56 protein-coding genes (1 of these 56 only partly in view) are annotated in these 55,914 nt (G+C 67.8%); 18 read left to right on the plus strand and 38 right to left on the minus strand.

From position 1 onward, the window contains the following. The 14 genes from ACUVYZ_RS02080 to ACUVYZ_RS02145 all read right to left on the minus strand — a co-directional run. The coding region (locus tag ACUVYZ_RS02080; protein WP_446033021.1) for a formate--tetrahydrofolate ligase at positions 1–262 on the minus strand (262 nt) is incomplete at its 3' end. Between the two features lie 169 nt (positions 263–431). Further along, entirely contained in the window at positions 432–1,319 is an 888-nt protein-coding gene (folD, locus tag ACUVYZ_RS02085; RefSeq protein ID WP_439932792.1) for a bifunctional methylenetetrahydrofolate dehydrogenase/methenyltetrahydrofolate cyclohydrolase FolD, read from the minus strand. A gap of 43 nt (positions 1,320–1,362) precedes the next feature. After that, positions 1,363–1,554: a hypothetical protein gene (locus ACUVYZ_RS02090; RefSeq protein ID WP_439932793.1), complete on the minus strand. Its 192-nt coding sequence runs from the start codon at positions 1,552–1,554 to the stop codon at positions 1,363–1,365. After that, positions 1,554–2,441 carry an ABC transporter ATP-binding protein gene (locus ACUVYZ_RS02095; RefSeq protein ID WP_439932794.1) on the minus strand — a complete coding sequence of 296 codons (888 nt, stop codon included), beginning with the start codon at positions 2,439–2,441 and terminating at the stop codon, positions 1,554–1,556. Before ACUVYZ_RS02095 ends, ACUVYZ_RS02090 begins: the two co-directional genes overlap by 1 nt. Before the next feature lie 18 nt (positions 2,442–2,459). Continuing rightward, positions 2,460–3,290: an ABC transporter permease gene (locus ACUVYZ_RS02100; RefSeq protein ID WP_439932795.1), complete on the minus strand. Its 831-nt coding sequence runs from the start codon at positions 3,288–3,290 to the stop codon at positions 2,460–2,462. 3 nt (positions 3,291–3,293) lie between these two features. Then, a complete protein-coding gene (locus tag ACUVYZ_RS02105) occupies positions 3,294–4,157 on the minus strand; it encodes an ABC transporter ATP-binding protein (protein ID WP_439932796.1) in 864 nt (287 codons plus the stop codon). Further along, complete coding sequence (locus ACUVYZ_RS02110) at positions 4,154–5,500, minus strand: ABC transporter permease subunit (protein WP_439932797.1); 1,347 nt, start codon at positions 5,498–5,500, stop codon at positions 4,154–4,156. The genes ACUVYZ_RS02105 and ACUVYZ_RS02110 overlap by 4 nt, the downstream gene beginning before the upstream one ends. Positions 5,501–5,591: 91 nt before the next feature. After that, positions 5,592–6,755 carry an ABC transporter substrate-binding protein gene (locus tag ACUVYZ_RS02115; RefSeq protein ID WP_439932798.1) on the minus strand — a complete coding sequence of 388 codons (1,164 nt, stop codon included), beginning with the start codon at positions 6,753–6,755 and terminating at the stop codon, positions 5,592–5,594. 116 nt (positions 6,756–6,871) lie between these two features. Beyond that, on the minus strand, positions 6,872–7,600 hold the full coding sequence (locus ACUVYZ_RS02120) for a Rieske 2Fe-2S domain-containing protein (RefSeq protein WP_439932799.1): 729 nt from the start codon (positions 7,598–7,600) through the stop codon (positions 6,872–6,874). 10 nt (positions 7,601–7,610) lie between these two features. Beyond that, positions 7,611–8,654, minus strand: a complete 1,044-nt coding sequence (locus tag ACUVYZ_RS02125; protein WP_439932800.1) for a 2Fe-2S iron-sulfur cluster-binding protein — start codon at positions 8,652–8,654, stop codon at positions 7,611–7,613. 44 nt (positions 8,655–8,698) lie between these two features. After that, entirely contained in the window at positions 8,699–9,163 is a 465-nt protein-coding gene (locus ACUVYZ_RS02130; protein WP_439932801.1) for an aromatic-ring-hydroxylating dioxygenase subunit beta, read from the minus strand. Positions 9,164–9,229: 66 nt separating this feature from the next. Continuing rightward, positions 9,230–10,450, minus strand: a complete 1,221-nt coding sequence (locus tag ACUVYZ_RS02135; protein WP_439932802.1) for an aromatic ring-hydroxylating oxygenase subunit alpha — start codon at positions 10,448–10,450, stop codon at positions 9,230–9,232. A gap of 330 nt (positions 10,451–10,780) precedes the next feature. Then, on the minus strand, positions 10,781–12,025 hold the full coding sequence (locus ACUVYZ_RS02140) for a pyridoxal-phosphate-dependent aminotransferase family protein (protein ID WP_439932803.1): 1,245 nt from the start codon (positions 12,023–12,025) through the stop codon (positions 10,781–10,783). Between the two features lie 123 nt (positions 12,026–12,148). After that, complete coding sequence (locus ACUVYZ_RS02145) at positions 12,149–12,898, minus strand: pteridine reductase (RefSeq protein ID WP_446033022.1); 750 nt, start codon at positions 12,896–12,898, stop codon at positions 12,149–12,151. Between the two features lie 94 nt (positions 12,899–12,992). Here ACUVYZ_RS02145 and ACUVYZ_RS02150 point away from each other — a divergent pair, with 94 nt between their 5' ends. From ACUVYZ_RS02150 to ACUVYZ_RS02190, 9 genes are all read left to right on the plus strand, one after another. Next, the gene (locus tag ACUVYZ_RS02150; RefSeq protein WP_439932805.1) at positions 12,993–14,147 is read left to right on the plus strand and encodes a class I SAM-dependent methyltransferase; all 1,155 of its coding nucleotides are present in this window, start codon (positions 12,993–12,995) and stop codon (positions 14,145–14,147) included. A gap of 194 nt (positions 14,148–14,341) precedes the next feature. Next, the gene (locus ACUVYZ_RS02155; protein WP_439932806.1) at positions 14,342–15,181 is read left to right on the plus strand and encodes a putative selenate ABC transporter substrate-binding protein; all 840 of its coding nucleotides are present in this window, start codon (positions 14,342–14,344) and stop codon (positions 15,179–15,181) included. Beyond that, on the plus strand, positions 15,178–15,996 hold the full coding sequence (locus ACUVYZ_RS02160; protein WP_439932807.1) for a phosphonate ABC transporter ATP-binding protein: 819 nt from the start codon (positions 15,178–15,180) through the stop codon (positions 15,994–15,996). The genes ACUVYZ_RS02155 and ACUVYZ_RS02160 overlap by 4 nt, the downstream gene beginning before the upstream one ends. Beyond that, positions 15,987–16,814 (plus strand): PhnE/PtxC family ABC transporter permease, encoded by an 828-nt coding sequence (locus ACUVYZ_RS02165; RefSeq protein ID WP_439932808.1) that lies wholly within the window; start codon positions 15,987–15,989, stop codon positions 16,812–16,814. Before ACUVYZ_RS02160 ends, ACUVYZ_RS02165 begins: the two co-directional genes overlap by 10 nt. After that, positions 16,811–17,581, plus strand: coding sequence for a phosphonate ABC transporter, permease protein PhnE (gene phnE, locus ACUVYZ_RS02170; protein ID WP_439932809.1), 771 nt, complete (start codon positions 16,811–16,813; stop codon positions 17,579–17,581). The genes ACUVYZ_RS02165 and phnE overlap by 4 nt, the downstream gene beginning before the upstream one ends. 192 nt (positions 17,582–17,773) lie before the next feature. Continuing rightward, positions 17,774–19,375 carry a malate synthase A gene (aceB, locus tag ACUVYZ_RS02175; protein WP_439932810.1) on the plus strand — a complete coding sequence of 534 codons (1,602 nt, stop codon included), beginning with the start codon at positions 17,774–17,776 and terminating at the stop codon, positions 19,373–19,375. Positions 19,376–19,452: 77 nt separating this feature from the next. After that, the gene (locus tag ACUVYZ_RS02180; protein ID WP_439932811.1) at positions 19,453–19,881 is read left to right on the plus strand and encodes a CBS domain-containing protein; all 429 of its coding nucleotides are present in this window, start codon (positions 19,453–19,455) and stop codon (positions 19,879–19,881) included. Between the two features lie 200 nt (positions 19,882–20,081). Further along, the gene (locus ACUVYZ_RS02185; RefSeq protein WP_439932812.1) at positions 20,082–20,861 is read left to right on the plus strand and encodes a sulfite exporter TauE/SafE family protein; all 780 of its coding nucleotides are present in this window, start codon (positions 20,082–20,084) and stop codon (positions 20,859–20,861) included. A gap of 167 nt (positions 20,862–21,028) precedes the next feature. Further along, positions 21,029–21,292, plus strand: a complete 264-nt coding sequence (locus tag ACUVYZ_RS02190) for a hypothetical protein (RefSeq protein ID WP_439932813.1) — start codon at positions 21,029–21,031, stop codon at positions 21,290–21,292. A gap of 56 nt (positions 21,293–21,348) precedes the next feature. Here the strand turns inward: ACUVYZ_RS02190 and ACUVYZ_RS02195 are convergent, their stop codons facing one another. The 12 genes from ACUVYZ_RS02195 to ACUVYZ_RS02250 all read right to left on the minus strand — a co-directional run bounded on the left by ACUVYZ_RS02195 (position 21,349) and on the right by ACUVYZ_RS02250 (position 33,119). Then, the gene (locus tag ACUVYZ_RS02195; RefSeq protein ID WP_439932814.1) at positions 21,349–21,852 is read right to left on the minus strand and encodes a type II secretion system protein; all 504 of its coding nucleotides are present in this window, start codon (positions 21,850–21,852) and stop codon (positions 21,349–21,351) included. Further along, a complete protein-coding gene (locus ACUVYZ_RS02200) occupies positions 21,839–22,237 on the minus strand; it encodes a type II secretion system protein (RefSeq protein ID WP_439932815.1) in 399 nt (132 codons plus the stop codon). Before ACUVYZ_RS02200 ends, ACUVYZ_RS02195 begins: the two co-directional genes overlap by 14 nt. Before the next feature lie 46 nt (positions 22,238–22,283). Continuing rightward, positions 22,284–22,826 (minus strand): type II secretion system protein, encoded by a 543-nt coding sequence (locus ACUVYZ_RS02205; protein ID WP_439932816.1) that lies wholly within the window; start codon positions 22,824–22,826, stop codon positions 22,284–22,286. Positions 22,827–22,832: 6 nt separating this feature from the next. Further along, positions 22,833–25,124, minus strand: coding sequence for a secretin N-terminal domain-containing protein (locus tag ACUVYZ_RS02210; RefSeq protein WP_439932817.1), 2,292 nt, complete (start codon positions 25,122–25,124; stop codon positions 22,833–22,835). Beyond that, a complete protein-coding gene (locus ACUVYZ_RS02215; RefSeq protein WP_439932818.1) occupies positions 25,121–25,627 on the minus strand; it encodes a hypothetical protein in 507 nt (168 codons plus the stop codon). Before ACUVYZ_RS02215 ends, ACUVYZ_RS02210 begins: the two co-directional genes overlap by 4 nt. Next, entirely contained in the window at positions 25,624–26,190 is a 567-nt protein-coding gene (locus tag ACUVYZ_RS02220; protein ID WP_439932819.1) for a hypothetical protein, read from the minus strand. Before ACUVYZ_RS02220 ends, ACUVYZ_RS02215 begins: the two co-directional genes overlap by 4 nt. After that, positions 26,172–26,711 (minus strand): hypothetical protein, encoded by a 540-nt coding sequence (locus ACUVYZ_RS02225; RefSeq protein ID WP_439932820.1) that lies wholly within the window; start codon positions 26,709–26,711, stop codon positions 26,172–26,174. Before ACUVYZ_RS02225 ends, ACUVYZ_RS02220 begins: the two co-directional genes overlap by 19 nt. Continuing rightward, the gene (locus ACUVYZ_RS02230) at positions 26,708–27,517 is read right to left on the minus strand and encodes a hypothetical protein (RefSeq protein WP_439932821.1); all 810 of its coding nucleotides are present in this window, start codon (positions 27,515–27,517) and stop codon (positions 26,708–26,710) included. The genes ACUVYZ_RS02225 and ACUVYZ_RS02230 overlap by 4 nt, the downstream gene beginning before the upstream one ends. Beyond that, the gene (locus tag ACUVYZ_RS02235) at positions 27,498–29,189 is read right to left on the minus strand and encodes a GspE/PulE family protein (RefSeq protein ID WP_439932822.1); all 1,692 of its coding nucleotides are present in this window, start codon (positions 29,187–29,189) and stop codon (positions 27,498–27,500) included. Before ACUVYZ_RS02235 ends, ACUVYZ_RS02230 begins: the two co-directional genes overlap by 20 nt. A 4-nt stretch (positions 29,190–29,193) precedes the next feature. Further along, the gene (locus ACUVYZ_RS02240; protein WP_439932823.1) at positions 29,194–30,384 is read right to left on the minus strand and encodes a type II secretion system F family protein; all 1,191 of its coding nucleotides are present in this window, start codon (positions 30,382–30,384) and stop codon (positions 29,194–29,196) included. Between the two features lie 8 nt (positions 30,385–30,392). Beyond that, on the minus strand, positions 30,393–30,830 hold the full coding sequence (gene gspG / locus ACUVYZ_RS02245) for a type II secretion system major pseudopilin GspG (protein WP_439932824.1): 438 nt from the start codon (positions 30,828–30,830) through the stop codon (positions 30,393–30,395). Between the two features lie 330 nt (positions 30,831–31,160). Beyond that, a complete protein-coding gene (locus ACUVYZ_RS02250; RefSeq protein WP_439932825.1) occupies positions 31,161–33,119 on the minus strand; it encodes a PhoX family protein in 1,959 nt (652 codons plus the stop codon). 315 nt (positions 33,120–33,434) lie between these two features. Between ACUVYZ_RS02250 and ACUVYZ_RS02255 the strand changes: the two genes are divergently transcribed. After that, positions 33,435–34,880 (plus strand): mannose-1-phosphate guanylyltransferase/mannose-6-phosphate isomerase, encoded by a 1,446-nt coding sequence (locus tag ACUVYZ_RS02255; protein ID WP_439932826.1) that lies wholly within the window; start codon positions 33,435–33,437, stop codon positions 34,878–34,880. Positions 34,881–34,910: 30 nt separating this feature from the next. On the opposite strand, the gene rfbD is transcribed toward ACUVYZ_RS02255, so the two are convergent. Next, positions 34,911–35,804 carry a dTDP-4-dehydrorhamnose reductase gene (gene rfbD, locus ACUVYZ_RS02260; protein ID WP_439932827.1) on the minus strand — a complete coding sequence of 298 codons (894 nt, stop codon included), beginning with the start codon at positions 35,802–35,804 and terminating at the stop codon, positions 34,911–34,913. Positions 35,805–35,961: 157 nt separating this feature from the next. Between rfbD and ACUVYZ_RS02265 the strand changes: the two genes are divergently transcribed. Beyond that, positions 35,962–36,666: a hypothetical protein gene (locus ACUVYZ_RS02265; RefSeq protein ID WP_439932828.1), complete on the plus strand. Its 705-nt coding sequence runs from the start codon at positions 35,962–35,964 to the stop codon at positions 36,664–36,666. Positions 36,667–36,678: 12 nt separating this feature from the next. On the opposite strand, the gene ACUVYZ_RS02270 is transcribed toward ACUVYZ_RS02265, so the two are convergent. Further along, entirely contained in the window at positions 36,679–39,006 is a 2,328-nt protein-coding gene (locus ACUVYZ_RS02270) for a putative bifunctional diguanylate cyclase/phosphodiesterase (RefSeq protein WP_439932829.1), read from the minus strand. A 51-nt stretch (positions 39,007–39,057) separates the two neighbouring features. On the opposite strand from ACUVYZ_RS02270, the gene ACUVYZ_RS02275 reads away from it, so the two are divergent. The 3 genes from ACUVYZ_RS02275 (at position 39,058) to ACUVYZ_RS02285 (ending at position 41,233) form a co-directional block, all read left to right on the plus strand. After that, entirely contained in the window at positions 39,058–40,041 is a 984-nt protein-coding gene (locus tag ACUVYZ_RS02275) for a zinc-dependent alcohol dehydrogenase family protein (protein WP_439933085.1), read from the plus strand. Positions 40,042–40,223: 182 nt separating this feature from the next. Continuing rightward, positions 40,224–40,766 (plus strand): phasin family protein, encoded by a 543-nt coding sequence (locus tag ACUVYZ_RS02280; protein WP_439932830.1) that lies wholly within the window; start codon positions 40,224–40,226, stop codon positions 40,764–40,766. Positions 40,767–40,930: 164 nt separating this feature from the next. Then, entirely contained in the window at positions 40,931–41,233 is a 303-nt protein-coding gene (locus ACUVYZ_RS02285) for a hypothetical protein (RefSeq protein ID WP_439932831.1), read from the plus strand. Positions 41,234–41,306: 73 nt separating this feature from the next. Here the strand turns inward: ACUVYZ_RS02285 and ACUVYZ_RS02290 are convergent, their stop codons facing one another. Next, entirely contained in the window at positions 41,307–41,927 is a 621-nt protein-coding gene (locus tag ACUVYZ_RS02290; protein WP_439932832.1) for a glutathione S-transferase family protein, read from the minus strand. 95 nt (positions 41,928–42,022) lie between these two features. Here ACUVYZ_RS02290 and ACUVYZ_RS02295 point away from each other — a divergent pair, with 95 nt between their 5' ends. Beyond that, positions 42,023–42,220, plus strand: a complete 198-nt coding sequence (locus tag ACUVYZ_RS02295; RefSeq protein ID WP_439932833.1) for a DUF2905 domain-containing protein — start codon at positions 42,023–42,025, stop codon at positions 42,218–42,220. Here ACUVYZ_RS02295 and ACUVYZ_RS02300 read toward each other — a convergent pair. The 4 genes from ACUVYZ_RS02300 to ilvA all read right to left on the minus strand — a co-directional run bounded on the left by ACUVYZ_RS02300 (position 42,213) and on the right by ilvA (position 48,215). Then, the gene (locus tag ACUVYZ_RS02300; protein WP_439932834.1) at positions 42,213–43,439 is read right to left on the minus strand and encodes a multifunctional CCA addition/repair protein; all 1,227 of its coding nucleotides are present in this window, start codon (positions 43,437–43,439) and stop codon (positions 42,213–42,215) included. The two genes, ACUVYZ_RS02295 and ACUVYZ_RS02300, sit on opposite strands and share 8 nt — an antisense overlap. Positions 43,440–43,633: 194 nt before the next feature. Further along, entirely contained in the window at positions 43,634–44,596 is a 963-nt protein-coding gene (locus tag ACUVYZ_RS02305) for a complex I NDUFA9 subunit family protein (RefSeq protein ID WP_446033023.1), read from the minus strand. A gap of 46 nt (positions 44,597–44,642) precedes the next feature. Further along, positions 44,643–46,613 carry a lytic transglycosylase domain-containing protein gene (locus ACUVYZ_RS02310; RefSeq protein ID WP_439932836.1) on the minus strand — a complete coding sequence of 657 codons (1,971 nt, stop codon included), beginning with the start codon at positions 46,611–46,613 and terminating at the stop codon, positions 44,643–44,645. 90 nt (positions 46,614–46,703) lie between these two features. Next, positions 46,704–48,215, minus strand: a complete 1,512-nt coding sequence (ilvA, locus tag ACUVYZ_RS02315) for a threonine ammonia-lyase, biosynthetic (protein ID WP_439933086.1) — start codon at positions 48,213–48,215, stop codon at positions 46,704–46,706. A 76-nt stretch (positions 48,216–48,291) separates the two neighbouring features. Here ilvA and rpiA point away from each other — a divergent pair, with 76 nt between their 5' ends. From rpiA to ppx, 3 genes are read left to right on the plus strand one after another with little or no spacing between them, the layout of a single operon-like run. Next, complete coding sequence (rpiA, locus tag ACUVYZ_RS02320; protein ID WP_439932837.1) at positions 48,292–48,999, plus strand: ribose-5-phosphate isomerase RpiA; 708 nt, start codon at positions 48,292–48,294, stop codon at positions 48,997–48,999. A 32-nt stretch (positions 49,000–49,031) separates the two neighbouring features. Then, positions 49,032–49,742, plus strand: a complete 711-nt coding sequence (gene phoU, locus ACUVYZ_RS02325; RefSeq protein WP_439933087.1) for a phosphate signaling complex protein PhoU — start codon at positions 49,032–49,034, stop codon at positions 49,740–49,742. Between the two features lie 11 nt (positions 49,743–49,753). Next, positions 49,754–51,262, plus strand: a complete 1,509-nt coding sequence (gene ppx / locus ACUVYZ_RS02330; RefSeq protein ID WP_439932838.1) for an exopolyphosphatase — start codon at positions 49,754–49,756, stop codon at positions 51,260–51,262. Here the strand turns inward: ppx and ACUVYZ_RS02335 are convergent. From ACUVYZ_RS02335 to argA, 5 genes are all read right to left on the minus strand, one after another. Beyond that, positions 51,259–51,717, minus strand: a complete 459-nt coding sequence (locus ACUVYZ_RS02335) for a SixA phosphatase family protein (protein WP_439932839.1) — start codon at positions 51,715–51,717, stop codon at positions 51,259–51,261. The two genes, ppx and ACUVYZ_RS02335, sit on opposite strands and share 4 nt — an antisense overlap. A 25-nt stretch (positions 51,718–51,742) precedes the next feature. Next, positions 51,743–53,287, minus strand: coding sequence for a CYTH and CHAD domain-containing protein (locus ACUVYZ_RS02340; protein ID WP_439932840.1), 1,545 nt, complete (start codon positions 53,285–53,287; stop codon positions 51,743–51,745). A gap of 15 nt (positions 53,288–53,302) precedes the next feature. Further along, positions 53,303–55,393 carry a polyphosphate kinase 1 gene (gene ppk1, locus ACUVYZ_RS02345; RefSeq protein WP_439932841.1) on the minus strand — a complete coding sequence of 697 codons (2,091 nt, stop codon included), beginning with the start codon at positions 55,391–55,393 and terminating at the stop codon, positions 53,303–53,305. A gap of 82 nt (positions 55,394–55,475) precedes the next feature. Beyond that, the gene (locus ACUVYZ_RS02350) at positions 55,476–55,754 is read right to left on the minus strand and encodes an oxidative damage protection protein (RefSeq protein ID WP_439932842.1); all 279 of its coding nucleotides are present in this window, start codon (positions 55,752–55,754) and stop codon (positions 55,476–55,478) included. 120 nt (positions 55,755–55,874) lie between these two features. Further along, positions 55,875–55,914, minus strand: the 3' portion of a protein-coding gene (gene argA, locus ACUVYZ_RS02355; protein WP_439932843.1) for an amino-acid N-acetyltransferase. It continues 1,280 nt past the right edge of the window; only the last 40 of its 1,320 coding nucleotides appear in the window; the start codon falls outside the window, past its right edge; the stop codon is at positions 55,875–55,877.

Consider the following 55,914-nt stretch of genomic DNA (forward strand, 5'->3'; position numbering starts at 1 on the left):
CTTTCTTGCCAATGCGGTTCAGCGCATCGCCTAGCCCCACCGTGGTGGTGGTCTTGCCCTCCCCTGCGGGGGTGGGACTGATCGCGGTCACCAGGATGAGCTTGCCGTCGCGGCGCGACTTGAGGCTTTCCACCCACTCGAGCGACACCTTCGCCTTGTAATGCCCGTAGGGCTCCAGGGCGTCCTCGGGAACCCCCAGCCCCTCGGCCACCTCCCGGATGCGCTTCATCTTGGCACGTTGCGCGATTTCAATGTCGCTCAGCATATTCGATAAAAATAGAGAAAGAGATCGAACAAAGCCTAAACGGAACCATTTCTCGCAAATCGACCGTCAGCAGATGCGGAAGGGATGCCACGACGTTATAGCCGGTGTGTGGCGAGACTGCCTTCCACGGTTCGAGAAGCGACTGCCGCGAAGCCCTGCGGGCTCGTCAGACCGCCACCCGGGTTCCGCCTTGCTTGAGCGCTCGCTCGAGCTGGCGCTCGGCGGCGGCGATGGTGTTGCCCAAGAGCATGGTCACCGTCATCGGCCCCACACCCCCAGGCACCGGGGTGATCCAGGACGCTTTCTCCTTTACCGCGTCGAAGTCCACGTCTCCCACCAGCCGCCCGTCCGGCAGCCGGTTGATGCCCACGTCGATCACCACCGCTCCGCGCTTGACCATGGGGGCAGTAATCAGGTTGGGCCGCCCCGCCGCCACCACCAGGATGTCGGCGAGGATAGTAAACTGGGCTAGCTCCCGCGTCTTGATGTGGCAGATAGCCACCGTCGCCTCCCGGGCCAGGAGCATCAAGGCCATGGGCTTGCCCACGATGTTGGAGGCGCCCACCACCACCACGTTCTGCCCCTCGATGGGGATGCCGGTGTGCTCGAGCAGCACCTGCACGCCGTAGGGGGTACAGGGGGGAAAGACCGTGTCGCCGATCACCAGCCCCCCCACGTTGTACAGGTGAAAGCCGTCCACGTCCTTGGAAAGATCGATGGCCTCCAGCAATCGGCGCATGTTGTAGTGGGGCGGCAGGGGCAACTGCACGATGATGCCGTGGATCGCCGGATCGGCGTTGAGCGCTTCGATCGCCCGCAGCACCTCTTCCTGGGGAGTATCGGCGGGGAAGCTGTGCACCTCCGAGTGCAGCCCCACCTCCCGGCAAGCCTTCACCTTGTTGCCCACGTACACCTTGGAGGCGGGGTTCTCCCCCACCATCACCACCGCTAGCCCCGGCACCACGCCCCGAGCCTTCAACGCCTCGACCCGGGCCCGGTAACCCGCCCGCACCTTGGCCGCCACGGCCACCCCGTCGATGATCTTCGCCGTCACTTTCGACTCCTCGCCCTTTTTCCGAAGACCCGCCCGTTCCCTCTCAAGCGGGCGTCAGGAACCCGAGCACGATAAAAATCATGATGCTGGCACCGGTCAGGGCATAGGCGCAACGGTTGAGCCATGCGGTCCGCACATGCCCGAGCCGCTCCTGGAACAGGGAGGCGGCGAGCGCCGCCAGCGCTCCGACCACCGCCAGGGCGATCACCACTTCCCGGTTGAGCAGCCAGTCCATCAGCGTTTCGCTATCCTGCGGGAGTAGGCTTCCACGAAATCCGCCGCTGCCTTGCTGCCCCCGGCGAAGGACTTCATCGCCTCCTCGTGGAGCAGGGACAGGGCCTGCATTTTAATGTCGTTGGCCCGGTCGTTCTCGACGATATCCTTGAGCTTCCTGGGACGGGGTACGTCCACTTCCAGCACCGCTCGCACCCGAGTGGGGATGTTGGTCATGATAAGCAGCCGGTCGGCGAGAAAGATCGCCTCGTCGATGTCGGTGGTGACAAAAAAGTTGGTACGACGGGTCTCCTCGAAAAGCGCCGCGTAGTACTCCCACATCAACTCCTTGGTCATGGCGTCGAGCCCGCGGAACGGCTCGTCCAGGAGCATCACGGAGGGGTTGTTGATCATGGCGCGAGCCAGTTCCGCCCGCCGCTGCATGCCCCCCGAGAGCTGGTTCGGGTACTTGTCGCGGAATTGGGTGAGCCCCACCTTATCCAGCAGGAACTCGGCGAATTCCCGGTTTTTTTGCGTGTCCTCGCCCCGCGCCTTCGGTCCGTACATGATGTTCTCGTAAGTGGTCATCCAGGGGAACAGGGCCGTTTCCTGGAAGACGACCAGTCTGTCGTGACTTGGACCGCTCACGGGCTTTTCATCCAGAGTGATGGTGCCGCTCGAGGGCTGTTCGAAGCCCGCCATCAGGCGGATCAAGGTGCTCTTGCCGCAACCGGAGGGGCCGATCATCACGGTGAGCTTGTGGCGCTGCACCGTGAACGAGCAATCCTTGACCACCTCCTTGGCGAACCGTTCCACGCCGTAGGACTTGCTGACCTGATTGACCTCGATTTCACCGGCCTGCACCTTGCCGAGGCCGGCTCTGGAGGTCGTTTTGAGTACCGTTGCCATTGAAGCGTCTCCCGAGTTCTACCGGACCCTTAACCAGGGGGTGGACAGCTCGCCCAGCTTGCGCACGATGCCGCTGGAGATATACCCGGCGATGCCGATGGAGATCATGCCCACCACGATCTGCTCGTAGGAGCCCCCGACGTAGGAGTTCCAGATGAAAAACCCGAGGCCGCCCCCGGCCCCGCTCGCCTGGATGGCGCCCCCGCCGCCGGAGATCATTTCCGCGGCCACCACCACCTCCCAGGTGATGCCCATGCCCACCGCCGCCCCCACCACGATGGAGGGCAATGTGCCGGGCAGGATGATGCGACGGAACACGTTCCAGCGCGTCGCCCCCATGGAGCGGGCCGCCTGGAAATAGCGCACGTCGATGGACTTGGCGCCCCCCAGCACATTGATCACGATGGTGTAGAACGCCCCCAGGAAGGTGACGAAGGCGATGGACATCTCCTGGGTCGGCCAGAAAATGATGGAGGCCGGCACCCAGGCAAGGGGCGGGATCGGGCGCAACACCTCGAAGGGCGGGAACAGGACGCCGTAGGCCGTGCGGCTGATGGCCATCATGAGCCCGAAGGGGATGCCCACGATCATGGCCGCGATGAAGCCGGCGAACACCCGCAAGGTGCTCTTGTACCAGCTCAGCCAGTAGCCCAGATCGTAGAGCAGCCCGAGCCACACCTCGATCACCGACGAGGGGGCCGGCACCGCTCCGATCCAGGGCAGCTCGAAGCCGAACCACTGTTTCCAGCGCGAGCCGACCTCCCAAAGGAGCACGAACACCGCGATGGATACAATGCCGCGCCCCACGGTGCGGCTAAACAGGGTTTTCCTGATCGCTGCCACGTCCACGGATCAACCCTCCTTCTCGCCGGCGGCGAAGGCTTTCAGCGCCTCCTCGTGCACCGCCTCCATGGTCTCGTCCATCAGCTCGCGGAAGCGCGGCGCCGTGAGCACGCCGTAATCCCGCGGATGGGGGATGTCCACTTCGAGGATTTTCTTCGGCTTGCACGGTCGCGTGGTCATGATGACCACCCGGTGCCCCAAGAAAATCGCTTCTTCCAGGTCATGGGTGATGAAGAAAATGGTGACCTTGTTCTTGTAGTAGATCTCCAGCAGCGCTTCGTGCATCACCGACTTGGTGAGGGAATCCAAGGCCCGGTACGGCTCGTCCAAGAGCAGCACCTTGGGATCGTTCATGAGGGCCCGCACGATCTCCACCCGGCGCCGCACCCCGGAGGAGAGCTCTCCCGGATAGCTCTGCTCGGTGCCCGAGAGCCCTGCGTCCGCCATCATTCCCCGGGCCTTTTCGCACGCCTCCTTCCAGGTCATCTTGCCCTGCATGACCGGACCGAAGGCCACGTTCTCCAGCACGGTCTTCCAGGGGAAGAGGGCACCGTTCTGGAACACCACGATGCGGTCGGGCCCCGGCTCCGCCTTGGGCTTGCCTGGCCCGCACAGCATTTCCCCGTCCAGGTAGATGGCGCCGGAGTTGATGCTGTGGAAGCCGGCGATGGCGTTGAGGAGCGTGGTCTTGCCGCACCCCGAAGGGCCTACGATCATGCAGATCTCGCCGGGGGCGATGTCCACCGAGCAGTGGTCCACCGCCAGCACCGCCGCCCCGTCCGGGTCGTAGATCTTGACCACGTCCTGGATGCGGATGGCGCCCTTGCCCGTGGGGCTCAGCGGCGCGAAGTTGGCGGACGGCTCCCTCATCATGATTGCCCTCCCAAAGCGAGCTCGCGAACTCGCCATTGCATCAGGTGGTCTCCGACGATCCGCACCAGGGCGCTGGTGATGTAGCCGACCGCGCCCAGGGTCACCATGCCGATGATGATGGTGGGATAGCGCACGGTGGTGTAGGAGTTGTTGATCACGTAGCCCAGGCCGAACTGGCCGGATACCATCTCCGCGGCCACCAGGGAAAACCAGGCCACCCCCACCGAGATCTGCAATCCGGTGAAGATGAAGGGCAGCGCCCCGGGGATGATGATGTGGCGGAAAGTCTGCCAGCGGCTCGCCCCCAGGCAATAGGCGGCGCGGAAATAGGACTCGTCGATGGACTGCACCCCCAGCATGGTGTTCAGCGCGGTAGCGTAAAACGAGGCGAGGAAGGTAAGGAAGATGACCGGCGTCTCTAGGCCCTTGAACATGAGAATCGCCAGGGGCACCCAGGCGAGGATCGGGATCGGCCGCAGCATCTCGAACACCGGAAACACGTATTCCTTGAACTTCGGCGACCAGCCGAGGAACAACCCCAAGGGCACGCCGAGTGCGGTAGCCAGGAAGAAGGCGATGCCGACCCGTCGGCAGCTCACCCAGATGTGCTGGTAGTATTCGGGGGTATAAATGGAGAGGCCGTAGGCCGGGTCGGGGCTCAACCATTCCTTGACCACCGCGGTAAGCCCTGGCATCTGCTCGAATCGCGGCAGCTTCCATACTTCCACCGCCAGGTACCAGAAGCCGAGAACCAGGGAAAAGCCGATCGCCATGAGATAGGGGCGCGGGCTCCTCAGCCACTGGGCCAACCGGAACATGGTGAGCGCCAGCCCCGTCAACTGTTGGGGCGCCGCGCGCCGGCCCACCGGCCGCAGTTGCGCCACCCACTCCGGCACGGTGAAATCCCGGGTGATCATGGTGGCAAAGCGGCTCATCACCACGTCGCCCGTCTCCGGGTCCGACTCCAGGATGCGCAGCAGGGCGTCGCCGTTGATCGCCAGACACTCGGTATCTTCGACGGCGGTAGATTTGGCCAGCCGGTAGGGTTGGCTCTTGAGCAGTGCCGCCCAGCCGAAAACCTCGCCGGGCCCCAGAATGCGCAGCAGGTTAGTGGCGCCGGCCCCCGGCCCGAGGACGTGCTCCACACGCCCGCGTACCACCACGAACAGATCGTCGGCCCGGTCGCCGCGGTTATAGATCACTTCGCCAGCCTTATACGAGACTCGCCGCGCCGCCCGCGCAATAGCTTCCAGCATCTCGTTGGAGACCACCTGGAACGGCATCGCGCTTTTGAGCAGGCCAACGGTGTCCTCCGTCCGGACCGTCCTCGTGGCCAATTCCATGCCCGTTACCTCCTCCTGGGGTTTCGCTGAAGTAATTCTCGCCCCTGTGGGTCGGGGTGGCCGGCCGCTGGGCGGCCGGCCACCGTTGCTCTTATTGCTTGAATGCCGCCTGGAACTCCGATTCAGGCAAGGCTTTGACGATCCCGATGGGCGCCTTCAGACCACGCTCCTTGAGGATCTCCTGGGTGAACTGGGGCATGACCGCCTCGGGACGCAGCGTCGGCGTGTTGATGGTCTTGATCTCGTAGAGGAAGGCCGTCGCCCGCTTGATCAGCTCTTCCGCCTCGGGGGTGATGGTATAGTGCAGGAGGATGCGCTCCGGCCCGCCCCCGGCCTCCTTGGCATGCTCGCCGTAGGCCGACCTCCACAACGCCTTAGCCGGGAACCCCGTGGTCTGCTCCTGAGCCATCCGGACCACTTCGGCCGCGTTCTTGGGGTCGGCCAGGAAAAGCTGGGCGTCCAGCTCCGCCTGCAGCCAAGCCTTCACCACGTCGGGCCGCTGCTGGATCAGATCGGCCCGCATGGCGAGGAAGCCGCCGTCGTTCTCCTGGGCCGAGCGGCCGGTGGCCACCAGCCGCGCCAGCCCCTCCTCGATCAGCCGGGAGGTGGTGGGTTCCCACATGACCGCCGCGTCCAGCTTCTTGGCGCGGAAGCCGCTGGTGATCACTTCGATGTTCTGGTTGAGATAGGCCGCCGGCTGGACGTTGTACTTCTTGAACACCGCCTGGGCGAAGCGGTCGGTACAGCTTCCCTTAGGCACCGCCACCTGCTTGCCGTTCAGCCACTGGATGGCTTCCTTGTCGCTCTTGAACTCCGGCGCGTCGGTGCGCACCAGGAAGGCGTTGCACTGGTCCCAGCCCAGTCCCAGGTTGGCGACGATGCGGATGTCGGCCACGTTCTGCTTGGTTGTGGACACGATGGCCGGCATGTCCCCCATGTAGCCGATGTGCTGCTTGCCGGCCAGCATGTTGTTGACGATGATGGCACCCTGGAGGCCGATCTGGAACTCCACCTCGGAGCCCTTGGGCAGGTATTTCTCGTAGAATTTTTTCCCACGCATCACCACGCCGGACCAGGACTCGGTGTAATAGGGCTGGTAGCCCACCACCAGCTTGACCGGCTCGCCCGGCTTGCCGAAGCTCAGGGTCTGCTGGGCGAGGCCGGCGCTCGCCGAGAGCCCGAACACGGCCGCCCCGGCCAACCCCAATACCCGCCGTGCGCCCGCTTTGAACCGCTCACTGGATAAAATGCTCATTTTGCCCTCCTATCTCCTAAGGATTAAGGATGATTGAACGCGCGGCTTTTTCCACTTTTTGTCGTTCCGGAGCGGCGGCCGGGAATCTGGCCTCCGATCCGGGCCGCGAACGCCTGCTACTTCGCTCCGGAAGCCGTGAGGTAACGGGTGATCAGCTCGGCCAGCCGCCGCATCACCAGATACCCCGACGCCGGGTCGGACTCCAGAACCTTGAGCACCTCTCTTCCGTTCATCCGCAACACCGAAGACTTCTCCAAACAAGTCGCCCGGGCGATCCGGGACGGCTGCCCGTCCATGAGGGCCGCCCAGCCGAATACTTCGCCGGTGCGCAGCACGAACCCTGCCGGCGTAGTGCGCTCGTCGCGCCCGATCAAGAACTCCACCCGCCCGCTCTCCAGGATATAGAGGTCTTCCGCAGGGTCTCCAACCCGGTACAAGGTGCTCCCCTCGGGATGGGTCTCGGACCTGCACAGCGCCTGGAGCGCGGCCAGGGTTTCCCGCGGCAGCCCCTTGAACAGCTCGGAGGAGTCCAAGGCGCTCGGCGGCGCGAGATAGATCGCGCCGTCCTCCACCGTGATGTCGAAGATCTGCAAAGGCGATTCCGCAAGGCCCTGGGGCGCGCCCGTGCGGATATCCCATTGCCATAGGTGCATGTGGCAGGTGAGCACCTCGCCGTCGAACAGGCCCTCGCACAGGGGCACCTCCTGGTGAGGGCAGATGGCCTGGCAGGCGTAAAAGTCCCCGCCCGCGTTGGCCACCAGCACCTTGAGCCCGCTTTCCACCTCGACCTCTTTCAGAGCGCCAGGCGGAACCTCTTCCACCCGGCATACCATTTTCTTGCTCACGCCGTGGACCTTAGCTGAATTTGTCGTAGCGGATGTTGTCGGTGGTCAATTTAGCCTTGAGCAACAGCATGCGGATTGCCGCCTCCACCGCGGGCGGCGGGCCGGCGAGATACGCCCGCACGTTCTGGTACCTTCCTTCCATGCGTCTTGCCGCCACCTCGTGCACCAGCCCCTGGTCGAAGGCAAGCCCCGGGTAACGGTCGACGAGCGCCTGCGGCACCGGCTCGTCGGAGAGCGCCACGGTGATCTCGAGGTTGTCGGGAAACTCCCGGCGGAAGCCCTCCAGCGCCTCGAGATAGAAGACGTCCCGCGCCGAGCGCACGCCGAAGAAGACGTAGCCCTTGTACTGGCTAAAGTAGCGCTCCTGGCAGCCGCGGGAGAGAATGGACATCATGCCGGCGATCCCGCTGCCTCCGGCGATGCACAGGACGTTCTTGCCGAGCCCCGGGTAGAAGGTGGCCTTGCCCAAGGGCCCGAAGAGGCGAAGCTCAGCCCCTTGCACGCTCCCGTCGAAGAGCCACTCGGAGAAGCCCCCGCCGGGCTTTTTCTTCACCACGAACTCGAGACGGCTCGCCCGCCGCTCGAAGTTGACCATGGAGTAGCCGCGAAAGCCCCGCACCGCAGGGGCCTCCGCCAGCACGAACTGGCCGGCGTCGAAGTCCATGGGGGCATCCAGCGCCACGCGGAAGGCCAGCACGTCATGGGTGAGCCGCGCCTGGGACTCGATGCGCCCGTGGTAGAAAGCCGGGATACAGGCGCCCGGGTCGGCGTAGTAGACGAAGTTGGCCACCTCGATGGAGAGGTCGCTCTTCGGCTCGCACTGGCACATGAGGAATTCGCCCTGGGCGCTCTTCAGCAGGCGGGTGCCCGGCGCCTGGGGCCAGGGGTCGTGGATCTCCCCCTCGATCAGCTTCGCCTTACACGTGCCGCAGGTGCCGCTGCCGCACTCGTAGGGCAGGTCCACAGCGTTGCGCAGGCCCGCGAACAAAATCTTCTCCCCAGGGGCACATTCGAACTGGTACGCCCGGTTGCGGGCGTTGACCTGCACCTTCATCCTCTTCCTTTGTCGTTATGGCCAGCGGCTGCGCGCCGGCGGGGTCAAAATGGAATGTGGTAGCCGATGCCCAGCATCCGCGTATCCAGCCGCACGTTGCGCCGCAGGAGCCTGGCGCTGTCCCCGTTGAGCCGCACGGTGTCGTAGAGCTTGCCCACGCCGAATAATTCCGTGATGCCCCCGTCCAGGGTGGTCTTGAACACCTGCAGACCCGAGACCACCTGCGCCTCCTTCTTGGCGTCGTCCACCGTCACGGTGTACACGGTGACGTGGCGGGTGAGGGGCGAATGATCGCTGTTGTGGCGCGGCAGATTGTTGAACAGAGTCTGTATCCCGGCCTTGTCGTGTTCGAGCCAGGTCATCTCCCGCTTGATCTCTGGGCTGTACGCGGTGATGGTGTAGCGAAACTCCGGATCGCACAGATCCAGGTATCCCTTGAAGTCCTTTTCGTCCAAGAGCATGCACGATCTGTAGACCAGCTCTTCGACCATGGTTCTAGCGTTGCTCATAGCTCTCCTCGCTCCGGCCGCGCCGCCCGCGGGGCCGTGCCCCCGGGCGGGCGCCCTGTGCCCCGTTTAAGCGGCGGCCGCCTTTCCGGCCAGACCCCGATCGCCGAACGGGTCGTAAGCCGCCCGGCCCATGCGCCGGCTCCATTCGGCGTAGTAGTGGCGCATGCCGCCTTCGTCGTGGATGGTCATGTTCTCCTCGCGACCGTGCAGCACCCAGCGGCTGTCGGTGCGCTCGTCGCGCATGGCAATGCCCTGGCCGTGCACGCCCAGCAGGTCCTCGTGGAGGTTGCGCCCGAACGGTCCCCAGATCATGTTGTGATCGTAGATGCGTTCGGCGCGCATCTCGGGCGTGTCGCGTTTGAGCCCCAGGCCGCGGAACTCGATGATCACCTTATTGGGGCCCAGCGGGATGGCCGTGTCCATGCGCAACACCGAGGTGCGCAGGTTGTAGGTCATTCCCGGGAAGATGTCGATCAGGATCCACCCCCCCGGCGCAAGCCCCGGCCAGCCCACCTTGCGGTCCTTGCTGCCCTCGTACTTGTCGTACTTGATCTCCATGGAGCCCACCGAGGCGTGGCCGTTGGGATAGCCCACGTACTTGCGGTCGAAATAGCCGGGCTGGAGCATGCCGGTGATGCGGTTAAAGTAGTGCATGTAGTCGTGGTAGAACTCGCTGTTGGTGTCGTGCCACAACTTGTAATTGGTGTTCACCACGGCCTTGTGGAAGTGGAACACCTCCAGCGGCTCCTGCATGTGGGGCTCCAGCATGGAGAGCGCGTCGCCGATGTATTCCTTCAGCGTGCACGCGTTGTCGTCCACGTTGACCCACACGAAGCCGCCGTAGCCCACCTCGCAGCGCACTTCCCTCAAGCCCACGTCCTCCAACTTCAGCCGGTCCTGGTATCCCTCCTTGCCTCGGGAGATGTCGATGCAGTTGCCGCGGCAGTCGAACGACCAGGCGTGGAAGATGCAGGTCATGCGCTTGGCGTTGCCCGAGGGGTCGTAGAGGATCACGTTCCCCCGGTGCGGGCAGATGTTGTAGAAGGCGCGAATCCGGTCGTCGTCGCCGCGGATGATGATCAGGTTCTCACCCCCCGGGTGGCGGAAGGTGCGGTAATCGTAGGGGTTGGGGATCTCGCTTTCGTGACAGGCGATGATCCACACTTTGTTGAAGATCTTGTCGATCTCCTCGCGGAACAACTCCTCGCTGGTATAGACCCGGGTGTCCACGTAATGGGTCGGGGGGAACTTGGGGCGCTGGGCCCATTGAGTGGCATTTCTGGACATCGCGACCTCTCTCCTGGACTAAACAATACGTTCCCACCCCTTCTGCAGGATTCGTACCAGCGACGGACGCCTTCCGTCCGATCGCCTTTTCCGCAAAAAAAATATGCGCTTATATCAAGACGGTCGGCGTCGGCGCGAAGCCCGCGCCCGTTTCCAAAGGAAACGAGGCGAGTCTTCCCCTTGCCAACCGAAACATGCCAGCCTGCCCGCGGCTGCATGAGCGCGGGCGGGCCCTGTGCGCAAGATGAGGCGGAGGGCTTCCACCGGCGGGGAGAGTCCGATCGGATGCGCCCGGGAACCCGGAGGGTAAGACGGCTGCGGCGACGTCCGCTAGGCCACCGCCACCCGGGCGGCGTCGCCCGGGCGCAAGGGCGAGGGGTTCTTGGCGTAGGCGTGGTAGGCCGCGGCCTCGGCGGCGCCGAATTCCACCTTCAACCCCATGTCGGCGAACACGGTCTCCAGCGCGCACAGGCACAGCATCACGTTCTCCATCTTGCAGGAGTAGCCCATGATGCCGAAGCGCCAGATCTTGCCCTTGAGGTCGCCCAAGCCCGCGCCCAGCTCCAGGTTGTAGTCGTGCAGTAGCCGGCGGCGAACTTCCGCCTCATCCACGCCGGGCAGGACTTTGACCGCGTTCATCTGGGGCAGCCGGTACTCGGGCTTGACCAGGAGTTCGAGCCCGAAGGTCTCCAGGCCGGCCTTGAGGGCCAGGTGGTTGCGCCGATGGCGGGCCCAAGCGCGCTCCAGTCCCTCTTCCTGCAGCATGAGGAGCGCTTCGTGCAGCGCGTACAGGCTGTTGGTGGGGGCCGTGTGGTGGTAGGTGCGGGTGGTGTCGCCCCAATAGGTGAGGAGCAGCCCCAGGTCCAGGAACCAGCTATGGACCTTTTCCTCCCGTTTTCTCACCATCTCCACCACCCGGTCGCTGAAGGTCACGGGGGAGAGCCCGGGCGTGCAGGACAGGCATTTCTGGCTCGCGGAATAGCAGGCGTCGATACCCCATTCGTCCACTTTCACCGGCACTCCGCCCAGCGAGGTCACCGTGTCCACGAGGGTCATCAGCCCATACCGGTGGGCGATCTCGCACAGCGTCTTGGCGTCGGAGAGCACCCCGGTGGAAGTTTCCGCGTGCACGAAGGCGAGGATCTTGGCGTCGGGATTCTTCTTGATCGCATCCTCCACCTTGTTGGGATCCACGGGCTCCCCCCAGGCGTCGTCCACCACCACGGGCACGCCCTGGCAACGCTCCACGTTCTCGATCATCCGGCCGCCGAAGACCCCGTTGCGGCACACGATCACCTTGTCGCCCGGGTTCACCATGTTGACGAAACAGATCTCCATGCCCACCGAGCCTGGGCCCGAGACAGGGAAAGTCACCTCGTTGGCGGTCTGGAAGGCGTAGCGCAGCATGGCCTTCAGCTCGTCCATCATGGCGACGAACACCGGGTCCAGGTAACCGATGGTCGGGCGGGAGAGCGCGGAGAGCACCCGAGGATGGATGTCCGAGGGCCCCGGTCCCATGAGGGTGCGCTGGGGCGGGTAGAAGGTGCTGATTTTTTTGCCGGGGCGGAATTTCATGATCTTTTCCGTAAAGTAGAGACGCACACCCGCGGCGGTCGCAAGCCGCTGCGGCCACAAAGAAAAATGTATTATATCAATTGCTTGGATTTCGCGCGCAAAGACCGTATTCGGCCCGTAGGGTCAAAGGCTTACGGAACGCCCCCCGTCTACCGCAATGGTGTGGCCGGTCACGTAGGGGGCGTAGGCCACCAAGTACACCACCGCGCGGGCGATGTCCTCGGGCTCTCCCTGCCGCTGCAAGGGCACCTGCTCGATGATCCGGTGGCGGATGTCGGCGGACCAGTGGCTGTCCTCCGGCCACAACACCGGGCCGGGGGCCACCGCGTTCACCCGTACCTCGGGGCCCAGCTCCAGGGCGAGGGAGCGGGTGAGGGCCGCGAGCCCCGCCTTGGCGATGCTGTAGACCACGTAGCCGCGCATGGGCCGATCGGCGTGGATGTCGGTGATGTTGACGATGGCGCCCCGGCGGCGGCGCAGCTCGGGGCTCGCCGCCTGGGACAGGAACAGGGGCGCCTTGAGGTTGGTGCCCATGAGGTCCTGCCAGGCGCTTTCCGTGATTCCCCCCACCGCCGTGGGAAAAAAGCTGGAGGCGTTATTCACCAGGATGTCCAGGCGCCCGAAGCGCGCGAGCACCGCCTCCACCAGCCGCCCCGGGGTGCCCGCGTCCAGCAAGTCCCCCTGGACGATGTCGGCGGAATCGGGCCGCTGCCGGTTGAGCTCGGCGCCGAGGACCTCGGCTTCGGCCCGGGAAGCCCGATGATGGATCATGACCCGGGCCCCCGCGCCGTGGAGAAAGCGGCAGATGGCGGCGCCCACCCGCTTGGCTCCACCGGTGACCAGGGCCACTTGGCCCGAGAGCACGGCTTCCACTACACTTGCGCCACGTTCGATCGAAGCAGCCAATTTACCACACTCGTCCCTGTTCCCCGCCGCTCCCCTGTGCCGGGAGATCGATCCCGACGCCATGAGCGCACTGCCTGCGCCCGATGAGGCAGGTGAGGCCCACAGCCGGCGCGTCGCGGCCCACATCCGCGGCGAGATCGCCCGGGCCGGCGGCTGGATTTCCTTCGCCCGCTACATGGAGCTGGCCCTGTACGCCCCGGGCCTGGGCTACTACGCCGTGGGGGCCGCCAAGCTGGGCCCCGAGGGGGATTTCGTCACCGCGCCGGAAATCTCCCGCCTGTTCGGCCGCGCCCTGGCGCGGCAAGTGGCCCAGGTCCTCGAGCGCTGCGGCGGGGCGGTGCTGGAGCTGGGGGCGGGCAGCGGCCGGCTGGCGGAGGATCTGCTCGCCGAGCTGGAAGCCCTGGGGCGGGCGCCTGAAGCCTATCTGATCCTGGAAGTGAGCCCGGCGCTGCGGGAGCAGCAGGCGAGGCGCTTGGCCCGGCTCCCGGAGCGGCTCCGGGACCGGGTGCGGTGGCTCGACGCGCTGCCGGCGGCGTTTCGCGGCGCGGTGATCGGAAACGAGGTGTTGGACGCCCTGCCGGTGCACCTGGTGGCCTGGCGCAAGCAGGGATTGTTCGAGCGGGGTGTGGCCGTCGAGGGCGACGCCTTCGTCTGGCGCGAGCGCCCCCTCGCCCATCCGGAGCTTCGCCGCGCCGCCGAGGCGATCGTGGCGCCAGCGGATTATGTCAGCGAGATCTCCCTCGCCGCGCCCGCCCTGGTGAGGACTTTAGGCGGGCTTCTCGAGGAGGGTGTCCTGCTCTTCGTCGATTACGGCTTTCCCGCTGCGGAGTACTACCATCCCCAGCGCGCCGCCGGCACCCTCATGTGCCATTACCGGCACCGGGCCCACGACGATCCCTTCCTGTGGCCGGGGCTGCAGGACATCACCGCCCACGTGGACTTCACTGCCGCCGCCCGCGCGGCGCGGGAAGCCGGCTTGGAGGTGCTGGGCTACGCGAGCCAGGCCCGCTTCCTCCTGAACTGCGGCCTGCTCGAGCTGCTGGCGACGGTGCCGGCGGAAGACGCGGCCCGCTACCTCCCCCTGGCAATGGAAGCCCACAAGCTCCTCTCCCCCGCCGAGATGGGGGAACTTTTCAAAGTGCTCGCCCTCGGGCGCGGCCTCTCCGCGCCGCTGCTCGGCTTTGCCGCTGGTGACCGCAGCCACGCGCTGGCCTGAGAACACCCATTTTCATGGGAGCCACGGATGAGACAACAACCCCGATCCTCGCCGGTGGAAATCCGTGTCCATCCGTGGCTGATCGAGCCTTCCTATAACACCCCGTCGCCCGCAGGGTTGAAGCGGCATGGGTCCGATGGTAGCGTGCGCAAATCCTCTGCTCATCCGTCTCGTATAACCCCCCGGAGGTTTTTATGCGCGCGCTGCTCGCCCTCATCCTCTCGGCTTTCGCCGCCCTCGCTTCCGCCGAGACGACCCTGCGGGTGAGCGCCATTCCCGATGAAGCCCCCACCGAGCTTCTGCGCAAGTTCGAACCCTTGGGCAAGTATCTGGAAAACGAGCTGGGAATGAAGGTCACCTTCGTCCCGGTGACCGACTATGCTGCCGTAGTGGAAGCCCTGGCTGCGGGGCGAGTGGATCTCGCTTGGCTCGGCGGCTTCACCTTCGTGCAAGCGCGGCTGCGCACCGGCAACGCCCTCCCCATCGTCCAGCGCCAGGAGGACGAAGCGTTCACCAGCAAGTTTGTGACCGCCGCCGGCAGCGGCATCCAGGGGCTCACGGACTTAAAGGGGCGCACCTTCGTGTTCGGCTCTCCTTCGTCCACCTCGGGCCACCTGATGCCGCGTTATTACCTGATGCAAAACGGTATCCACCCGGAGAAGGACTTCAAGCGCGTCGCCTTCTCCGGGGCCCACGACGCGACCGCCGCCTGGGTCGCCGCGGGCCGGGCCGACGCCGGCGCCTTGAACGCCTCGGTATGGGAAAAGCTCGTGGAATCGGGGAAAGTGGACCCGGCCCAGGTCCGGGTGTTCTACACCACGCCCCCCTATTACGACTACAACTGGACGGTGCGGGGCGACCTGAATCCAGCCCTGGTGAGGAAGCTGACCGACGCCTTCCTGAAACTTGACCCGAGGAACCCGGCCCACAAGGAGATCCTCGCCCTCCAGCGGGCGACCCGCTACGTGCCGACAAAGCCGGAGAACTACCAGGGCATCGAAGCCGCCGCCCGGGCTGCGGGGCTGATTAAGTGAGCCTGCGCCTTGCGCAAGTGGAGCTGCGCCACCCGGGCGGTCGGGTCGCCCTGCGGGGCGTGAGCTTGCGGATCGAGCGGGGAGAACGAGTCGCGGTCATCGGCCCCTCGGGAGCCGGGAAAACCACCCTGCTGCGCATCCTGGCCACCAGTTTGAAGCCCACGAGCGGGCGGGTGGAAATCCTGGGGTCCGACCCCTGGCGCCTTAAGCGCCGGGCACTTCGGAGGCTGCGCACCCGCATCGGCATGGTGCACCAGTCGCCCCCCCTCCCGCCCCGGCAGCGGACCGTAACGGCGGTGCTGGCCGGCCGCCTGGGCCGCTGGCCCTGGTGGAAGGCCTTGGCCTCCCTCGCCTATCCCGTGGATATTCCCGGCGCCCGGGCGGCGCTCGCGCGGCTGGACCTGGCCGAGCGCCTCTTCGACCGCTGCGACCGGCTCTCCGGGGGCCAGCTCCAGCGAGTGGCCGTGGCCCGCCTGCTTTACCAGCAGCCGGACCTGATGCTGGCCGACGAGCCGGTCTCCTCCCTGGATCCCGTCCTGGCGGATCGGGTGATCGGGGAGCTGCAGCGGGATGCCCAGGCCCGGGGCGTCGTTTTGCTGGCGAGCCTGCACGCGGTGGATCTGGCCCTGCGCTGGTTCCCCCGGGTGATCGGCCTCAAAGACGGAGAGATCCTGTTCGATCTGCCGCCGGTGCGGATCACCGACGGCCTGCTGGAATCCCTCTACGCCGGGGAGACCCCGGTCCCGCCCACACAGGACGGGCGTCCCCTCCCCGCCCCGGTCCGGGGCATTGCCCGCAAGCCCCTATGTTATTGAGCCCGCCTGACCGGGACCTGGCGGCGCTGCCCCGGCTCGCCGCCACGGTGCTGCTCCTTGCGCTGCTGGTGCCCGGGCTGCGCTGGACCGAATTCGACCCGGGGGTGTTCTTCGACGCCCGCCAGCGGGAGACCATGGGCCAGTTTTTCGCCCTGTTCCTGCCCCCCGCCCTGGACGCCGAGTTCCTGCGCCTCACCCTCAGGGCCACCCTGGAAACCCTGGCCATGGCCACCGCCGGCACTTTTCTGGCCATGGTGATCGCCTTCCCCCTCGCCTTCGCCGTGGCCCGCAGCCTTTCCATCTCCCGCATCGGGCCCGGTCCCGGCCGGCGGCTGGGCCAGGCGGTGCGGGGGAGCTTGCGGCTGCTCCTGGCGGTGCTGCGGGGGGTGCCGGAGATCGTGTGGGCCCTCCTCCTGGTGCGGGCGGTGGGCCTGGGCCCGGCGGCGGCGGTGCTCGCCATCGCCGTGAGCTACGGCGGCATGCTGGGCAAGATCTACGGGGAGATTTTCGAGTCGGCGGACACCCGCCCCGCCCGAGCGCTGCTGGAGGCGGGCAGCGGGCGCCTGGGCGCTTTCTTCTACGGCGTGCTGCCCGCGGCGGCCCCCGAGGTCGTGTCCTACAGCGTTTATCGCTGGGAGTGCGCGGTGCGGGCCTCGGTCATCATGGGATTCGTGGGCGCGGGCGGCCTCGGTCAGCAGATGGAGCTGTCGATGCGCATGCTGGAAGGGGGCGAGGTGTGCACCCTGCTCCTCACCTTCCTGCTCCTGGTACTCCTGGCGGACGGCGTGAGCGCGATTCTGCGCAGGGCGGTGGCATGAGAGGGGAACGCTGGCTGGCGGGGATCGGGCTGGCGGCCGCCGTCGCCCTCTCCTTCGGCGCCTTGTCCCTGAACCTGCAGGCCCTTTTTTCCCCGGAGGCAGCCCGGCAGATGCTCGCCTACGCCCGGGGCTTCTTCCCGCCGGATCTCTCGCTCCCCCTGCTGCGGCAGGTCGCCCGGGGGATCGGGGAGACCCTGGCCATCTCCGCCGTAGGGACGTTGCTGGCCGTGCTCGGGGGGCTCGCCCTTTCCCTCCCGGCCGCGGGACGCTTCGGGCAGCTCCTTCGGCTTCCCTCCCGGCTCTTGCTCAATTTCCTGCGCTCGGTGCCGGAACTGGTCTGGGCGGCCCTCATGGTGCTGGCGGCGGGGCTGGGGCCCTTCGCCGGCACCTTGGCCCTGGCCTTGCACACGAGCGGGGTGCTGGGGCGACTCTTCGCCGAGACCCTGGAGAACGCACCCCCGGAGCCCGCCCGGGCGCTCAAGGAAAGCGGCGCGTCCCCGGCGCTGGCCTTTCTCTACGGGACGCTGCCCGGCGTCTTCCCCCAGCTCGTGGCCTACGCCCTGTACCGCTGGGAGATCAACATCCGCATGGCGACAGTCCTGGGATTCGTCGGCGCCGGCGGGCTGGGACAGATGCTCTACGTGTCTTTGAGCCTGTTTCAGCAACAGCAAGCGCTTACCCTCATCGCCGCCATGCTCCTCCTGGTGGTCGCCGTGGACGCCGCCAGCGCCTTCCTGCGGCGGCGTCTGCTGCCTGCCGGCGCCTGAGAGCCCCTTGTCGGACCGCTCCGGCTGACCCCCGATCCGGGGTTTTCCCCCATCCTGCAGAAGCGCTATTCTTAAAAAATAACGACGGACAGGCTCAGCCGGGTTTCTCCCCGCTGAAACGGTCGCGCATTTGCTGCAATGCAGTATAATCGGCCGTTTCCGTGCCGCTAACGATTCCAAGGGAGTGCGCAGATGAACAAGCCCTTCGAGTATCCGCCGGGCGTCGAAATCACAGCCCCGATTTCTCCTGAGTTCGCCGAAATCCTGACCCCCGACGCGGTCGCCTTCGTCGCCAGGTTGCAGCGGGAATTCGGCCGGCGGGTACAAGCGCTGCTGGACGCCCGGGCCGAGCGGCAGGAGGCGTTCGATGCCGGCGCGCTCCCCGATTTTCTCCCCGACACCCGGGAGATCCGGGAGTCGGAATGGACCGTCGCCGCACAGCCTAAGGATCTCCTGGACCGGCGGGTGGAGATCACCGGGCCCACCGACCGCAAGATGGTGATCAACGCCCTCAATTCCGGCGCCTCCACCTACATGGCGGACTTCGAGGACGCCAACTGTCCCACCTGGCACAACATGGTGGACGGCCAGCGCAACCTGCGGGACGCGGTCCGGCGCACCATCACCTTCGACCAGGCAGGCAAGCACTACCGGCTGAACGACAAGACCGCCGTGCTCCTGGTGCGGCCCCGGGGCTGGCACCTGGTCGAGCGGCATATGCGGGTGGACGGCCAGCCGGTGTCCGGCCCCCTGTTCGACTTTGGGTTGTTCTTCTTCCACAACGCCCGGGAGCTCATCCGGCAGGGCACGGGACCCTACTTCTACCTGCCCAAGCTGGAAAGCCACCGGGAGGCGCGGCTGTGGAACGACGTATTCAACTGGGCCCAGGACGCCTTGGGTATCCCCCGGGGCACCATCAAGGCCACGGTGCTGATCGAGACCGTATTGGCGGCCTTCGAGATGGACGAGATCCTATGGGAGCTTAAGGAACACTCCTCGGGCTTAAACATCGGCCGCTGGGACTACATCTTTTCCTGCATCAAGAAGTTCCGCTCCAACAGGGACTTCTGTCTGGCCGACCGAGCCAAGGTGACCATGACCGCCCCCTTCATGCGCGCCTATGCGCTGCTGCTGGTCAAGACCTGCCACCGTCGCGGCGCGCCGGCCATGGGCGGCATGGCGGCCCAGATTCCCATCAAGGACGATCCCAAGGCCAACGAGGAGGCGCTGGAGAAAGTCCGGCAGGACAAGATCCGGGAAGTGACCGACGGCTGCGACGGCACCTGGGTCGCCCATCCGGGCCTGGTGCCGGTGGCCAAGGCGGTCTTCGACCAGTACATGCCCAAGCCCAACCAGTACGACAAGCAGCGGCCCGACGTGCAGGTGAGCGCTCGAGACCTGCTCAACTTCCAGCCGGAGAAGCCCATCACCGAGGCGGGCCTGCGCAACAACGTCTCGGTGGGCATCCAGTACCTGGGGGCCTGGCTTTCCGGCAACGGCTGCGTTCCCGTGTTCCATCTCATGGAGGACGCCGCCACCGCCGAAATCGCCCGCTCCCAGATCTGGCAGTGGATCCGCTCCCCCAAGGGAGTGCTGGAGGACGGCCGCAAGGTGACCAAGGAGCTATTCCGCAGCCTCCTCGTCGAGGAGCTGCCCAAGGTAAAGACCCACCTGGGAGAGGAAGCCTGGAACGCCGGCCGCTACCAGGAAGCCGCCCGGCTGTTCGACCGGATCACGGCGGACGACCACTTCGTCGAGTTCCTGACCCTGCCCGCCTACGAGCTGATCGACTGAGGGCCGCCCTTCGCCCCTTCTCCCGGGTGGCCTAAAATAAAAACGGACGTAGCGCAGCCAACAACAAGGGAGGCGGCATGAAAACCGTCAGGCAGCTCCTCGAAGCCAAGGGGCATCTGGTCCTCACCATCTCCCCGGACGCCACCGCCCGGGAAGCGATGAAACGTATGGCCGAGCACAACGTGGGGGCGCTGATCGCGGTGGAGGACGGCAAGCCCGTGGGCATCGTGTCCGAGCGGGATTTCGCCCGCAAGATGTTCCTGCTGGAGAAGCCGCCCCGGGACATCCTGGTGAAGGACGTGATGAGCGCGCCGGTGATCTACGTGCGGCCGGATCAGACCAACGAAGAATGCATGGCACTGATGACCGACAAGCGGGTGCGCCACCTTCCCGTGATGGAAGGGGACCGGCTGATCGGCGTCATCTCCATCGGCGACCTGGTCAAGGACACCATCTCCGAGCAGGAGTTCATCATCCGCCAGCTCGAAAACTACATCATGAGCTGACGGCCGGACGTCCTTCCCCGTCCGCTGCTTGCTAGGTCGCGCCTCGAACGTAAAGACGAAGGGCGCGCCGGAGGAAGGGGAAGTCTGCCTGGCTTCCACGCCGCTCTTTCTTGCCTTCGGTCAATGGCTGGCTAGCCGCTGACCCCTATTCTGCTCCCTGCTCCAGGCAGCCAGGATATTTCACCAAGACACCCCGTCGGATGGGAGAGATCGACGCCTTCATCGCTTCGCCCTGGATGATCTGGGCGGTCCTGGTGGTCGCCGCGGCCGCCTGGATACACGGCGTCATGGGCATGGGCTTCCCCTTGATCACCCTCGCCCTGATCGCTCTCGTCACCGAGCTGAAGACCGCGGTGATCCTCACGGTGCTGCCCAACATCGCCGTCAACCTTTACCTGATCGCCAAGGGGGGCCGCTGGGGCGAGAGCCTGGGGCGCCACTGGCGGGTGGCCGTGTACATGCCCATCGGCGCCGTGCTCGGTACCAAGGTGCTGCTCGCCGTGCCTGCCGAGCCGCTCAAGCTCCTGCTGGCCTTCATGATCCTCGTCTATCTCAACATGGCGCGGCTACGGGAGTTCTCCTGGGACTGGCTCAAGCGCGCCCCGCGCACGGCGGAGGCGAGCGTGGGCCTCTTCGCCGGCTTCTTGTCGGGCACCGTGAGCGTTTCCATCCCGCCCCTGGTGATCTATTTCATGGCCATGGGCCTCGCTCCCACCGCCATGGTGCAGATCATGAACTTGTGCTTCGTCTTCGGGAAGGGGACCCAGGCGGCGACCCTCGCCGCTACGGGCGAGATCACGCGCTTAGTCGTCTTTGCCACCGTGCCGCTCACCCTGCTCAGCCTCCTGTTTCTCGTCTGGGGAACGCGGGTGCGCAGCCGCGCCCACACCGCGACCTATTACGGCTGGCTCAACAAGACCCTCTTCGCTATGGCGCTCCTTCTGATCCTGCAGGTGCTCTACGCCTGGTGGAGCCGTTGATTCCCTATCGGGTCCAACCGCCGCCCCAGCCCTTCGCCCGCCGCTCCAGGGCAAGTGCCCCCGGCATCGGTCTTTTTCTTCCGATCGAGGTAGATCGCGTTGCGCCCCTGTGATTAGAATCGGACCGGCAGGAGCAGCGTTTCCCGTTCGAGCAGGGGAGGAAGAATATGCCGGTGATGCTCATCGTGTGCGACCCCGCGGCCAACGCCGGGTCCGCCCTGGAGGCGGCCGTCGCCGACCACGACGGCGTTCAAATCATAGAGGGCTGTTTCCTCATCAAAACCAGGGAACATCCGCGGGTGTTGGCCGGCATGGTGGAGCAGCATCTGCCCGGCGACACCACCTTCTACGTGTTCGAGCTGGACGGCCGCTACGACGGCTTCGGGCCCGTCGACGTGAACAAGTGGCTCAGGAAAAACCTCAAGAAATGACGGGTTCCCCTCCGCCCGCCAGCTTGTAACAAAAAATTCATCCGGGTGTAACGGGTTCATGGTTGCGCTTTGTGCACGGCCTCCCAGTCCGGAATATAGACGAAGCGCCACTGGATATAACTCGTCGCCCCGGAAAAGCCCGCCAGCGCCGGCGGAAATCCATCGGTCTTGATCGGCGCGCGCTCCGAGCGACTGTAAACGCCCATGATGCGCTTCCCGGGTCCGCGCACCAGCCCCCAGTCCCGGCTGCCCGTGATCGGATCCCTGAACTTCTTCCTGAGATGACGGCGCGCGACGGGATGGCGCTGGTCCAGGATCAAGTCGTCCAGGCTCGGCGGGAACTCCTTGGCGGCGCCCGGCGTCGCGTGGAAATAGCTCGCGATGGCGCGGCGATACTGCTCGCCGACGAAGAGCAGCTCCCGCTCCTTTTCCCGGCGTGAGGCGGTCTCCCACACCACGCCCGCCGACGCCAGGCCGATGCCCACCAGCGCGACGGCGGCCAGGACGCCGGCGTAGGTGAACCCGCCCCCGAGACCAAAGCGCCGCTCACCAGTCCCCATAGGCCGTGCCGTCCCGGGCGCGTCCCTCGGCACCGCTCTTCACGTCGAGGACGCCGCCCGGGCTCGAGGATCCGCCGGCGGGCACGAGCACGATCCAGGTGTCGGCTTGCCCGGTGACGGGATCCAGGGGAATGCGGCGCAAGTATCTCGCCTCCACCAGGTCCTCCAGGGAAGGAGGATAGCGCCCCCGGTCGGCGTAGTACTGATCGATCGCCTCCCGCAGGAGGAAAAGATTTTCCTTGAGCACCGCTTCCTTCGATCGCTCGAGGCTGCCGAAGTATCTCGGGGCCGCAATGGAGAGGAGCAGCGCCACGATGGCCAGCACCACCAGCAGCTCGATCAGGGTAAATCCAGGAAAACAGGCATCCGAAGGGCGAAGCGCCAAGACCCGCTGCGCGCCGCCGGTTCGCTCACGACCCGCCCCTGGCGCTTCACCACTCGCGATACGGAATCCCATTCAACCCCACTTTTTCCGACCGGGAGTAGACATCGAACACGTCGTCGCCTTCCGCCGGCGCGTCGGGCGGGCTGGCGTAGCTGCGCTTGCCCCAGGTTTCGGCCGCGGACAGACCCGCGTCGTCGCCCATCGGATCCCGCGGCACGCGCCGCAGGAAGTAGATTCTTTTCTTCTGCGGGTCCTTCGCGTCCTCGACGCCGGAGACCAATACCTCCAGCGACGGCGGGTAGCCCGAGGCGTGCGCCTTCTTCGCGACCCGACCCTGGTCCACGGCGTCTTTGTAGGCGTCGATGGCGCCGCGGATTTCCCGCAGGGCCCGGCGCAGTTCCTGCTCCTTGCCGCGCTGGACGGAAACCTCGGCGAGGGGCAGCGCCACCGAGGCGAGCAAAGCGACGATGGCCACGGTGATGAGCAGCTCGATGAACGTGAACCCGCGGGCGGCGAATCGCGAGCGGCGGGCAGCGGATGCCCCGGCCCTCGTCCGTGCTGGATTCTCTCCGTTGCACGCGCCGTCCATGTTCCCTCACGGGACCAGCGCGAGCCGCACCGGCGCGAGATCGGCCGCCGGCACCGGATTGCCGCCCTCGTCGGTGACCAGCACCCGGTCGAAGGAAAGCAGGGTCGCGCCTCCGTCGGTCCCCAGGGCAATAAATTGGAACTGGGCCGCCGCCGGACCGCCCGCCTCCCGCGCAAGGGAGATGGAGATCCGGCCCGGCGCCGGCGCTGAAGGGGCGGCGGGTCCGGCGCCGCCGGCCAGCCCGCCCGGTTCCGTCTGCACTCCGGAGGCGGGCGTGACCGGCGACAGCACGCCAGGGTCGTATACCAGCTCCAGCGTCGCCGCCGCAACGGTGGGGGGCAGGGCCACCGCCACCGTGAACGGCTGCCCCACGCGCACCTGGCTCGGCGCCGTCACGACAAGGGCCGCGGGCGCCGGGGGCAGCACCGGCACTGGAGCTTCTCCCGGCGGGGACAGCGCAGGCGCCGCTGCGCCGCCGGGAGCGCGGGACGCGAGGGAGAGGCCGCCCGGCGCCGTGCCTTGAACCGTCAGCGGCGCGGCCCCCACCGCCGCGTCGGTGCCGGATGCGAACTCGGTCAACCGCAGCTCAGGACGATCGAGGTTGCGCACGATGCGCGGCGTGATAAGCAGAACGATCTCGGTCTTCTGATTGTTTTCGTTGCTGCTCGAAAAGAGCTTCCCCAGGACCGGGAAGTCCCCCAGGCCCGGCAGCTTGCTGACCGTGCGCCGGTCATCATCCTGAATGAGGCCCGCCAGCACCTGGGTCTCGCCGTCGCGCAGCCGGAGCACCGTGGTCGCCGTGCGCCGCCCCAGCCGGAACGCCAGCGCGCCGGCGAACTCGATGGTTTCCAGGATGTTGGAGACTTCGAGCCCCACCCTGATCGCCACCTCGTCGCCCAGGTGCACCGTGGGCTCCACCTCCAGCGTCAGGCCCACGTCCAGATAGCTGATGTTGGACGACACGCCCACGTTGGCGGTCGAGGTGGTGGTCACCACGGGCACCTTCTCGCCGATCAGGATCTTGGCCTTTTCCCGGTTGCGCACCCGGATGCGGGGATTGGCCAGCACGTTGGTCTCGCTGTCCTGCCGGCGCAGGTTGACCACCGCCACCGGGTTGGCGACGAAGGCCTTGAGGTTCAGGCCGCTGTCGAGCACCACGTTCTGGGGCAGGCCGGATATCCCGATGGCGGTACCGGTGGCGGGATCTGCGCTCGCGCCCGGCACGCCCACGTTCATCCGCTCGGGATAGCGGATACCCAGCTCCTGGAGCTTTCCCGTGCCCACTTCCAGTACCTCCACCTCCAGCATGACTTCCGGCTCGGCCAGATCCTGAAGGGCGACCAGCCGCTCGACGAGGCGCACCGCCTCCGGCGTGTCCTTCACGACGAGGAGATTGAGCTTCTCGTCCACGAAAACGTCCCGGCTCTTCGCCACTGTCTTCACCAGGTTCTGCGCCAGCTTCGCGTCGGCGTTGGCGAGATAGAACGTGCGCACCACCAGCTCCCGGTACTCCTTGAGCTTCGCCGGCGTGTTGGGGTAGATGAGCAGCGTATTGTCGTTGAGCACTTTGCGCTCGAGCTGGTTGGTCACCGCGATCAGCTTGATCACGTCGTCGATGGACGAGTCGCGCACGAAGAGGGTGACCTTCGTGTCTTGCCGCACGTCCTTGTCGAACACGAAGTTGACGCCCGCGGTGCGGGCGAGCACCTCGAACACGCTCTTGAGCGCCGCTTCGCGGAACTCCAGGGTGACCGTCCGTGCGAGCGCGCCCTTGAGGCTCGCCGGCACGGTCCCGGCTTCCGGCCGGTGCCGGCCGATGGCCGCCATGAGCCGCCGCGCCTGGCGGTTGCCGGGATTGATCGAAAGCACCGAGCGGGTCGCGGCCTCCGCCGCCGCCACGTCTCCCCGAGCCAGCGCCTGCTCGGCCTGCTCCAGCCTTCTCGCCTGCTCGCGCTGGGAGGCAATCCGCTGGAGGCCGGCCTGGGCATGGGCGTTGCGGGAATCGATCTCGAGGGCTCTGCGATAGGCGGCTTGCGCCTCCTCCAGCCGGCCCCAGTCCAGGTCGTAGTCCGCCTGGGTGAGGAGCTGGGCCAGCGCCGCTTCCCGCTGCCGGCGATAATAGTCGTTGACCCGCTTGTCGCCGGGCGCTTCCTGGGCCGCCTGCTCCAGTTTCTGCAGGCCCGCCATCGTGTCCCCCCGCGCCAGCAGCGTCTTGCCCTCCTCGAAGGCCGGGTTCGAGGCGCACGCCGCAAGCAGGACAGCCGCCGCCCAGATCGCCACGATCCATCCGGGCTTCATTCCATGCTCCCGATGGAGAGCGTCTGCCGCTCGTTCAAGGGAAGATAAGTCAGCACCAGCGCGCCCGCCCGGATCGCGTCGACCCGGTACGTCCCGTCGATGGTGTCGCCCATCTCGACCACGTGATTGCGCTCGCCCGCCGAGAGGAAGACCACGATCCGGTCGCCCTCGATCAGCTTGCCCATGTAGGCGAACGGAAGCGGCGGCGGTCCCGGCCTGGGCGCGGGCGCGGCGGGCGCCGGCCGCGGCGACGGGAACGCCCACGAGCGGCTGGCGAACAAGTCGCGCCCTCCGTCCATCTTCTCCACCTCCCGCCCGAGCCGGTCGAGATCCAGCGCCGGCGCTCCGGCGGCGGACCGCGCAAACGGGCGGCGCTCGGGTACGCTCGCCTCGGCCACGCCCGCTTCGGCGCCGCCAGGCGGTTCGAGCCCGAACGCGAGGAAAAGCGCCGCCGCCAACGCCAGCGCCAGAAGCGCGGCCCGGGTCTTCCTCGCGAACTTCACGGCCCCTCCCGCAGGTACAGGGTGAGCCTCACCCGCGCCTCCACGGTGGAGGCGCCCACGTTCTCCCGCTGGAGCGCGAAATCGTCCAGCACCGCCGCGGGGAGCGCCTCCAGCACCGCGTTGACGAAATCGCGCACGTCCCCGTAACGGCCGCTCAAGGGCAGCAGCACCTGATAGCGGGCGAGCTTGAAGTCCCGTTCCTGCACCAGCTTGTATTCCCCCGACTTGAGCGCGAGGCGCCGGGCGCGGGCGGCGTCGAAGATGCGCGCGAGCAGCGCCGGCGCCGCCGTCACCGGCGGAAAGTAGCCGTAGAACTGCTGCAGCTTGTCCCCGGGGCTGGCCTGTCGCGCCGCGCCGCTTGTCTCCGTGGCCCCCAGCGCCTGAGCAAGCGATTTCACCTCCGCCTCCAAGGCTCGAGCCTCTTCCCGCATGGGCGCCACCGCAGTGACGTAGGTACCCGCGGCCAGCGCAAGGAGCGTAAAACCCGCCAGACCCACGCCGCCCAGCCGGTCCAGTTCGCGGCGGCAATACCACAGGATCCGATTCAGCGAGGCGCCGTCCATCGTCCCGTCACCGTGAATCCCACCGGCCGCCCTCCACCCTCGTCCTTCACCGCGTGGCTCGCCAGCATCGCGTCGAAAAGAGTCTCCGCGGCTTCGAGCCGCGCCACGAACGCCAGCACCGCCGCCAGGTCCTTCGCTTCGCCCTCGAGCCGGAACGCGCGCTTTTCCGCATCGGACTGGACTGACAGGAGCGCTACGGTCTCGTCCGCCGCGCCTTCCAGCCCGTGGAACAGGGCATTCCACGGGACCGCGATGCGCTCGATCACGTGGTTCGCCTGCTGGATCTCCCGGCGCGTTCCCTCGGTCACCGCGGCGGGGACGGCAAGGGGAGCCCCCCGGCGCTGGGACAGCCGCTTCATCTCCGTCACGGCGTCCTCCATGGCATCGCGCCACCGGCCCGCCTCCACGTACGCCGCCCCCACCGCGAACACGGCCGCCAGGCCCGAGACGAACAGTCCCCACGCGGCCAGGCCCGGCGAGCGGGTAGACTTCAAGAAATCCAGGCGCAGGTCCGGTTTCACGGCGCCCCCGTGAGGGCAAGGCGGGCGCAGCCGCCGTCCATGCCCGCGTCGAGGGACCTCAGGGTGAGGCGGGTGCGCCGCTGCGATTCGGCCGGCTCGCCCGGCGCGTACCAGTAGACCGGAGCGTCCGTGCCGATGCCTTCTTCCAGGAGCGCCCAGCGCTGGATCAGCGCCTCCAGCTCCGCGACCGGATCCTGCGTCACGCGCACGCTGTGGAACCCCCGCAGGCCCGCCCCATCCAGGTACGCGACGCTAACGCGCTCCGCGTCCAGGACGGCGAACCAGACGGCCTCTCCCCTGAGCTTGCCGCGGCAGCGGCGATAGGCAGCCGCGAAGCGGGGTTCCAGTGCGCGCAGCCTCAACCGGGCCGCCGCCGCAAGCTGCTTGATCCGATCGATGAGCTGCCGGTCCACGGCGGCCACCAGGAACGCCGACCCGTACCCGCCCCCGTCGACCCGCAGCACCCACCCGTCCACCCGCTCGCCATGCACCATCCGCAGTTGCGCCGCGGCGGCCCGCTCCAGCTCGTGCGGCCCCGCGATCGCCTCGCTCCAGGGCAGAATGCCATAGCGGACGAAGCGGTCCGAAAGAACGACGCGGGCAGAGGCTCGCCGCCACCGCGACCGCGCAAGCGCCTGCTCCAGCGCCGTGACGGCCGGCGCCCACGGCGTCGCGCCTACGTCGGGCGCGCAGGCGAGCGCCTCGCACTCCACGGTGCGCCGCCTCATGCCGAAAGGCGCCCGGGCCAGGAGCACCCGCTCCGGCGCGAGGGCGATGTGCAATTCTTCAGGCCACCAGCGTGACACGGTTCGCCTCCTGGAGCGTCGTGATCCCCTGGCGCACCAGGTCCACCGCCGCTTCCCGCAGGAAGCGGGTCCCGGCCCGCCGGGCGGCTTCCTTGAGGCGGCGCACCGGCGTGCGGGCGACGATCAGCTCCCGCAGCTCGTCATCGAGCATGAGCAGCTCGGCGATGGCGCGCCGGCCCCGGTAGCCGGTGCCGCGGCACTGGCCGCAGCCCTTTCCAACGCGAAAGCGGAAAGCGGACGCGGCGGCGGGATCGAGCCCCGATTCCCGCAGGAGCGCTTCGCCCGGCCTCTCATCCATCGCGCAGGCGCGGCAGGTGAGCCGCACCAGCCGCTGGGCGAGGATGCCATTCAAGGCGGAAACGAAGCTGTAGGGATCGACCCCCATGTGGGTAAAGCGGCCGATCACGTCGAACACGTTGTTGGCGTGGACCGTGGTGAACACCAGGTGGCCGGTGAGGGCGGCCTGCACCGCGATCTGGGCCGTCTCCGGGTCGCGGATCTCGCCCACCATGATCTTGTCCGGGTCGTGGCGCAGGATGGAGCGCAGGCCCCGGGCGAAGGTGAGGCCCTTCTTCTCGTTCACCGGAATCTGCAGCACGCCGGGAAGCTGGTACTCCACCGGGTCTTCGATGGTGACGATCTTGTCGTGGCCGCGATTCACCTCGGAAATCGCGGCGTACAAGGTGGTGGTCTTGCCGCTGCCGGTGGGGCCAGTCACCAGCATCATGCCGTAGGGCTCGTTGGAGAGGCGGCGGATCCCCCGACGGGAGGGCTCGTCGAAGCCGAGGGCGTCGAGAGTAAGCCCGGCGAGCTGGTCGGTGAGGGCCTGCTTGTCCAAAATGCGCAGCACCGCATCCTCGCCCAAGATGCTGGGCATGATGGAGACGCGGAAGTCGATTTCCCGGCCTCGCACCGTGGCCTTGAAGCGGCCGTCCTGAGGCACCCGTCGCTCGGCGATGTCGAGCTCCGACAGCACCTTGACGCGGGAAATCGCCTGCTCCGCTAGCTCGTTCCCGGCCACGGTTCCCATCGCGGTCAGCACCCCGTCCACCCGGTACTTGATGGCGAGGCCCGTCGCGGTGCTTTCCAGGTGCACGTCGCTCGCCCCGACCTTGAGGGCGTCGTAGAGGGTCGAGCGCACGAGTTTTACCACCGGGCTCGAGTCCTGGCTGATGCTCCTGAGGGACAGGTCCTCGACGCCAGGGGCCGCAGTGGCACCGTTCTCCGCCCTGGCGAGCACGCCGTCCATGGCGCGCAGGGTCTCCTCGTGGCGGGCGAGGTACGCGGTCACGTCCGCCCGGTGGGCGAACCGCCAGGAGAAGGCCTGCGCGAGCCGCTCTTCCGCCCACGGGCGGAGCGTCTCGTCCAGGGGGTCCGCCACCACCAGCACCGGGGCACCATCTTCGTCGGTGAACAGGATGCACTCCCGGGCGAGCGCTTCGGCGTAGGGAAGCCGCTCCCATTGGGGTGTCCACCGGTGCAGATCGTCCATGGTGGCCACCGCCATCCTGAGCGCCGCGGCGAGCGCCTGCGCGAATTCGGTGGGTGCGAGCCCCGCCAGCTCCTCCAGCGCCTCCATCAGCCGCGCGCCCCGCGCTTCGGCAAGGGCCCTCGCGTTCCGCACCAGCGCGGGCGTGATGAGGGATTGCAGCGGTGCGCGGTCCACGTCCATGACGCTACTGGATGCTCCCCGCCAGCTCGAAGATGGGCATGTACATGAGCCACACGATCACGCCGATCACCAGCCCGATCGCCGCCATGAGCAACGGCTCGAAGAGCCGCGTGAACCATTCCACCCAGCGGGACATTTCCTCGTCGTGGAACTCGCCGATGCGCTCCATCATCTCGCCCATGGCCCCGGTGCGCTCGCCCACCTGGAGCAGCCGCTCGGCCACCGGCGTAGTGAGGCCATGGATCTCCATCGCCTGCGACAGGGGAACGCCCTCGCCGATCGCCCGGGCCGCGCGCTCCAGCCTCGCGCGCAGCGGAGGCTCCAGCAGTCCGCCCGCCATGCCCAGGGCGCCGACAACCGGCGTGCCGCCCTTGAGCAGCATGCCCACCGTGCGATACAGACGGGCGAGCTGGTACACGCGCATCCGTTCGCCCGCAACGGGCAGCTTTCCCAGCCAGGCGGCCAGCCGTGCCCGCGCGCCCCGGCGGGTCAGCCTGTAAAGGGTGCCGCCCAAGGCGGCGAACAGAGTCATCAGCACCAGCGCCCCGTGGGCCTCGACCACGCGGCCCCACTCGAGGAGCAGGCGCGACAGCCAAGGGAGCCTCGCGCCCGCGTCCTCGTAGATGGCGCTGAACCGGGGTACCACGTAGCCCAGGAGGAACAGGGTCACCAGCGCCCCCACCGCCAGGAGCAGCGCCGGGTAGATGGAGGCGTTCACGATGCGTTTCTTCACGTGATCCACCCGGCTCTGGTAGATCACGTAGCGGGAAAGGGCCTCGGGAATGTTTCCCGTGCGTTCGGCGGCCCTCACCGTCGATACGTAAAGCGGTGGAAATGCTTCTGGCACCGACGCCATGGCCGCCGAGAGGGGCTGACCCTCCCGCAGCCGCGCCAGTAGCGCGGCGATCACCGCGCGGTGCTCGGCCTTGCGCTCCTTCGCGCTCAGCGCTTCCAGCGACTCGACCAGGCTCAAGCCCGCGTTGAGCAGCGCGAGCAACTCTTGGCTGAAGAGCGCCAGGGGAAACCTCGGCCTGAAACCCTCAGCCAAGTGCCGGAGACGAACCCGGCGTGCGGTGGAAAGGACGACATAGCCCTGCGCCGCCGCTTGGGCCGCCGCGTCCTGCTCGTCGGCCGCTTCGAGGCTCAATACCACGATCCCGGCGGAGGGCTTGAGGGCCTTGACCTGAACGTCCATCGCCCGCGCTACCAGCTCACGAGGTCAGCCGCCTCCCCGCTGCCGCCCGGCTGGCCGTCCTTGCCCCAGGAGGCGAGGTCGTATTCGCCGTGCTCGCCGGGCGAGCGGTAGAAGTAGGGCCGCCCCCAAGGGTCCGCGGGCACGCCCTTCTTGAGGTACGGCCCGTCCCAGCGCGGCTCGTTTTCGGGGCGCCGCACCAGAGCTCCTAACCCTTGCTCGCTCGTGGGATAGCGCCCCACGTCCAGGCGGTACTGGTCCAGCGCCTTGCCGAAGGCTTCGATCTGGACGCGGGCCGTCTTCGCTTCCGATTTGCCCACCTGGGAGAAATAGCGCGGCGCCACGAATCCCGCCAGCAGGCCTAGGATCACCATGACCACCAGAAGCTCGAGGAGCGTGAAACCCGCCCGCCGCGGCCTGCGAAGAGCGAGGAGAGAAGCGTGCACCATGAGAGCGTACCGTCCGCCCGCGTCATCGGAGCGGCGCCGCCGGGCGGCGGGCAAGGGGCAAAGCGCCCGCTTCCATGGCGCCCCCGGGAGAAGCGGTTCAGGCGGCATAGACGTAGAGAGGTTTCGACCCATGATCCAACCCGTAGATGCGACGAACGGCGGTCGGGGCTGCGGCACGCGGAAACAAGCCTCAGGCTAGGGCTCTCACGTTACAGCCGCGTGACGCCGGCCCGCCGCAGACCTTCATGCCCTGGCACCCCTACCGGAAATCGTCAGATGTCGGCCTCCATGCCTATTCCAGAATGCCCAGCACGGCGCCGGAGAGGGCGATCACCGGTGCCCCCCGATCACGCCCCCGTCCTCGCGGGTGATCACGATGGTGGCCGAGCGGGGCCGGGCGTTGCGGTCTGGCCAGTCGCTCACCTCCGTGGGCGAGCTCTCCCAATCCTCGCCGGGGTGCTGGATGTTGACGAACATCGCCTTGCCGTCGGGCGTCATCGTGACGCCCGTCACTTCGCACCCGCGGGGGCCGGTGAGGAAGCGGCGCGTCTCCCGGGTGAGGGGATCGGCGGCCAGCATCTGGTTGGTGCCGATGCTGGCGTTGACGCCGCCCGGGTCGTAGCTCGACGCTTCCGTCGTCGCGTCGGTCTGGATCCACAGGCGCCCGTCCGGATCGAACCACAGGCCGTCCGGGCTGTTGTACAAGTCCCCGTTGATATTGCTCGCCGGATCCACCGCCGGATCGCCGGCGAGGGCGAAAATGTCCCAGGTGAACGTGGTGGCCGCCGGGTCGCCGCCCGCCTCGTTCCAGCGGATGATGTGACCGTAGATGTTGGGGCCGCGCGGGTTGGCGGCGTCGGGCCCCGGGTTGCTGCCGGTGCCGCGGCGGCTGTTGTTGGTGAGGGTGCAATAGACCGCCTTGGAGAACGGGTGGACCGCGATCCACTCGGGGCGATCCATCCTGGTGGCGCCCGCCGCGTCCGCCGCCTGGCGGGTGCGGATGCAGATCTCGGCCAGGCTCCAGCCGGCCAGGGCCGGGTTTTTGGGCGAGAGCTCGAGCCACTGGCCGGTGCCGTCGGCGTTGAACCGGGCGACATAGAGCGTTCCCTCGTCCAACAGATCCATGTTGGCGGATCGATGCTTCGGGTCAAACTTGCGCTTGCTCACGAACTTGTAGATGTACTCGAAACGCTCGTCGTCACCGGTATAGACCACCGCGTGGCCGTGCTTGGATAGCACCACCTCGGCGTTCTCGTGCTTGAGCCGCCCCAGGGCGGTGCGCTTTTTCGGCGTGCTCCTGGGGTTGAACGGGTCGATCTCCACCACGTAACCGAAGCGGTGGGGCTCGTTGGGATTGGCGGTCAGCTCGAAGCGTTCATCGAATTCGTGCCAGCGGTACCCGAACCCGGCGGCGCTGAGCCCGTAGCGCCTCTGGTCGCCGGTGCGGGCATCGTTGAAGCCCGGCACCGCGCTGCTGAAGTACCCGTTCCAGTTTTCCTCGCACGTGAGGTAGGTGCCCCAGGGGGTGTGGCCGGAGGCGCAGTTGTTGAGGGTCCCCAGGACGGTCACGCCGGCGGGGTCGGCTGCGGTTTGCAGCAGCGGGTGGCCGGCCGCGGGGCCGGAGAGCTTCATGGGAGAGTTGCCGGTCAGCCGGCGGGCGAAGGGAGAGGGGCGCTTCAGCGACCACTTGCCCATGCGCGGGTCCTTCCACACTTCCACCACGCTCACGCCGTGGGCGTTTTGGGATTTGCGGATTTTTTCCGGGGACCAGTGGGCGGTGCCGTCGGGAAAGAGAAGGCCCTGATCCACGTACTCGTGGTTCACGCACAGGAGCCCTCGGCTGCGGCCGCGGGGGCCCGGGAACGGGAAAAACCACATGCCATCGTGGTGGGCGCCGGACTGCAGCGCCTGCTCCTCGGCGCTGTTGCTGGCGTCCCACTTGAACTCGGGCTGTCCGGGAGGCAGCCCGACGATGCCGATGGGATCGCCCCACGCGAACAGGACCTCGTAGCGATAGCCCGGGGGAAGGCGCACGTCGTCCACCAGGCCGTTGGCCAGGGTGTTGGGCGCGATGCCGTCGAACCCGATCCCGCCGAAATCCTGGCGGGGAGGAAGGGAGGCCGCGCCGGCATCCGGGACGGGAGCCAGGGCCGGGAGCCCGAGAAAGCCGAGGGCGGCGCCCAGGCCGCCTTTGAACACCCGGCGCCGGGTGAGGTTGACCTCAAGGATGTCGCCGAAATAGTCGTTGCCGGAGGGATTACAGACTTGCTCTTCTTCGTGCCGACGCATGAAGCATCTCCTCGATGGGCTGGTTGAGAAAAATGGGAACTCGAAGCGCTGACGGTGCGGCATCCCGGTCGAGCGGCGAGGAGGAGGCTAAAGGGGGAATGTTGCGTCTTTAAAGCCGGAATGTTGCATCTTCTGTGTCAGCGCGAGCGGCCATGATAGGCCGTCCGGACCATGCGGCCGCGAGCCCGCAAAACAAGGAGACGCGCCATGATCCCCGAGCCCGGGGATACGCGGCTGCGGACTGGACGACGGGGAACCCCATGGTGTACAAGTCTGGCAACGCCTGTTTCACTCGCGCTGGAGAGGTTTTCGGCAATGGACATCTACGCGGTGGTTCTCTCAGGAGGCGCCGGCACGCGGCTCTGGCCCATGTCGCGGGAAACGCTGCCCAAGCAGTTCCTGCGCCTCACCTCCGAACACAGCCTGCTCCAGGAAACGCTGCTGCGGCTCGACGGCCTGGAGGGCCTGCGCGCCACGGTGGTGGTAGCAAACCAGGAGCACCGCTTCCTGGTGGCCGAGCACCTGCGCGGCATCGGCTTGAAGCCCGAGGCCCTGATCCTGGAGCCCGCGGCCCGTAACACCGCCCCCGCCATCGCGGTGGCGGCCCTGCACCTGCTGCGCCACGACCCGGCGGCCCTAATGCTGGTGCTCCCGGCGGACCACCACATTCCGGACGCGGCCGCGCTGCGGGGGGCGATCCGCGCCGCGGTCCCGGCCGCCCAGGCGGGCCATCTGGTCACCTTCGGCGTCACGCCCCGCTGGGCGGAGACCGGCTACGGTTACATCGAGCGGGGGAAAGCGCTGGGCGCGGGCGCGGCCGGCTACCGGGTCGCCCGCTTCCTGGAAAAACCCGACGAGGAGACGGCGGCCCGTTTCCAGGCTTCCGGCCGGCACTACTGGAACAGCGGCATGTTTCTGTTCCAGGCCGAGGGCGTGCTGGCGGAGCTCAGGCGACTGCAGCCGGCTCTGGTGGCGGCGTGCGAGGAGGCCCTGGCCAAAGCGGGCAAAGACCTGGACTTCCTGCGGCTCGAGGCCGAAGCGTTTGGCCGCAGCCCCTCGGTTTCCATCGACTACGCGGTCATGGAGCACACGGACCGGGCAGTGGTGATGCCGGTGGACTTCTCCTGGACCGACCTGGGCTCATGGAAGGCGCTGTGGGAGGTGGGGGTCAAAGACGCCGCGGGCAACGTGACCCGCGGGGATGTGCACCTGGACGGGGCCAGGAACAGCTACGTCTACGCCGAACGGCGGTTCGTGGCCGCCCTGGGGGTCGAAGACCTGGTGATCGTGGAGACGCCCGACGCGGTACTGGTGGCCCGCCGGGACGAGGTCCAGAAAGTGCGTCAGGTGGTGGAGGACCTGCGCGCCCGCAACCGCCACGAGCACGTCACCCACCGCACGGTGTACCGGCCCTGGGGCTGCTACGAGAGCATCGACGCCGGCCACCGCTTCCAGGTGAAGCGCATCACGGTGAACCCGGGGCAGAAGCTCTCCCTGCAGATGCACCACCACCGGGCCGAGCACTGGGTGGTGGTGGTGGGCACCGCCAAAGTCACCCGGGGCGACGAAACCCTGGTGCTCACGGAAAACCAGTCCACCTACATTCCCCTCGGCGTCACCCACCGGTTGGAGAACCCGGGCAAGATCCCCTTACAGCTGATCGAGGTGCAGTCGGGCGCGTATCTGGGAGAGGATGACATCGTGCGCTTCGAGGACGCTTACAGCCGGGTCGGGCCGCCGCTCCCAGGCGGCGACGGATGAAGCGCATGCAGCCCGCATTCGGCGCGCTGATCAGCCGCTCGTCGCCATGTCCGCGGCGAATAGCCTCAAGCCCTCGTCCCAGGAGGGTAGCCTCAGGCCGAAGACCTGGAGCGCCTTGTCGCAGTTGAGCACCGAATAGGCGGGCCGCCGGGCGGGCGTGGGATACGCCGACGTGGGGATGGGATGGACTGGCACGGGCCGCGCCCCCGGCACTTGGGCCACGATGGCCCGAGCGAAGCCGCACCAGGAAGTCTCGCCGCCGCAGGCCAAGTGGTAGAGGCCACTACGCTCCCTTAGCCAGCCGGCGTCTCGGGTTTCCACGACGCGGCTCGCCCGCACCACCCGGGCGGTGGCCTCGGCCAAAAGCCGCGCCCAGGTGGGACACCCCACTTGGTCGTCCACCACCTGAAGCGCCTCCCGCTCGTTGGAAAGCCGTCGGATGGTGAGCAGAAAATTCCTTCCCCGGGCCGCGTAGACCCACGCGGTGCGGAAGATCACGTGCACCCCCCCGGCGGCTTGTACCGCCCGCTCCCCCTCCAGCTTGGTGCGCCCATACACGTTGAGCGGGTTAGGCGTGTCGGTTTCCCGATAGGACACGCGCCGGGCTCCGTCGAAGACGTAATCGGTGGAGTAGTGGATGAGGGCCGCGCCCAGGCGGACGCATTCCTCCGCCAGGACGCCGGGCGCGGCGGCGTTGACCGCCCGGGCGAGGTCCGGCTCGGCTTCGGCCCGGTCCACCGCCGTGTAGGCGGCCGCGTTCACCACCAGTGCCGGAGCGATCGCGCGCACGGCGCGGCGAATGGCATCGGCATCGGCTAGATCCAGCTCGGCACGGCCCAAGGACGTCACCGGTCCTAGGGGCGAGAAGGCGCGCTGGAGCTCCCAGCCTAGTTGCCCATCCTTCCCGAGAATCATGATCGCCATGGCGCGCCACCGTAGCCAAAAAGCTATTGGTAAAGTAAGCGATGCCTGATTCTACGGGGCTTGCTCATCGAAAACTTGGGGCGATTAATGCGTAGACTGTCCGGGGCAAAGACGGTTGTGGTAACTTGACAGGCGGAACACCATCAGGATGTGAGCCGTGCGCAGCGCCCGAGTACTCGCCGCCCTCCTCGGAGCCGCATTGACCGGCGGGAATCTCGCGGCCGGGGAGCTTCCCCCGTCCAAAGCCCAAGCGACCCCGGTGAGCCCCCTGGAGGCCCGGTATTCCCAGCGCTGGGATCAGACGGTTCACGGTAACCTGCTGCGCCGCATCCTGCCCCCGGGGCCCGATCCGGCCACGCTGCCCGAGCCCCGGTCGGAAGGAGCCCGGCTGCTCAAGCGCTACTGCGTCCAGTGCCATCATCTGCCGAGCCCCGCCATGCACACGGCCGCCGACTGGCCCGCCATCGTGGACCGGATGGTATGGCGCATGGAGGGCAAGGGCAACCTGGGCCCGTTGATGAAAGACCTCATGGGGGAAGTCGAGGCCCCCACGGCGGCAGAGAAGAAGCTCCTAATCGCTTATCTCAAGAAACACGGGCAGCAGGCCATCGACCCCCGCCGCTACCCCGATCTCGCCACCCCCGAGGGGCAGGCGTTCGAGCTGGCCTGCTCCCAGTGCCATGCCACCCCCGACCCCCGACGGCACACGGCCAAGGAATGGCCGGCGGTGGTGGATCGGATGCGCCGTTACCTCGCCTGGCACGGCACCATCGAAGGCGGCCCCTCCAGCCCTAAAAACGCGGTGGAGCTGGACCTGGAGGCCATCCTCGCCTTCCTGAAGAAGCACAGCCGGAGCAATTGATCCCGGACGGGATCAGCGCGGCAGGGATTGCGCGCCGTGCCGGTCCAGGTACCCTAGCAGCTCCTCCAGGGGCATGGGCCGGGCGAAATGGAAGCCCTGCCCCTCCCGGCATCCGTTCTCCAGCAGGAAGCGCTTCTGCCCCTCGTCTTCCACCCCTTCGGCGATCACCCGCAACCGCAGGCGCCGGGCCATGGCGATGATGGCGGTCACGATGGCGGCATCGTCCGGATCGTCGGCGATGTCGCGCACGAACGAGCGGTCGATCTTCAAGGCGTCGATGGAGAAGCGCTTGAGATAGCTCAAAGAGGAGTACCCAGTGCCGAAATCGTCGATGGCCAGGCCAACCCCCAGCGCCTTCAGTTCCCTGAGGCTCGCCACCGTCCTTTCCGCGTCCTTCATCAGCACGCTTTCGGTGAGCTCCAGTTCCAGCCGGGAAGGATCCAGGCCGCTCGTGCCGAGGGCCGACCCCACTGCCCGCAGAATGTCTCCGTGCCAGAACTGGCGGGCCGAGACGTTGACTGCCACCCGGGGCGCTAGGAGGTAGCGCTCGCTCCAGAGGCGCGCGTCCCGGCATGCCTGGGCCAGGACGAATTCGCCGAGCGGCACGATGAGGCCGGTCTCCTCCGCAAGGGGAATGAACTCGGCCGGGGGCACCAGCCCCCGCTGGGGATGCCGCCAGCGGGCGAGGGCCTCGACGCCCACAATGCTTTCCGTCACCAGGTCCACCTGGGGCTGGTAGTGGACCTGGAACTCCCCCCGCTCGAGCCCCCGCCGGATGGCCCCTTCCAGCTCCAGGCGCCGCACCGCCGTGGCGTTGAGCTCGGGGGTGAAGAAGCGGTACATGTTGCGTCCTTCCTTGGCTTGGTACATGGCGGCATCGGCGTTCTTGAGCAGGGTGTCGCAGTCGGTGCCGTCAGCGGGGAACACGGCGATGCCGATGCTAGGGGAGGAAAACACCTCGTGGGCGTCGATGCGAAACGGCCGGGTAAAGGCCCGCAAGACCTTCTCCGCCACCACGGCCGCGTCCCGGGACGCCCCCAACTGAGTGAGCAGCAGCCCGAACTCGTCGCCCCCCAAGCGGGCCACCGTGTCGCTCGGGCGCACGCAGGCGCGAAGCCGCTCCCCCACCTCCCGCAGCATCCGGTCGCCCGCTTCGTGGCCGAGGGAGTCGTTGATTTCCTTGAACCGGTCCAGGTCCATGAACAGGACCGCCACCCGCTCCCCGCTGCGCCGGGCGCCGGCCACCGCCTGGTCCACCCGGTCTGAGAACAGGCTGCGGTTGGGCAGCTCCGTGACCGGATCGTAGAAGGCCAGCCGCTCCACCTGGGCCTGGGAAGCCTTGCGCTCGCTGATGTCCTCCGCCACCGCGACGAAGTGGCTCACCTCGCCCCCCTCTCCCCGCACCGGCGCAACGGTGAGCATGCACCAGCCTAGTCCCCCGTCCGGGGTGCGGTTGCGCACCTCTCCGTGCCACTCCCGTCCCTCGTTCACCGCCTGCCACATTTCCTGGTACAGGGCCCGGGAAGGGCCCCGGGCGGTGAGGAACCGGGCGCTGCGGCCGATGGCCTGCTCCGGGGTGAAGCCGGTGACTTCGGTGAACTTGGGATTCACGTATTCGATCACCCCCCGGTAGTCGGTGATGAAAATGACGCTGCCGCAGCTTTCCACCGCCTGGGACAGGGTGCGCAGCTCCCGCTCCGCCTGCCGACGCTGGGCCTCCCCCTCGATATTGTCGAGGGCGAAAGAGATGTCTGCGGCCATCTCGCCCAGCAACTCCACCCCCTGGGCATCGAAGAGATCCAGCCGGTCGGCGTAGAGGTTGAGGCAGCCAATCACCCGACCCCCTCGCCGCAGGGGCAGGGAGACCGACGCCAGGCACTCGTCGATGGACAGCCGGCCACCTTCTGCCCCGGTTCCGTCGCAGACTCCGGTCACCACCCGTCCCTCCCGTAAGGCGTCGCCGCCAGATCCCCTTCCCGCCGGCCGGGAGGCGTCGGCGTGGATGCGCACCTGGTCCAGGAAGTCCTCGCCCCCGCCGGCGTGGACCACTGGCCGCACCTCGCCCGAAGCGGGGTCCAGGAGCCCCACCCAGGCGAGCTTCATCCCGCCGTGCTCCACAGCGATGCGGCAAATCTCCCGAAACAGGGTATCCGGGTCCCGAGCCCGGACGATGAGCTGGTTGGTGTGGATCAGGGTGAGGTAGAGCCGGTGCAAGTTGTGGAGTTTCTCCTCGGCCCCTTCGACCGGAAACGGCCCCATCCCGTCCCGGAGCGCCTCCAGGGCCGAGCCTGTCCCGGCAGGCGCCTGGCGCTCGGGGGGCTTGGCGTCTAAGATCTTCAACGTCGGCCAGGAAGGAGGGCTCATATGGGGCAAGGGGATCGGAACCGCAAGATGCATGGGATGCAATTGCAAATCCCGGGCCATCCGCTGGTCCCCGTGGAGCTGCCGGTCCCCGAACCCGGGCCAGGGAAAATTCTCGTGCGAATACAAGCGTGTGGCGTCTGCCGGACGGACCTCCACGTGGTGGACGGGGAACTGCCCGACCCCAAGCTCCCCCTGATCCCGGGGCACGAGATCGTGGGCACTGTCGAAGCCCTGGGCAAAGGTGTCGAGCGCTTCACACCCGGCCAGCGGGTCGGTATCCCCTGGCTCGGCTCCACCTGCGGAGCGTGCGCCTATTGCCGCTCCGGCCGGGAAAACCTGTGCGACGCGGCCCGGTTCACCGGCTATCACCTAGACGGGGGGTACGCCGAGTACACCGTGGCTGACGAGCGCTACTGCTTCCCCCTTCCCCCGGAGTACTCGGACGTGGAGGCGGCGCCCCTCCTGTGCGCCGGCTTGATCGGCTACCGGGCCCTGGAGATGGCCGGCGACGCCCGGCGCTTAGGGCTTTACGGCTTCGGCGCCGCCGCCCACCTGATCGCCCAGGTGGCGCGCCACCAGGGCCGGGAGGTCTACGCCTTTACCCGGCCGGAGGACAGGGACAGCCAGCGCTTCGCCCTCGCCCTCGGCGCGGTATGGGCGGGGGCAGCCGAGGAGGCTCCCCCGGCGCCCCTGGATGCAGCCCTCCTCTTCGCCCCGGTGGGAGCCCTGGTCCCGATGGCCCTCAGGAGCCTAGCCAAGGGTGGAACGGTGGTGTGCGCCGGCATCCACATGAGCGACATCCCCAGCTTCCCCTATCGGATCCTGTGGGGCGAGCGGCGCATCCAGTCGGTGGCCAACCTCACCCGCCGGGACGCGGAAGCGTTCCTCGCCCTGGCGCCGAAAGTCCCGGTGCGCACCCACGCCACGCCCCTGCCCCTGGAGCAGGCCAACGAGGCTCTGGCAAGGCTCCGCCAGGGGCGCCTCCAGGGGGCGGCGGTGCTAGTTCCATAAGCCTAAGTCACTGAAACTTTGGTAGCTCTCTTTTCTCCGTGACTTTTTTGCTGCGTCGCACAAATTTTTCTTGACTTTTCTCTAGCCATCGGTACAATGGATCTTGTTGCGATGCAGCATAACGATACCCGGGCTGCGTCGGAGCAACGTGGACGCAGACTTTGACAAGGAGATAGATTGCCATGGTGAACGTCGCTGACAAATTCGTGGCGCTGAACCGCGCCAACCTGGAGACCGCCGTCCAGGCGGCCAACATCGCCCTCGCCGGCGCGGAGCGTCTGGTGGAGCTCAACCTCTCGGCGGCCAAGACCGCCATCGCGGAGGGGGCCCGGGCGGCCAAGACCTGGGTCGAGGTCAAGGACGTGAAGGACCTGGTGGCGGCGCAAACCGCCATCGCGGAGCCGCAACTGGAGAGGGCGACCGCCTTCGCCCGCAGCGTGTACGAGGTGGCCGTGCAAACCCAGACGGAGCTGGCCAAGCTGGCGGAAGAGCGCATCGTGGAGGCCAACCAGGAGCTGATCGCGGCCCTCGAGCAGGCGGCGAAGACCGCCCCCGCCGGCCTCGGCGCGGACGCCGCGGTGGCCGCGATGAAGTCGGCGGTGTCCGCCGCCACCAACGCCTACGACACCCTGTCGAAGGCGGCCAAGCAGATGGCGGAGCTCACCGAAGCCAACGTGACGGCCATTACCGCCAAGGCCGTAGCGGCGAAGAAGAAGGCCGCCTAAGCTTCGCCGGCGGCTGCAGCGGAACCGAGGCCCTGCCGGGCGCTGCCCGGCAGGGTTTTTTCTTTGTGCCGGCGGCACGATGGTCAACGACGGAAGTCCGCTGGCGTTATTGGGAACACGTGGGTTGTCCACGTCATCCGCAAAGGAGGAATCGTATGCATACCTTGCGTCGCATCGCCGCCGCCGTCCTGATCATCGTCGCACCGAGTCTTGCCCTCGCCCAGGCGACGCCGGCAACGCCCGCCACCCCGGCCAGCCCCGCATCCAAGGACCAGCAGCCCGCGCAACCGGCTACCCCCGCGACGCCGGCCACTCCCGCGCAACCGGAGCGAGCCCAGATGAAAGAGCCGAAGATGGAGCATAAGGAAGAGAAGAAGGCCGAGAAAGCGGGCACGGCTGCCGAAAAGAAGGCGCAAAAGAAGGCCGCTAAGAAAAAGCCCAAGAAGGAAGAAAAGCCCGCCTCCTGACCGAACGGGAGTGGCGGACGAGGAAGAGGCAACCCGGCGGGTTGCCTCTTCTCATTTTTTTCACCTTCCAACGTCAGGCGGGCACCTTCATTCCTCGCTGCACCGCCGGCCGGGCGCCGATGGCGTCGAACCAGCGCTTCACGTAGGGAAATTCCTCGAGATCTACCTGATGCCACTCGTGGCGCGCTACCCAAGGGTAGGTGGCGATGTCCGCGATGGAATATTCCTCGCCCGCCAGGTACGCCCGCTTCCCGAGCTCCCCGTCCATCACGCCGTAGAGCCGCCGGGTTTCCTTGCGGTAGCGCTCTATGGCGTAGGGAATCGGTTCCGGGGCGTAGCGCAGGAAATGGTGGGCTTGGCCGAAGAAAGGGCCCACGCCCGCCATCTGGAACATGAGCCATTGCAGCACCTGGTAGCGGCGGCGGGGCGCCGAGGGCAGAAAACTCCCGCTCTTCTCCGCCAGGTAGATCAGGATGGCACCGGACTCGAAGAGGGAAAAGGTCCCTCCGCCGGGGCCGTCCTCGTCCACGATGGCCGGGATCTTGCCGTTGGGATTGAGGGCGAGGAACTCCGGCTTGAACTGCTCGCCCTGGCCGATGTTGACCGGGTGCACCGCATAGGGCAGGCCCGTCTCCTCCAGCATGATGGAAACCTTGCGGCCGTTGGGCGTGCTCCAAGTGTAGAGATGGATCATCGATGCTCTGTCTCCGTCGAAAAGGAAGAACGGCGGATGCGCATTTTCCCCGAACCGCCTACCATAGTCGAAAATCCAGGTCCGGGAACGCGCCCATGCTGAAATGGCTGATCACGGTGATCGTCGCCCTCGCCCTGCTGGGGGCGCTCACGCCGCTGCTCGCCCGCTTAGGTCTGGGACGCCTGCCCGGGGACGTGCGCCTCCAGCGGGAAGGGCGGGAGTACTACTTCCCCTTCAGCTCCACCCTCCTCCTGTCCCTGCTGCTCACCCTGCTGGTGTTCCTCTTCACTTGAGGGGCGGCTCCCCCGCGAGGGCCTCGCGGATGGCGCGGAGCCTCGCCTGGCGCAGGCGCTCGGCGATTTTCCTCGGCTCGCCCGCCTCCCGGGCGATGGCTCCGGCGTCCACCCCGCTGGCCGCGGCGAGGGCCAAGCGCAGCCGGTCCGCCTGGGGGTAGGGGCGCTCGGCGTAGCCGGGCCGGCCGTGGAAGTCCGCGGAGCACGCCTTGAGCAGGGCCTCGAAGCGCTCCGGCCGGCGGAAGGCGTCGGCGGCCTGGAGCAGGTCGAGCATCGTTGCAAGCTTCAATTCCAGGGCCCGGTGCACCGTGCCGTGGTGGCGCGCGGCGAGGACCGCCAGCTCCCGGCAGTCGTTGGGGGCCTTCAGGCGCTCGCACACCTGCTGCACCAGGGCGGCGCTTTTCGCTTCGTGGCCGTAGTGGTGGGGCCACTGGTCCCGGGGCGTCAGGGCTTTGCCTAGGTCGTGGGTGAGGGCGGCGAAGCGCACCGGGAGGGAATACCCCCGGGCCGCCGCCTGGTCGATCACCATCATCGTGTGCACCCCGGTGTCCACTTCCGGGTGATGCTCCAGAGGCTGGGGCACGCCGAACAGGGCGTCCACCTCCGGCAGGATGCGGGCAAGGGCGCCGCACTCCCGCAGCACGTAAAACATGCGGGAAGGGGTTTTCTCCATGAGGCCCCGGGAGAGCTCCTGCCACACCCGTTCGGGGACCAGGTGGTCCACTTCGCCGTTGGCCACCATCTCCCCCATGAGGGCCAGGGTCTCCGGCGCCACCCGGAAACCGAAACGGGCGGCGAAGCGGGCCACCCGCAGGATGCGTACTGGGTCCTCGACGAAGGCGGGCCCTACGTGGCGGAGAATGCCCGCCTTCAAGTCCGCCACGCCGCCGAACGGATCGATGATGTTTCCCGCTTCGTCCTTGGCGATGGCGTTGATGGTAAGGTCCCGCCGGGCGAGATCCTGCTCCAGGGTCACGTCTGGCGCGGTGTAGAACTCGAACCCCTTGTAGCCCCTGGCTACCTTGCGTTCGGTGCGCGCCAGGGCGTACTCCTCCTGGGTGTCGGGATGGAGGAAGACGGGGAAATCCTTGCCCACCGGGCGGTAACCCAGCCGCTCCATCTCTTCCGGGGTGGCGCCGACCACCACGTAGTCCCGGTCCTGAACTGGGAGCCCGAGCAACTCATCCCGCACCGATCCGCCCACTTGGTAAACCTTCACGGCTAGACGCCTATACGCCTCGGGCTCCCGGCGCCCCTCCCCGCCCCAGCCGCTCTGCGGCGCCGAGTCCGGGGCGCACCCCTCGCAACTCATCCCGCACCGATCCGCCCACTTGGTAAACCTTCACGGCTAGACGCCTATACGCCTCGGGCTCCCGGCGCCCCTCCCCGCCCCAGCCGCTCTGCGGCGCCGAGTCACCGCCGGGCGCGGTAGCGGAAGAACATGTAGCGGGCCCGGGGATGCCACCCGCCGAGATACTCGGGAGCAATCGCCTCCAGCGCCGCGGGGCGGATCCCGAAGACTTCGGGAAAATCGCAGTGGCAGACGCTCGCCACCTGCATGGAGTGATAGTTGTCTCGGGTGAGGAGCTTCACGGGCAGCCATTCCATGAGGGTCGCCTGCAGGTAGGACAGGCGATCCGGCAGCCCCACGATGGGCCGCGGGTGCCCGCTCACCCGGCCCGCGTAGGCCACCAGCTCCCGCAGCGTGTAGATCTTGGGGCCGCACAGGTCGTAGGCCTCCCCCACGGTGCGGCGGTCCCGCAGGCTGTGGACGAACGCCCGCGCCACGTCCTCCACCCATACCGGCTGGAAGCGGGCGTCGGGGCAGGCGAGAAACACCACCGGGACGAAGCGCAGGAGCCGGGCGAACAGGGTGAGGAAGGTGTCCCCCCGGCCGAAAATGACCGAAGGGCGGAAAATGGTCCAGTCGAGGCCGCTCCCCCGCACCAGCTTCTCGGCCTCCCCTTTCGAGCGCAGGTAGGCGCTGGGGCCCGCCGGGTCCGCGTTCAAGGCGCTCATGTGCAGGTAGCGCTTGACGCCGTTCAGCCGGCACGCCTCCATGATCTTGGCCGGCAGCTCCACATGCACCCGCTGGAAGTCCCCGCGCCGTTCCTCGTGCAGGATGCCCACCAGGTTGATCACCGCGTCGCTGCCCGCGATCAGGCGGTCCAGGGTGCCCGGGTCGTGCACGTCCGCGTCCATTACGTCCACCGTGGGGAGCAGGATCAGCTCGTCCTTGACCCGCTCCCGGCGCCGAGTGGGCACCCGCACTTGGATCTCCTCGGCCGCCAGCAGATGGACGATGTGCCGGCCGACGAAACCGCCGCCGCCGATCACGCAGACCCTTTCCAGCTTCATGTTGTTGGCATCGGACATGGGAGATGAAGCGGAAGAAAAGTGGAATTGTACAAACGTCCGAGTTTCAAGGCTCGTCCTCGGACGCCGAGGAATCCAAGGCCCCCTTGGCGGGAATGGTGCCGAGGCGCTGGAGCAAGGGCAGGCCCCCTCGGCCCAGCAGCGCCGCGTAGTACTGGGTGTTGGCCATCACCTTCTGGACGTAGCCCCGGGTCTCGTTGAAGGGAATGGTCTCGGCGTAGACCGCTCCTTCCATGGGCTGCTCGCTGCGCCAGCTCTGGGCGCGGCGCGGGCCCGCGTTGTAGGCGGCGGAAGCAAGCACCGGATGGCCGTCGAGCCGCTCGGAAACGTGCTTGAGGTAATACATCCCCAGGGTGAGGTTGGTCTCGATCTCCCCCGCTAGGGCGCGGCGGTAGGACTTGATTCCCAACTGCCGTGCCACCCAGCGGGCGGTGTCTGGCATGAGCTGCATGAGCCCCGCCGCACCGGCGCTGGAGCGGGCGTTGGGCACGAAGCGGCTCTCCTGGCGGATCAGGCCATACACCCAGGCTTCCTCCAGGCCCATTTCCCGGGCCATTGCTTGGAGCTTTTCCCGGTACGGCGCTAGGTAACGCAGGCTCAGGTCATGCTCCTGCCGGGTGCGCTCGGCCGTGTGGATGGCCCGCTCCCAGAGGCCGCGCTGGCGGGCGAGTTCTGCCGCCGCCAGGAGCTGGCGATCGTCGAAATCCCGGATCGCGTGGTCCCACTCCCGGGTGCCGTCGATGCGTTGCTCGAGGCTCAGCAAGGCCAGCGCCCGGCGGATGCCGGGCAGCCGTTCGATCGCGGCCACCTCGGCCCGGGTCGGGCGGTAGGCCGGCGCCCCCAAGGAAAGCCCGCCGCCCAAGGCCTCCGCGGCCAGCAGCCCATAGAAGCCGTGCTCCCCCGCCAAACGGGCCAGCACCTGGGCGGCTTCCGCCTCCCGCTTTAGGCCCTGGAGCGCCCGGGCCCGCCAGTACAGCCAGGCGGCCTGTCCCTGTCCGGCCGCCGACATGGCCTCGATCGCCTCCAGGACAGCGGGCCAGGCCTGCGCCCGCAACGCCGCCCGGGCCTTCCAGGCGAGGAGGTCGTCCTGGCCCTCCAGGTCGCCGGCCTCGCGGAAGTAGTCGAGGGCCTCGGGGCGGTGGGTTAGGGCCGCCGCCCGGCCCAACTGCCCCCAGAGAAACGATCGGTCCTCCACGGGAAACTCGGACTCGAGCTTCCTCCAATAGCCCGCCGCATGGGCGGGATCAATGCGGGCGAGCCGCTGGAGGGCGAAGAGGGTGAGCTCCCGGTCGGCCCGACGGGCGGTGCGCGCCCCCAGGCGCTGGACGTAGCGTTCGGGCCGCTCCGCCACCGCCCTCAGGGTCTTGGCGGGAATCCCCCGCCCCGGGGGCAGGTAGGCGCCGATGGCGGCGGCGAGGCTGGTCTTGCCCGCCGCCAGGGCGAGCCTCATCCGGGCCCAGATGTCCTCCTCCGTCAGGAGACCGCCGGAGACCAGGGCTTCGAACACGGGAACGCAGGCGTCCGGCATTTCCCGGGCGGTGAACCACAGGGGCTTCGCCTCCCGGAGCGCATCGAACCCCTCGGCCCGCAGGGCGGCCTGGAAGGCGTAGCAGCGCAAGTCGATCTCGTCCCCGCCGTAGCGGGCGTACTCCCGGCGGAACTGTTCCCAGCGTCCCCTGTCCCCCAGCAGCCGCAGCCAGTCGGCCTGGAGCCGCCGGGAGACGTCGGAATCCCGGTAGGTCTCGACGAACGCCTGGACCTGGTCGGCAGTGGCCTGATCCAGACCCATGCGCAGGCGGTAATAGGCCACGTAGGGATAGAGGACGTGGTCTTTCAGCCTGGCGGAGAGCTGGGCGAGCTGCGCCGCGTTCCCGGTGCGGAACGCCTCCCGCGCCGCCATGAAGTCCTCGTCGCCCCCCGCCCGGGCGGGCAGGGTAAAGAGCGCGCCGGCGATTAACAGCGCGGCCGCCCCCGCCAGCCAGCGCGTCCCCCGCGGACGCTGCCCCCCGTGTCTCATGCCCTCCTCCTCTTCGGCATTTCCGCCTGTTGGAGGGGGGCAGGGGCGGAATCGTTCGGGCGGCGGACGTCCATGGGCTTCGGAAGCGGCTCAGCCGAGAAACAGCCGGTAGGCCGGGTTGTCGCTCTCGTTCCAGTAGCGGTAGCCGAGCTGGTCCAGGAAGGCGCGGAACGCCCCCTTTTCCTCGGGCGGCACCTGCATCCCCACCAGCACCCGCCCGTAATCGGCCCCGTGGTTGCGGTAATGGAACAGGGTGATGTTCCAGTTGCGCCCCATGCTGTTCAGGAACTTCATGAGCGCCCCCGGCCGCTCGGGAAACTCGAAGCGATAGAGGATTTCGTTGTCCACCACCGGGGCGTGCCCCCCCACCAGGTGGCGGATGTGGAGTTTGGCCATCTCGTTGTCCGAGAGGTCCAGGGTCTTGAGGCCGTGGTCCTCCAGCGTTCGTACCAGCTCCCGGGTCTCGTCCCGGTCGTGCACCGACACCCCGACGAACACGTGGGCCTCCTGGGGATCGGCATAGCGGTAGTTGAACTCGGTGATGTTGCGCGGTCCGATCAGGGAGCAGAAGGTGCGGAAGCTGCCGGGACGCTCGGGAATGGTGACCGCCAGCACCGCCTCCCGCTGCTCGCCCAGCTCCGCCTGCTCGGCGACGAAGCGCAGCCGGTCGAAATTCATGTTGGCCCCGCTGGCGATGGCCACCAGGGTCTCGCCCCGGATTTTCTCCCGGGCGACGTAGGCCTTGGCGCCGGCGACCGCCAGCGCCCCGGCCGGCTCCAGGATGGAGCGGGTGTCCTCGAACACGTCCTTGATGGCCGCGCACAGGGCGTCGGTGTCCACCAGGATCACCTCGTCCACGCAGCGCCGGCAGAGCCGAAAGGTCTCCTCGCCCACTTCCTTGACCGCCACCCCGTCGGCGAACAGCCCCACCTGGTCGAGGCGCACCCGGCGCCCCGCCTTGAGGGAGCGGTGCATGGCGTCGGCGTCCACTGGCTCCACCCCCAGGATGCGGATGTCGGGTCGCAGCCGCTTCACGTAGGTGCCGATGCCGGAAACGAGCCCGCCGCCCCCCACCGGCACGAAGATGGCGTGGATGGGCTTGGGGTGCTGCCACAGGATTTCCATGCCGATGGTGCCCTGGCCGGCAATCACATCTGGGTCGTCGTAGGGATGGACGAAGGCGTAGCCGTGCTCCTCCGCGAGGGCCCGGGCCCGGGTGTAGGCCTCGTCGTAGGAGTCGCCGTGAAGCACCACCTCGGCGCCGCGGTTCCTCACCGCCGCCACCTTGATGGGCGGGGTGGTGACGGGCATGACGATGACCACCCTGCAGCCGAGCTTCTGGGCCGCCAGGGCCACGCCCTGGGCGTGGTTGCCGGCCGAGGAGGCGATGACCCCGCGCTCGAGCTGGGCCGGGGCGAGCTTCACCATCTTGTTGTAGGCGCCCCGCAGCTTGAACGAGAAGATCTCCTGCATGTCCTCCCGCTTGAGCAGCAGGGAATTGCCCAGCCGCTCGGACAGCAGGCTCGCCCGCTCCAGGGGGGACTCCCGGGCCACGTCGTAGACCTGGGCCGTCAGGATGCGTTCGAGATAGTCGTCGTTCATGCCAGCATAGAGCCCGGAGCGCGGCGCTTTTGCAATCGCCATCGGTTGCAGCTATTCTACCGTGAAGGTCCCCAGAATGACCCAGCCCACCCTCTCTCAGGACGCCCTCAAGCGCGCCGCCGCCCAGGAGGCGGCGAAGCTCGTGCCCGACGGCGCCGTCATCGGCGTGGGCACCGGTTCCACGGTCAACTTCTTCATCGATGAGCTGAAGCTGCTCAAGTCCCGCATCGAAGCCGCGGTGGCAAGCTCGGCGGCCACCGAGCGGCGCCTGAAGGAGGCGGGCATCCCCGTGGTGGACCTGAACGGCGTGGACGTGCTGCCCCTGTACGTGGACGGAGCCGACGAAGTAACGCGCCACCTCACCATGATCAAGGGTGGGGGCGGAGCGCTCACCCGGGAGAAGATCGTGGCGGCGGTGGCCGAGACCTTCGTGTGCATCGCCGACGAGTCCAAGCTGGTGGACGTGCTGGGGAAGTTCCCCTTGCCGGTGGAGGTGATCCCCATGGCGCGCAGCTTTGTCGCCCGGGAGCTGGCGAAACTGGGAGGCATCCCCGAGTGGCGCCAAGGCTTCGTGACCGACAACGGCAACGTGATCTTGGACGTGCGCGGGCTCGTGATCCTCGATCCCCCGGCTCTGGAGTCGGAGATCAACCAGATCCCCGGGGTGGTGGCGAACGGCATTTTCGCCCGCCGCCGGGCGGACCTGCTGCTGCTCGCCACCGCCCGGGGCGTGCAGCGCATGGAGGCCCCGGGACGCAACACGGCTGTCACATTGGGGGGCTAACCTTCCCTTAGCCGGGGTTTACCATGACGAAAATAGGCACATCGGAGCATACCTACAAGCAGTTCGACGCCGAGCTGGAGGCGATCCGCACCCAGGTGTTGCAGATGGGGGGACTCGTGGAAAGCCAGATCCAGCGCGCCATCGAGGCCCTCACCACCGGTAATCGAGACCTGATGGAGCAGGTAATCGTCGACGACCACCGGGTCAACGCCCTGGAGGTGGAGATCGACGAGGACTGCTCCCAGATCATCGCCCGCCGCCAGCCCGCCGCCATCGACCTGCGCATGGTGATGGCGGTGGTGAAAACCATCACCGACCTGGAGCGCATCGGCGACGAGGCGGAAAAGATCGCCCGCATGGCGAAGCTCATCTACCAGAGCGACCGGCTGCACATGCCGCGCTTCGGCGAGATCCGGCACGTGGCCGAGATCGCCATCGGCATGCTGCGGGAGGCCCTGGACGCCTTCGCCCGCCTCGATGTCGCCACCGCCATGAACGTGATCAAGCGCGACGCCCAGGTGGATGACGAGTTCCGCGCCATCCTGCGCCAGCTCATCACCTTCATGATGGAAGACCCGCGCACCATCTCCACGTCCCTGGAGATCCTGTTCATCGCCAAGGCCATCGAGCGCATCGGCGACCACGCCAAGAACATGGCCGAGTACGTGGTGTACCTGGTGAAGGGCAAGGACGTGCGCCACGTGGCGATTGAGGAGATCGAGCGCGAAACGCTGGGCCAGTAGCCCGTCCCGCCATGGGAGAGAGCTACGCCACCCTGGCCGCCGTCGACCTGGGCTCCAACAGCTTCCGGCTGCAGATTGCCCGGGTCGTAGGCGATCAGCTCTACCCCCTAGACTCCCTGCGCGAGCCGGTGCGGCTAGCGGCCGGGCTCGGCCCCGACAAGTGCCTCGACCAGGCGTCCCGGGAGCGGGCCCTCGCCTGCCTGAGCCGCTTCGGCGAGCGCCTGCGGGGCCTGCCTTCCCACACCGTGCGGGCGGTGGGCACCAACACCCTGCGGGTGGCCAAGAACGCGGAAGAATTCCTGCGGGCCGCGCAGCAGGCCCTCGGCTTTCCCATCGAGGTGGTGGCCGGGCGCGAGGAGGCGCGGCTCATCTACCTGGGCGTGGCCCACGGGCTGCCCGCCTCCGGGGACAAGCGCCTGGTGGTGGACATCGGCGGCGGCTCCACCGAATTCATCATCGGCCGGCGCTGGCAGGCCCTCAAGCTGGAAAGCCTGTACATGGGCTGCGTCTCCTGGAGCCTGCGCTTCTTTCCCGAGGGCAAGATCACCAAAGCGGCGCTCAAGGAAGCGGAGCTGGCCGCCTGCGCCGAGCTCGCCACCATCGCCGGGGAGTTCGGCCCCGGGCACTGGCAGGTGGCCTACGGCTCCTCGGGCACCGTGCGCGCCGTCGGAGACATGCTCTCGGCAGCGGGCGCAGGCGCCGAGATTACCGCCGAGGGGCTGGAATGGCTGCGGGGCGCCCTCCTCAAAGCGGGCGACGTGGGCAAGCTCGCCCTGCCAGGCCTGCGCCCCGACCGGGCCCCGGTCCTGCCGGGCGGATTCGCGATTCTCAACGCCGTCATCTCGGAGCTCGGGATCGAGCGCTTGACGCCCGCCGCGGGCGCCCTGCGGGAAGGCCTGCTCTACGACCTGCTGGGCCGCTTCCACCACCAGGACATGCGCGACGTGACGGTCAACCAGTTCATGCAGCGCTACCACGTGGACGCGCCCCAGGCCCGGCGGGTGGCGAAGCTGGCGGTGACCCTGGCCTCCGAGCTCCTGGACGGGATCGCCTGCGACCGGGAGGTGGAGCTCAAGCTCATCGACTGGGCGGCGAAGCTCCACGAGGTGGGGATTTCGGTGGCCCATAGCGGCTACCACAAGCACTCCGCCTACATCCTGCGCTACGCCGACATGCCGGGCTTCTCCAGAAGGGAGCAGGAGCGGCTGTCCCGGCTGGTCCTGGGCCACCGGGGTTCCCTCAAGAAGTTGCAGGGGCAGCTCGCCCAGGAGGCGGAGGTTCTCGAGATGCTGGCCTTGCGGCTCGCGGCCCTCGTGCACCGCAACCGGCGGCCGGTGGATCCTCCCCCCATCCACGCGCGCCGGGGAAAAGGAGGCTTCCAGGTGGTCGTGCCCCGGCACTGGCTCGCGCAAAACCCCCTGACCGCCCGCGCCCTGGAGGAGGAGCGGCTGGAGTGGAAGCACCTGAACCTTGACCTGGAAATCCTGGAACAGGAAGCGGCGCTGCGCGCCGCCTCCTAGGCATCCACCAGATCCGGCCCGATCACCGCCCGCACCAAAACCTCGGCTCCCTCGGGACGCGGCGTGAGCCGCAGCCACCAGAGGGCGCCCTTCTTGATGCGCCATTCCCCGTCCTGGCCGGCGAGCAGCCGCGCCAGCACCTGGCCCAGGGTGGGCTGGTGGCCCACCACCACCACCAGCCCCTCTTCCCGGGGCCAGCCGGTGGCGGCCAGGATCGACCCGGGGGAGGCGCCCGGCCCGACGGCCGCCGCCGTCTCGAAGCGTTCGGTCAGGGCCGCCGCGGTCTGCTGGGCGCGCCGGGCGGGGCTCGCCAGCACCCGGGCATCCCCGGGCAACCGGGCCCGCAGCCAGGCGCCGACCCGCTTCGCCTGCTTGAGCCCTTTGCCGGTCAAGGCCCGCTCCAGGTCGGCGCCTCCCGCTTCGGCCTCGGCGTGACGCCAGAGAATCAGCTCCATCGGCGACTCCTCTACATTTCTTTAATTATTCCCAAAACGGCTCGCACTCCACGAAGCGATTCCAGGCCTCGGGCAGCGCCCGGCGGCGCCGGACGGCTTGTTGCAGGCTCCAGTCCCTGACGAGATCGACGCCTTCCGTCACTTGGGCATCGGATGCGCGGGCGGTCACCTGGAGGAGCAGCGCCTCGGTCACGGCCGCGTCGTTCAGGGCGCCCAGCACGTCCTGCAGCCGCCGCAGCGCCTCGATGTAGGGGCGGGCCGCTCTGGCAGAAAAAAGGCCGGCGAAGAACTCGCAGGCGTAACGGAGCTTTTTGCCGGCGATGCGCAGCCGGTGCAGCTCGGGGACCGAGAAGCGCTCGTGGCGCCGGCCCCGCTTGAGGAAGCGCCGGTGCCGCCGGGCAAGCAGCGCTCGGGCGAAAGGCGCGACCGGCGCCTGCACGTCCCGCCGCCTGGCTTCGCCCAGTCCCTCCCGCCAGGAGCAGGCTTCGAGCCAGGCGCCGAGGCCCAGGGTGAGGCCCCGGTAGCGAAACCCGAGGGTGGCGTCCCGGGCCCGGGCATGGGCCTCGTCCCGCAGGCCCTGGGCCGTCTCTTGTAGCGCCCTGAGCCCTTGGTGACCGGGAAACGCTTCCAGGACCAGCGGCAGGGTCTCGGCGAGAAACACGTCCCAATCCCGGGCCGGCCCGAGCTCGCCCGTCAGCCACTCGAGCTCCTCCCCCACCGGCGCCGTGAGGGGCTTGGGAATCGCCCGGGAAAAGGCGGCGAGGGCCGAGCGCGCCCGGCGCAGCGCCACCCGCATCTGGTGCAGATGCTCCGGGTCTTGCCCGCGGCGCATGCCCTCCACGTTGCCCTGTAGCTGGACGACGCACCCCGCCAGAACGCGACGAAAGGCGTCCTCTACGCTCGTTTCCGGGTCCAGGCGCGGAGCGCGCGCCTTCACCACCGGCGGCCCCAGGTCCTGGGCGAGCCGCAGGCCCCGTTCCGCCTTGCTAAACACCTCCACCTCCAGGGCCAAGGCCCGGGCGAGCTCCAGGGCCAAGGCGAAAAGCGCCCGCGCCTCCCCCGCCTCCAGCTCCAGCTCCAGCTCGGTCAGGGGTTCCCCGCGACCATCCGCCCGGATCTCGCCCCAATCCAGGGCCAGCTCGGCGCGGGTGCCATCGTCGAAGGCGAGGGGCAGACGCCGCCGCAGGAAATCGGTGACGAACACGGGCTTCAGGCGCTCCCGCACCCCGGGCGCGTCCAGCAGCCCTTCAAGCTCGGGAGCATCGAATTTCGTGAGGTCCAGGGCGCCGTCCGGGACCGGGGCCTCCCATTCCCTGCGCCGGTGCAGGGCCCCCGAGACCTGGCCCTCCGCCTTCACCGTCTGGATCCAGCGCCGCCCGTCCCGCCGCAGGCGCAGGGCGATCCCGCTCTTGGCCAAGTCCAGCTCCGGGGTGTCGTAGTAGACGCTGTAGAGGCGCTGGGTGCGGCCTCGGCCGCGGGCTGCCCGGACGAGGGCGGGATGGTGGAGCAGGGTGGCCCAGGCCTCCCGGGGTAGCCGGAACTTGAGCTCGACTTCCGTGCCTGTCCCCATCGTGAACCCTCCGGGTCAGGCCCGGGGTTCGTGCTGCACCACCGCCAGCTCGGCCAGCAGGGCGGCCTGGGCGCTGTAGGGGGCCCGGCGCCGCCGCCGGCGCAGGTAGGCGCCGTCGGCGGTCATGTCCCACGCCTGCACGTTGTCCTTGAGGTAGGGCTTGAGCCCCTCGGAGATCACCCGACGCTTGAGCTTGGGATCGAGCAGGGGAAAGCAGACCTCGATGCGGCGGAAAAAGTTGCGCTCCATCCAGTCGGCGCTCGACAGGTACACGTCCCGCGCCCCGTCGTTGTGGAAGTAGAAGATGCGGTCGTGCTCCAGGAGGCGGCCGATGACGGAGCGCACCCGGATGTTGTGGGAAAGCCCCTTGATGCCCGGGCGCAGGGCGCAGACGCCGCGCACGATGAGGTCGACCTTGACGCCGGCGTTGGAGGCTTCGTACAGGGCCTGGATCACCGCCGGCTCCAGCAGCGCGTTCATCTTGGCGATGACGCGGGCCCGCTTGCCGGCCCGGGCGTGCTCCGTCTCTCTGCGGATCGCCGCCAGCACGTTGTGGTGCAGGGTGAAGGGAGACTGCCATAGGTGCCTGAGCCTTCCCGCCCGGCCCAGCCCGGTGAGCTGCATGAACACGTCGTTCACGTCGGCGCCGATCTCCTCGTTGCAGGTGAACAGCCCGAAGTCGGTGTAGAGGCGGGCGGTGCGGGCGTGGTAGTTGCCGGTGCTCAAGTGCACGTAGCGCCTCAGGCCTCCCTCCTCCCGGCGCACCACCATGGCCATCTTGGCGTGGGTTTTGTGATGCACCACGCCGTAGACCACGTGGGCGCCCGCCTCCTCCAGCCGCTGGGCCCAACGCATGTTGGCCTCCTCGTCGAAGCGGGCGAGCAGTTCCACCACCGCGGTGACTTCCTTGCCGCGCCGGGCGGCGTTCACCAGGGCCTCCATCAGCGCCGAGTCGGTGCCGGTGCGGTAGACGGTCTGCTTGATGGCCACCACCTGGGGATCCTCGGCCGCCTGCTCGACGAAGTCCACCACCGGCTGGAACGACTGGAAAGGGTGGTGCAGGAGCACGTCGCCGCGGCGGATCGCCGCGAACAGATCGGCGGGCTTCCTGGAAAGCTCCCTCGGCAGCCCCGGCAGGAAGGGCTTGTACTTGAGGTCCGCCCGGTCCACCTGGTCCGGGATGGCCATCAGCCGCACCAGGTTCACCGGGCCGTTTACCTGGTACAGATCGTCGGGGGTGAGCCGGAACTGTTCCAGCAGGAACTCCCCCATGGCCTGGGAGCAGCTGTCCGCCACCTCCAGCCGCACGGCGTCGCCGAAATGGCGATGGGCCAGCTCCCCCTGAAGGGCGGCGCGCAGGTCCTTGATCTCCTCCTCGTCCACGAACAGGTCCGAGTTGCGGGTGACCCGGAACTGGTAGCAGCCGAGCACGTTCATGCCGGCGAACAGCTCCCCCACGTGGGCGTGGAGGATGGAGGACAGGAACACGAAGCCGTGCTCGCAGCCGGCGATCTCGGGCGGCAGGCGGATCACCCGCGGCAGCACCCGCGGCGCCGGGACGATGGCGACGCCGGACGTGCGGCCGAAGGCGTCCCGCCCCTCCAGCTCTACGGCGAAATTGAGGCTTTTGTTGAGCACCCGGGGAAAGGGATGGGCCGGGTCGAGCCCGATGGGGGTGAGCACCGGCATCAGCTCGCGGAAAAAGTACGCCCGGATCCACTCCCGCTGGGCGTCGTTCCAGCTCGAGCGGCGCAGGAAGTGGATGCCCTCTCCGGCGAGCAGGGGCAGCACCTCCTCGTTGAGCAGCCGGTACTGATGCTCCACCAGCCGGTGGGCGTTCTCGGCCACCAGTTTGAACACCTGGCGCGCGGTCATGCCGTCGGGGCCGATGCCCGGGTCTTCCACGTTGATGCGCTCCTTGAGCCCGGCCACCCGGATCTCGAAGAACTCGTCCAGGTTGGAGGAGACGATGCACAGGAAGCGCAGGCGCTCCAGCAGCGGGGTGCCCGGGTCCTCGGCCTGGGCCAGCACGCGCCGGTTGAACTCCAGGACCTGCAGCTCCCGGTTGAGGTATTGCTCGGAGAGAACGCCCTTCGCGACGTCCATGACTAGCCGTTAGCGCTGCCGACGCGACGCGCCGCACCCCGGGCGCGACCGGGCGGCGCGGATGGAAAAAGGAAGCGGGCGGCTACTTGGACTTGGAGGGAGGCACGTAGCCGGCCGGCATGTCGGCCCCGCCTCCGAAGAAATACTTCTCCATCTGCTCGGCCAGGTACTTGCGGGCCTTGGCGTCGGCCAGGTTGAGCCGGTTCTCGTTGACCAGCATCGTCTGGTGCCGCAGCCATTGCTGCCAGGCTTCCTTCGACACGTTTTCGAAGATCCGCTTGCCGAGCTCGCCGGGGTAAGGGGGAAAATCCAGGCCCTCCGCCTCCCGGCCCAGTTTGACGCACTTCACCATTCTCGCCATCGCGCGACGCTCCGAAACGGTACGGCCCTAATATTACATGCATGTGACAGGCCGCACCGGCCAGCTTCCATTATCGTTGAACCGTCTTGCCCGGTAAACGTGGGGTGAAATGCCGGGCCGCTAGAGCCGCTTGGCGAACACCTTGGAGCGCCGCTGCAGG

It is taken from the genome of Pelomicrobium sp. P1 (assembly GCF_052805615.1).

Coding starts and splice junctions, on each gene's coding strand:
- gspG (WP_439932824.1), bottom strand. CDS start 30,830: ATGGTGCACGCTTCTCTCCTCGCTCTTCGCAGGCCGCGGCGGGCGGGT.
- ACUVYZ_RS02165 (WP_439932808.1), top strand. CDS start 15,987: ATGTTATTGAGCCCGCCTGACCGGGACCTGGCGGCGCTGCCCCGGCTC.
- ACUVYZ_RS02210 (WP_439932817.1), bottom strand. CDS start 25,124: ATGAAGCCCGGATGGATCGTGGCGATCTGGGCGGCGGCTGTCCTGCTT.
- phnE (WP_439932809.1), top strand. CDS start 16,811: ATGAGAGGGGAACGCTGGCTGGCGGGGATCGGGCTGGCGGCCGCCGTC.
- ACUVYZ_RS02125 (WP_439932800.1), bottom strand. CDS start 8,654: ATGAAGGTGCAGGTCAACGCCCGCAACCGGGCGTACCAGTTCGAATGT.
- rfbD (WP_439932827.1), bottom strand. CDS start 35,804: ATGGCGATCATGATTCTCGGGAAGGATGGGCAACTAGGCTGGGAGCTC.
- ACUVYZ_RS02310 (WP_439932836.1), bottom strand. CDS start 46,613: ATGAGACACGGGGGGCAGCGTCCGCGGGGGACGCGCTGGCTGGCGGGG.
- ppx (WP_439932838.1), top strand. CDS start 49,754: ATGGGAGAGAGCTACGCCACCCTGGCCGCCGTCGACCTGGGCTCCAAC.
- ACUVYZ_RS02090 (WP_439932793.1), bottom strand. CDS start 1,554: ATGGACTGGCTGCTCAACCGGGAAGTGGTGATCGCCCTGGCGGTGGTC.
- ACUVYZ_RS02255 (WP_439932826.1), top strand. CDS start 33,435: ATGGACATCTACGCGGTGGTTCTCTCAGGAGGCGCCGGCACGCGGCTC.
- ACUVYZ_RS02280 (WP_439932830.1), top strand. CDS start 40,224: ATGGTGAACGTCGCTGACAAATTCGTGGCGCTGAACCGCGCCAACCTG.
- ACUVYZ_RS02340 (WP_439932840.1), bottom strand. CDS start 53,287: ATGGGGACAGGCACGGAAGTCGAGCTCAAGTTCCGGCTACCCCGGGAG.
- ACUVYZ_RS02155 (WP_439932806.1), top strand. CDS start 14,342: ATGCGCGCGCTGCTCGCCCTCATCCTCTCGGCTTTCGCCGCCCTCGCT.
- ACUVYZ_RS02185 (WP_439932812.1), top strand. CDS start 20,082: ATGGGAGAGATCGACGCCTTCATCGCTTCGCCCTGGATGATCTGGGCG.
- ACUVYZ_RS02140 (WP_439932803.1), bottom strand. CDS start 12,025: ATGAAATTCCGCCCCGGCAAAAAAATCAGCACCTTCTACCCGCCCCAG.
- ACUVYZ_RS02350 (WP_439932842.1), bottom strand. CDS start 55,754: ATGGCGAGAATGGTGAAGTGCGTCAAACTGGGCCGGGAGGCGGAGGGC.
- ilvA (WP_439933086.1), bottom strand. CDS start 48,215: ATGAACGACGACTATCTCGAACGCATCCTGACGGCCCAGGTCTACGAC.
- ACUVYZ_RS02275 (WP_439933085.1), top strand. CDS start 39,058: ATGCATGGGATGCAATTGCAAATCCCGGGCCATCCGCTGGTCCCCGTG.
- ACUVYZ_RS02190 (WP_439932813.1), top strand. CDS start 21,029: ATGCCGGTGATGCTCATCGTGTGCGACCCCGCGGCCAACGCCGGGTCC.
- ACUVYZ_RS02205 (WP_439932816.1), bottom strand. CDS start 22,826: ATGGACGGCGCGTGCAACGGAGAGAATCCAGCACGGACGAGGGCCGGG.
- rpiA (WP_439932837.1), top strand. CDS start 48,292: ATGACCCAGCCCACCCTCTCTCAGGACGCCCTCAAGCGCGCCGCCGCC.
- ACUVYZ_RS02195 (WP_439932814.1), bottom strand. CDS start 21,852: ATGGGGACTGGTGAGCGGCGCTTTGGTCTCGGGGGCGGGTTCACCTAC.
- ACUVYZ_RS02130 (WP_439932801.1), bottom strand. CDS start 9,163: ATGAGCAACGCTAGAACCATGGTCGAAGAGCTGGTCTACAGATCGTGC.
- ACUVYZ_RS02235 (WP_439932822.1), bottom strand. CDS start 29,189: ATGGACGTGGACCGCGCACCGCTGCAATCCCTCATCACGCCCGCGCTG.
- ACUVYZ_RS02115 (WP_439932798.1), bottom strand. CDS start 6,755: ATGAGCATTTTATCCAGTGAGCGGTTCAAAGCGGGCGCACGGCGGGTA.
- ACUVYZ_RS02250 (WP_439932825.1), bottom strand. CDS start 33,119: ATGCGTCGGCACGAAGAAGAGCAAGTCTGTAATCCCTCCGGCAACGAC.
- ACUVYZ_RS02135 (WP_439932802.1), bottom strand. CDS start 10,450: ATGTCCAGAAATGCCACTCAATGGGCCCAGCGCCCCAAGTTCCCCCCG.
- ACUVYZ_RS02095 (WP_439932794.1), bottom strand. CDS start 2,441: ATGGCAACGGTACTCAAAACGACCTCCAGAGCCGGCCTCGGCAAGGTG.
- ACUVYZ_RS02220 (WP_439932819.1), bottom strand. CDS start 26,190: ATGGACGGCGCCTCGCTGAATCGGATCCTGTGGTATTGCCGCCGCGAA.
- ppk1 (WP_439932841.1), bottom strand. CDS start 55,393: ATGGACGTCGCGAAGGGCGTTCTCTCCGAGCAATACCTCAACCGGGAG.
- ACUVYZ_RS02110 (WP_439932797.1), bottom strand. CDS start 5,500: ATGGAATTGGCCACGAGGACGGTCCGGACGGAGGACACCGTTGGCCTG.
- ACUVYZ_RS02105 (WP_439932796.1), bottom strand. CDS start 4,157: ATGATGAGGGAGCCGTCCGCCAACTTCGCGCCGCTGAGCCCCACGGGC.
- ACUVYZ_RS02150 (WP_439932805.1), top strand. CDS start 12,993: ATGAGCGCACTGCCTGCGCCCGATGAGGCAGGTGAGGCCCACAGCCGG.
- ACUVYZ_RS02240 (WP_439932823.1), bottom strand. CDS start 30,384: ATGGACGTTCAGGTCAAGGCCCTCAAGCCCTCCGCCGGGATCGTGGTA.
- ACUVYZ_RS02305 (WP_446033023.1), bottom strand. CDS start 44,596: ATGTCCGATGCCAACAACATGAAGCTGGAAAGGGTCTGCGTGATCGGC.
- ACUVYZ_RS02290 (WP_439932832.1), bottom strand. CDS start 41,927: ATGATCCATCTCTACACTTGGAGCACGCCCAACGGCCGCAAGGTTTCC.
- ACUVYZ_RS02180 (WP_439932811.1), top strand. CDS start 19,453: ATGAAAACCGTCAGGCAGCTCCTCGAAGCCAAGGGGCATCTGGTCCTC.
- ACUVYZ_RS02295 (WP_439932833.1), top strand. CDS start 42,023: ATGCTGAAATGGCTGATCACGGTGATCGTCGCCCTCGCCCTGCTGGGG.
- ACUVYZ_RS02335 (WP_439932839.1), bottom strand. CDS start 51,717: ATGGAGCTGATTCTCTGGCGTCACGCCGAGGCCGAAGCGGGAGGCGCC.
- aceB (WP_439932810.1), top strand. CDS start 17,774: ATGAACAAGCCCTTCGAGTATCCGCCGGGCGTCGAAATCACAGCCCCG.